This is a genomic window from Spirulina sp. CS-785/01 (assembly GCF_028330525.1).
In the GTDB taxonomy this organism is placed as follows: Bacteria; Cyanobacteriota; Cyanobacteriia; order Cyanobacteriales; family Spirulinaceae; genus JAQMSD01.
Genome location: NZ_JAQMSD010000293.1, coordinates 1 through 54,071, shown reverse-complemented (window position 1 = coordinate 54,071; position 54,071 = coordinate 1). Strand labels below are relative to the sequence as shown.

Annotated in this window: 50 protein-coding genes and 1 pseudogene; 41 read left to right on the top strand and 10 right to left on the bottom strand. The window is 46.2% G+C overall.

Going from position 1 to position 54,071, the window contains the following annotated elements:
• Window positions 1–114: 114 nt before the first annotated feature.
• Window positions 115–399, bottom strand: coding sequence for a hypothetical protein (locus tag PN462_RS19555; protein WP_272130514.1), 285 nt, complete (start codon window positions 397–399; stop codon window positions 115–117).
• Between the two features lie 259 nt (window positions 400–658).
• On the opposite strand from PN462_RS19555, the gene PN462_RS19550 reads away from it, so the two are divergent.
• The 6 genes from PN462_RS19550 (at window position 659) to PN462_RS19525 (ending at window position 6,194) form a co-directional block, all read left to right on the top strand.
• The gene (locus tag PN462_RS19550) at window positions 659–1,126 is read left to right on the top strand and encodes an NUDIX domain-containing protein (RefSeq protein WP_272130513.1); all 468 of its coding nucleotides are present in this window, start codon (window positions 659–661) and stop codon (window positions 1,124–1,126) included.
• Between the two features lie 260 nt (window positions 1,127–1,386).
• Complete coding sequence (gene ubiE / locus PN462_RS19545) at window positions 1,387–2,088, top strand: bifunctional demethylmenaquinone methyltransferase/2-methoxy-6-polyprenyl-1,4-benzoquinol methylase UbiE (protein ID WP_272130512.1); 702 nt, start codon at window positions 1,387–1,389, stop codon at window positions 2,086–2,088.
• Window positions 2,089–2,271: 183 nt separating this feature from the next.
• On the top strand, window positions 2,272–3,504 hold the full coding sequence (locus PN462_RS19540) for a DUF445 domain-containing protein (protein WP_272130511.1): 1,233 nt from the start codon (window positions 2,272–2,274) through the stop codon (window positions 3,502–3,504).
• A gap of 135 nt (window positions 3,505–3,639) precedes the next feature.
• A complete protein-coding gene (locus PN462_RS19535; RefSeq protein WP_272130510.1) occupies window positions 3,640–4,665 on the top strand; it encodes an ABC transporter permease in 1,026 nt (341 codons plus the stop codon).
• A gap of 171 nt (window positions 4,666–4,836) precedes the next feature.
• Complete coding sequence (locus tag PN462_RS19530) at window positions 4,837–5,367, top strand: universal stress protein (protein ID WP_272130509.1); 531 nt, start codon at window positions 4,837–4,839, stop codon at window positions 5,365–5,367.
• A 50-nt stretch (window positions 5,368–5,417) separates the two neighbouring features.
• Entirely contained in the window at window positions 5,418–6,194 is a 777-nt protein-coding gene (locus tag PN462_RS19525; protein ID WP_272130508.1) for an ABC transporter permease, read from the top strand.
• Window positions 6,195–6,255: 61 nt separating this feature from the next.
• On the opposite strand, the gene ruvC is transcribed toward PN462_RS19525, so the two are convergent.
• Window positions 6,256–6,735 carry a crossover junction endodeoxyribonuclease RuvC gene (ruvC, locus tag PN462_RS19520; protein ID WP_272130507.1) on the bottom strand — a complete coding sequence of 160 codons (480 nt, stop codon included), beginning with the start codon at window positions 6,733–6,735 and terminating at the stop codon, window positions 6,256–6,258.
• A gap of 265 nt (window positions 6,736–7,000) precedes the next feature.
• Here ruvC and PN462_RS19515 point away from each other — a divergent pair, with 265 nt between their 5' ends.
• The 4 genes from PN462_RS19515 to PN462_RS19500 all read left to right on the top strand — a co-directional run bounded on the left by PN462_RS19515 (window position 7,001) and on the right by PN462_RS19500 (window position 10,429).
• Window positions 7,001–8,416 (top strand): gluconeogenesis factor YvcK family protein, encoded by a 1,416-nt coding sequence (locus PN462_RS19515; RefSeq protein ID WP_272130506.1) that lies wholly within the window; start codon window positions 7,001–7,003, stop codon window positions 8,414–8,416.
• Window positions 8,417–8,418: 2 nt separating this feature from the next.
• Entirely contained in the window at window positions 8,419–8,856 is a 438-nt protein-coding gene (tsaE, locus tag PN462_RS19510) for a tRNA (adenosine(37)-N6)-threonylcarbamoyltransferase complex ATPase subunit type 1 TsaE (protein ID WP_272130505.1), read from the top strand.
• Window positions 8,857–9,033: 177 nt separating this feature from the next.
• Window positions 9,034–9,963: a sulfotransferase family protein gene (locus PN462_RS19505; protein ID WP_272130504.1), complete on the top strand. Its 930-nt coding sequence runs from the start codon at window positions 9,034–9,036 to the stop codon at window positions 9,961–9,963.
• 202 nt (window positions 9,964–10,165) lie between these two features.
• On the top strand, window positions 10,166–10,429 hold the full coding sequence (locus PN462_RS19500) for a DUF3146 family protein (RefSeq protein ID WP_272130503.1): 264 nt from the start codon (window positions 10,166–10,168) through the stop codon (window positions 10,427–10,429).
• 101 nt (window positions 10,430–10,530) lie between these two features.
• Here the strand turns inward: PN462_RS19500 and PN462_RS19495 are convergent, their stop codons facing one another.
• Window positions 10,531–11,724 (bottom strand): HetZ-related protein, encoded by a 1,194-nt coding sequence (locus PN462_RS19495; RefSeq protein WP_272130502.1) that lies wholly within the window; start codon window positions 11,722–11,724, stop codon window positions 10,531–10,533.
• A 472-nt stretch (window positions 11,725–12,196) separates the two neighbouring features.
• Window positions 12,197–12,850, bottom strand: coding sequence for an L-threonylcarbamoyladenylate synthase (locus tag PN462_RS19490; RefSeq protein WP_272130501.1), 654 nt, complete (start codon window positions 12,848–12,850; stop codon window positions 12,197–12,199).
• Window positions 12,851–12,953: 103 nt separating this feature from the next.
• On the opposite strand from PN462_RS19490, the gene larC reads away from it, so the two are divergent.
• Both larC and PN462_RS19480 read left to right on the top strand, forming a co-directional pair.
• Window positions 12,954–14,135: a nickel pincer cofactor biosynthesis protein LarC gene (larC, locus tag PN462_RS19485; protein WP_272130500.1), complete on the top strand. Its 1,182-nt coding sequence runs from the start codon at window positions 12,954–12,956 to the stop codon at window positions 14,133–14,135.
• A 200-nt stretch (window positions 14,136–14,335) separates the two neighbouring features.
• Window positions 14,336–14,794, top strand: coding sequence for a Spy/CpxP family protein refolding chaperone (locus PN462_RS19480; RefSeq protein WP_272130499.1), 459 nt, complete (start codon window positions 14,336–14,338; stop codon window positions 14,792–14,794).
• Window positions 14,795–14,873: 79 nt separating this feature from the next.
• Here the strand turns inward: PN462_RS19480 and PN462_RS19475 are convergent, their stop codons facing one another.
• A complete protein-coding gene (locus tag PN462_RS19475) occupies window positions 14,874–15,446 on the bottom strand; it encodes a hypothetical protein (protein WP_272130498.1) in 573 nt (190 codons plus the stop codon).
• Between the two features lie 106 nt (window positions 15,447–15,552).
• On the opposite strand from PN462_RS19475, the gene PN462_RS19470 reads away from it, so the two are divergent.
• From PN462_RS19470 to PN462_RS19360, 24 genes and pseudogenes are all read left to right on the top strand, one after another.
• Entirely contained in the window at window positions 15,553–16,548 is a 996-nt protein-coding gene (locus PN462_RS19470) for a baseplate protein J (protein WP_272130497.1), read from the top strand.
• The gene (locus tag PN462_RS19465; protein ID WP_272130496.1) at window positions 16,530–18,413 is read left to right on the top strand and encodes a phage tail protein; all 1,884 of its coding nucleotides are present in this window, start codon (window positions 16,530–16,532) and stop codon (window positions 18,411–18,413) included. The genes PN462_RS19470 and PN462_RS19465 overlap by 19 nt, the downstream gene beginning before the upstream one ends.
• 403 nt (window positions 18,414–18,816) lie before the next feature.
• A complete protein-coding gene (locus PN462_RS19460) occupies window positions 18,817–19,245 on the top strand; it encodes a hypothetical protein (RefSeq protein ID WP_272130495.1) in 429 nt (142 codons plus the stop codon).
• A 194-nt stretch (window positions 19,246–19,439) separates the two neighbouring features.
• Entirely contained in the window at window positions 19,440–23,027 is a 3,588-nt protein-coding gene (locus PN462_RS19455) for an eCIS core domain-containing protein (RefSeq protein ID WP_272130494.1), read from the top strand.
• Between the two features lie 114 nt (window positions 23,028–23,141).
• A complete protein-coding gene (locus PN462_RS19450; RefSeq protein ID WP_272130493.1) occupies window positions 23,142–23,615 on the top strand; it encodes a YbjN domain-containing protein in 474 nt (157 codons plus the stop codon).
• A gap of 23 nt (window positions 23,616–23,638) precedes the next feature.
• Window positions 23,639–25,801: an ATP-binding protein gene (locus tag PN462_RS19445; RefSeq protein WP_272130492.1), complete on the top strand. Its 2,163-nt coding sequence runs from the start codon at window positions 23,639–23,641 to the stop codon at window positions 25,799–25,801.
• A gap of 913 nt (window positions 25,802–26,714) precedes the next feature.
• A complete protein-coding gene (locus tag PN462_RS19440; protein ID WP_272130491.1) occupies window positions 26,715–28,460 on the top strand; it encodes a hypothetical protein in 1,746 nt (581 codons plus the stop codon).
• A gap of 65 nt (window positions 28,461–28,525) precedes the next feature.
• Window positions 28,526–28,783 (top strand): hypothetical protein, encoded by a 258-nt coding sequence (locus PN462_RS19435; protein ID WP_272130490.1) that lies wholly within the window; start codon window positions 28,526–28,528, stop codon window positions 28,781–28,783.
• Between the two features lie 4 nt (window positions 28,784–28,787).
• Window positions 28,788–29,366: a DUF4255 domain-containing protein gene (locus PN462_RS19430; RefSeq protein ID WP_272130489.1), complete on the top strand. Its 579-nt coding sequence runs from the start codon at window positions 28,788–28,790 to the stop codon at window positions 29,364–29,366.
• Between the two features lie 81 nt (window positions 29,367–29,447).
• Window positions 29,448–29,663 carry a hypothetical protein gene (locus PN462_RS19425; RefSeq protein WP_272130488.1) on the top strand — a complete coding sequence of 72 codons (216 nt, stop codon included), beginning with the start codon at window positions 29,448–29,450 and terminating at the stop codon, window positions 29,661–29,663.
• 163 nt (window positions 29,664–29,826) lie between these two features.
• Window positions 29,827–31,101 carry a phage tail sheath family protein gene (locus tag PN462_RS19420; protein WP_272130487.1) on the top strand — a complete coding sequence of 425 codons (1,275 nt, stop codon included), beginning with the start codon at window positions 29,827–29,829 and terminating at the stop codon, window positions 31,099–31,101.
• A gap of 31 nt (window positions 31,102–31,132) precedes the next feature.
• A complete protein-coding gene (locus tag PN462_RS19415; RefSeq protein ID WP_272130486.1) occupies window positions 31,133–32,290 on the top strand; it encodes a phage tail sheath family protein in 1,158 nt (385 codons plus the stop codon).
• Window positions 32,291–32,326: 36 nt separating this feature from the next.
• Window positions 32,327–32,767 (top strand): phage tail protein, encoded by a 441-nt coding sequence (locus tag PN462_RS19410; RefSeq protein ID WP_272130485.1) that lies wholly within the window; start codon window positions 32,327–32,329, stop codon window positions 32,765–32,767.
• A gap of 11 nt (window positions 32,768–32,778) precedes the next feature.
• Window positions 32,779–33,141: a phage tail assembly protein gene (locus PN462_RS19405; protein WP_272130484.1), complete on the top strand. Its 363-nt coding sequence runs from the start codon at window positions 32,779–32,781 to the stop codon at window positions 33,139–33,141.
• A gap of 17 nt (window positions 33,142–33,158) precedes the next feature.
• Window positions 33,159–33,308: pseudogene (locus PN462_RS23300) on the top strand (DUF6760 family protein); the annotation flags it as partial.
• 65 nt (window positions 33,309–33,373) lie between these two features.
• Window positions 33,374–33,853: a phage tail protein gene (locus PN462_RS19400; RefSeq protein ID WP_272130483.1), complete on the top strand. Its 480-nt coding sequence runs from the start codon at window positions 33,374–33,376 to the stop codon at window positions 33,851–33,853.
• On the top strand, window positions 33,850–35,841 hold the full coding sequence (locus PN462_RS19395; protein ID WP_272130482.1) for a hypothetical protein: 1,992 nt from the start codon (window positions 33,850–33,852) through the stop codon (window positions 35,839–35,841). The genes PN462_RS19400 and PN462_RS19395 overlap by 4 nt, the downstream gene beginning before the upstream one ends.
• On the top strand, window positions 35,832–36,482 hold the full coding sequence (locus PN462_RS19390) for a CIS tube protein (protein WP_272130481.1): 651 nt from the start codon (window positions 35,832–35,834) through the stop codon (window positions 36,480–36,482). Before PN462_RS19395 ends, PN462_RS19390 begins: the two co-directional genes overlap by 10 nt.
• Window positions 36,483–36,489: 7 nt before the next feature.
• Window positions 36,490–37,557: a phage late control D family protein gene (locus tag PN462_RS19385; RefSeq protein ID WP_272130480.1), complete on the top strand. Its 1,068-nt coding sequence runs from the start codon at window positions 36,490–36,492 to the stop codon at window positions 37,555–37,557.
• A complete protein-coding gene (locus PN462_RS19380; protein ID WP_272130479.1) occupies window positions 37,554–38,261 on the top strand; it encodes a phage baseplate assembly protein V in 708 nt (235 codons plus the stop codon). The genes PN462_RS19385 and PN462_RS19380 overlap by 4 nt, the downstream gene beginning before the upstream one ends.
• Window positions 38,261–38,647 carry a GPW/gp25 family protein gene (locus PN462_RS19375; protein ID WP_272130478.1) on the top strand — a complete coding sequence of 129 codons (387 nt, stop codon included), beginning with the start codon at window positions 38,261–38,263 and terminating at the stop codon, window positions 38,645–38,647. The genes PN462_RS19380 and PN462_RS19375 overlap by 1 nt, the downstream gene beginning before the upstream one ends.
• A gap of 130 nt (window positions 38,648–38,777) precedes the next feature.
• Window positions 38,778–42,395, top strand: a complete 3,618-nt coding sequence (locus PN462_RS19370) for a baseplate J/gp47 family protein (RefSeq protein ID WP_272130477.1) — start codon at window positions 38,778–38,780, stop codon at window positions 42,393–42,395.
• 303 nt (window positions 42,396–42,698) lie between these two features.
• On the top strand, window positions 42,699–44,471 hold the full coding sequence (locus PN462_RS19365; RefSeq protein WP_272130476.1) for a tetratricopeptide repeat protein: 1,773 nt from the start codon (window positions 42,699–42,701) through the stop codon (window positions 44,469–44,471).
• A gap of 13 nt (window positions 44,472–44,484) precedes the next feature.
• On the top strand, window positions 44,485–44,682 hold the full coding sequence (locus PN462_RS19360) for a hypothetical protein (RefSeq protein WP_272130475.1): 198 nt from the start codon (window positions 44,485–44,487) through the stop codon (window positions 44,680–44,682).
• 133 nt (window positions 44,683–44,815) lie between these two features.
• Here PN462_RS19360 and nuoK read toward each other — a convergent pair whose 3' ends face one another.
• From nuoK to nuoH, 4 genes are all read right to left on the bottom strand, one after another.
• Window positions 44,816–45,127, bottom strand: a complete 312-nt coding sequence (gene nuoK, locus PN462_RS19355; RefSeq protein WP_272130474.1) for an NADH-quinone oxidoreductase subunit NuoK — start codon at window positions 45,125–45,127, stop codon at window positions 44,816–44,818.
• Window positions 45,128–45,146: 19 nt separating this feature from the next.
• Window positions 45,147–45,761 (bottom strand): NADH-quinone oxidoreductase subunit J, encoded by a 615-nt coding sequence (locus PN462_RS19350; RefSeq protein ID WP_272130473.1) that lies wholly within the window; start codon window positions 45,759–45,761, stop codon window positions 45,147–45,149.
• Window positions 45,762–45,845: 84 nt separating this feature from the next.
• A complete protein-coding gene (gene ndhI / locus PN462_RS19345; RefSeq protein ID WP_272130472.1) occupies window positions 45,846–46,475 on the bottom strand; it encodes an NAD(P)H-quinone oxidoreductase subunit I in 630 nt (209 codons plus the stop codon).
• Window positions 46,476–46,520: 45 nt separating this feature from the next.
• A complete protein-coding gene (gene nuoH / locus PN462_RS19340; protein WP_272130471.1) occupies window positions 46,521–47,639 on the bottom strand; it encodes an NADH-quinone oxidoreductase subunit NuoH in 1,119 nt (372 codons plus the stop codon).
• A 357-nt stretch (window positions 47,640–47,996) separates the two neighbouring features.
• Between nuoH and PN462_RS19335 the strand changes: the two genes are divergently transcribed.
• From PN462_RS19335 to PN462_RS19315, 5 genes are all read left to right on the top strand, one after another.
• Window positions 47,997–49,895: an AMP-dependent synthetase/ligase gene (locus tag PN462_RS19335; RefSeq protein ID WP_272130470.1), complete on the top strand. Its 1,899-nt coding sequence runs from the start codon at window positions 47,997–47,999 to the stop codon at window positions 49,893–49,895.
• A gap of 98 nt (window positions 49,896–49,993) precedes the next feature.
• Window positions 49,994–50,446, top strand: coding sequence for a YlqD family protein (locus PN462_RS19330; RefSeq protein ID WP_272130469.1), 453 nt, complete (start codon window positions 49,994–49,996; stop codon window positions 50,444–50,446).
• Window positions 50,447–50,599: 153 nt separating this feature from the next.
• Window positions 50,600–51,868, top strand: coding sequence for an AAA family ATPase (locus PN462_RS19325; protein ID WP_272130468.1), 1,269 nt, complete (start codon window positions 50,600–50,602; stop codon window positions 51,866–51,868).
• Between the two features lie 5 nt (window positions 51,869–51,873).
• Window positions 51,874–52,206, top strand: coding sequence for a hypothetical protein (locus PN462_RS19320; protein ID WP_272130467.1), 333 nt, complete (start codon window positions 51,874–51,876; stop codon window positions 52,204–52,206).
• Window positions 52,207–52,297: 91 nt separating this feature from the next.
• A complete protein-coding gene (locus PN462_RS19315; RefSeq protein WP_272130466.1) occupies window positions 52,298–53,122 on the top strand; it encodes an MBL fold metallo-hydrolase in 825 nt (274 codons plus the stop codon).
• A 25-nt stretch (window positions 53,123–53,147) separates the two neighbouring features.
• On the opposite strand, the gene PN462_RS19310 is transcribed toward PN462_RS19315, so the two are convergent.
• Window positions 53,148–54,071: efflux RND transporter periplasmic adaptor subunit (locus PN462_RS19310; RefSeq protein WP_272130465.1), on the bottom strand; the 924-nt coding region annotated here is incomplete at its 5' end.

The window sequence follows — 54,071 nt, the reverse complement described above, 5'->3', positions numbered from 1 at the left end:
GCGTTTACACTTGGGTGTGATGACCCTCTCAAGGTAGCCTACCTTTTTACAGGATTTATGGCTGAGTCTGCACGCTCGTCCCTTTCTAAGTCAACAAAAATTGAACAATGTCAATCAATGTCTAGCTTTTAACGAGCGGTGATAATCTAAACAGCGAATCGCCTTTTCTGTGTTGGCAATACTAGGATGGAGGGTGCATTTTAAACGGTAATCATTGGTAAAAAACTTACAATGGGTGCAGGGAATTTGGTGCATGGTTCTTCCCCGTTTAACGGCGGAACGAACTCCATTAAACAGTCCCCACCCCAAGGAGAGGATAAACCCCCAAGCAACCACTAAGCAAATGGGGATCAGAAAGGGTTGAATGGTCTCAACAATGGGTTTAAGTACAGGAAACACGGTTAAACAGAATAGAGACACTTGACTCTATTATTTTACCGTATATGGCAGTCTGCAACAGGGCAAGACAATTGTTTCCCTTTCTCCCCAGTTGGGAGAGGGGGTGAGGGTGTACAATGCTATAATCTGGCATTATCTTCTTGTGAGAGAAGACCCTCGCAGGATGTGAGGGAGGATGTCAATAAAAGAGTTGAGGACTAGAGACAAAAGGAGTCTCTGTCTTCCTCTGAAGGACTAGCAACAATGCAGCAACTTTCCCATGATTCAGTATAAATCTATTCTGGACGAAACGTGGTATCAAAGACCCGCAAATACTCCCGAAAGTTATTCCGCAGGAGGGGTAATTTTTAGACCCGAAAATGAGCAAATTTTAGTCGCTTTAGTCCGCAATGATCAAAAACCGGAATATGTCCTCCCCAAAGGACATCTTGAAGGGGAAGAGACTCCAGAAGAAGCAGCGAGACGAGAAATAGAAGAAGAAGCAGGACTCACAGAATTAAATTTATTGGGAAAATTAGGCATTCGAGAACGGTTAAATTATTCTCGAACCTATTGGAAAATTACTCATTATTTTCTCTATTCAACCCAACAAAAATACGGAACTCCGACAGAATCAAAATTCACGTTACATTGGCATTCTGTGGAGGAGTTACCGGAATTTTTTTGGCGAGAACAACGGGAGTTAGTGCAATTCGCGTATTATAACTGGGGTAAGTATTCAGGTTAACTGGATGATCCCCCCTAACCCCTTTTGAAAAGGGGGGAAAAGCGTGAAAGTTCCCCTTATTAAGGGAGATTGAGGGAGATCACTGACTGGGTATAGTCGGGTTGAGTAATAGTCTAAACTAAGTTGTCTGTGAGTAAGTCTTCTTGGAAAACGAAATTGGGTTTCTGTTTGTGAAAATATATTAAGACTGTGTAAAGAAATCTAGGGTCTCACCGTACAATCACCAATTACCTGTTACCCATTACCTAGTACCCGTTAATATGACCACAACCTATTCCCCCGAACAAGTGCAGACCTTGTTTAATCGGATTGCCCCCGTGTATGATGAATTGAACCATCGTCTGAGTTGGGGACTGCATCAGGTTTGGAAACAAATGACCGTTAAATGGGCCTCTCCTCAACCCGGAGAGACTGCGTTGGATGTTTGCTGTGGGAGTGGGGATATTGCTTTATTATTGGCCAAAGCAGTGGGACAACGGGGACGAGTGGTGGGGGTGGACTTTGCGAGGGAACAGCTTGCGATCGCGCAAAAAAGAGCCAGCCAATTCCCCATGATAAACTGTACTTGGGTCGAGGGAAATGCCCTAGAATTACCCTGCGAGGACAATTACTTCAACTGTGCCACAATGGGATATGGCCTCCGCAACGTCACCGACATCCCCCGCAGTCTGCAAGAATTACACCGAGTCCTGAAACCCCACGCAAAAGCAGCTATTCTCGACTTTCACCACCCCACTAACTCCCTCATGCAGCAATTCCAACGGTGGTATCTCGACACCATCGTTGTCCCCACCGCAACGGAATTTAACCTGAAAGCAGACTACGCTTATATTAGTCCCAGTTTAGACCGTTTCCCCACCGGCCAAGAACAGGTTAAACTCGGATATCAGGCCAAGTTTCAACACGCAACCCATTATTCCCTTGCAGGGGGGATGATGGGTGTTTTACTCTTAACTAAGTAGCTATTCGGGTTCACGATTAGTGATTCATGGTTGGTGATTCAGAAGTGATTCAAAACTCACTGATCACCCAGCTATTCTTTATTATTGCATTACGGGGATACGTTAGGACGGGACAATCATCAGCAAACCTCACGACTAAAAGATTACTGTACTGTTTACTGATTACTGTTTACTGCTATACGCATGGATGTATCACAACTTTGGGTATATATTGTCCCCCCCGTTGCAGGGGGGATTATTGGCTATTTCACCAACGACTTAGCCATCAAAATGTTATTTCGGCCTTATAAACCGATTTATATTGGTAAAAAACGACTCCCCTTCACCCCCGGACTCATTCCCCGTAACCAAGAACGGTTAGCCAAACGGGTTTCTGATACCATTATGGGGTCACTCTTAACCCCAGGAGAGTTACAAAATTTAGCCAGACGACTGTTACAACGGGAACGGGTACAAAGTGCCTTATTATGGTTGTTACAACTGGCATTAAAGCAAATTCAGGAAGATCGAGAACAAAAAACTGCGAAAATTTTAGGAGAAATTTTACGAGACTTATTTAGTGGGTCTTTACCTCGTTTACTGAAAGCATTAGCAAGACGGGAAAATTTCCTCGAAGACCAAATTAATCATATTTTTGACCAAGTTATTTTAGAGTTTCGTCTCACGGATGTTCAGGCCAAGAAATTGGCGGATTGGTTATTACAAGTTGTTTTACCTCCTGACTTATTAAGACAAGCTTTAGTTGATTTTCTCACCGATCGAAATATTCAGATTATTGATGAAGGATTTCGGGAGAAAACCAGTGGTACTACTTGGGTGGTGGCTAATTTATTTGGTCTCAAGAATTCCTTGGTTCGCTTGCGGACATTCTGTTTAGACGAAAAAGAAATTGCCAATGCTCGTTTAAAGGAATTAATCTTGTCTCTGGAAGTGCGCGATCGCATCCGTATCTGGTTACAAAGTTTTTCCCTACAAAACCTCCCCCTCTCCACCGTCCGACAACTCCGCAAAACCACCAGAGACACCGTACGTCAGTACGTTCAAGAAAAAGGAGGAAATTTAATTCAAGGATTAGGAACATCAGTAGATTGGGATAAACTCGCCGCTATTCTAATTAAAAATTTACGCAATTCTGAAGTAGTCAACACCTCCTTACAAACCATTAGTTGGGAACTCGCTTTAATTTTAGAACGCTATTTAGAAGAAGACCTAGAACGCTTAGTGAGTCAAATTATCCCCATTTTAGCTATTGATCAAGTCATTGTAGATCGCGTCAATGCCACCGACGCAGAACAACTCGAAAACACCGTCCAAGGAATCGTCAAAAACGAACTCCAGGCCATTGTTAATTTAGGAGGAATTTTAGGCTTTGGGATCGGAGTCTTACAAAGTATATTTTTCCTATTAAGAAGTTAAAATACTCTAATTATCCATTATGGATTCGCTTGGGATTATTTTCCTAGCCAATACAAGCAAACTGAAAGTCAGTAGGATAAAATATAATGATTGCTTATTGATTGTTAACTGTTAATTGTTGAACTCAAAGTGAAAATGTCCCGAAGCAAAGCACTACAATATTACATCCTCACCCGTATCTTACTCGCTCCCCTCATGCTGTGGACCATTGTCACCATCGTCTTTCTCCTGCTGCGAGCAACCCCAGGAGACCCCGCAGACGCGATTTTAGGCAACCGGGCCCCCGAAGCAGCAAAAGAAGCATTACGGGAGCGTCTCGGCCTCTCAGACCCCCTCTGGTTACAATATCTCAACTATCTCGGTCAAATTATACGCTTTGATTTAGGAAGCTCCCTCAGTAGTCAGGGGTTATCCGTCTGGGAAGTAATTGTGCAGCATTTTCCCGCAACAGTGGAATTGACCTTTTATGGGATGGGAGTGGCCGTCTTACTGGGGGTGGGAGTAGGAATGTTTGCGGCCTCCCATCCGGGGACTATTTTTGATGCAGGGGGACGGTTATTTGGCATTATTACCTATTCACTCCCCTTATTTTGGATGGGAATGGTCTTTCAACTGATCTTTTCCGTGCAGTTGGGGTGGTTTCCCTTGGGGACGCGGTTTCCTGTGGGTGCAGAGTCTCCCACAACCCTGACGGGACTTTATACCCTCGATAGTTTGCTAACGGGGAATTTAGGACAGTTTTTGACTGCACTCCATTACCTCGCATTACCTTGTTTATCTTTGGGGTTGTTATTGAGTGGGATTTTTGAACGAATGGTGCGGGTGAATTTAAAACAAACCCTGCGATCGGATTATGTAGAAGCAGCAAGAGCAAGGGGGATTCCCGAAAGACGGATTTTATTTGCTCATGGACTGAAAAATGCCTTAATTCCTGTGATTACAGTGCTAGGATTGACCATTGCTACCTTACTGGGGGGTGCGGTATTAACCGAGGTGACATTCTCTTGGCCGGGGTTAGGAAATCGTCTCTATGAGGCCATTACACTGCGGGATTATCCCACTGTACAGGGGATTATGGTGTTTTTTGGGGTGATTGTGGTATTTGCCAGTATTGTTATTGATTTGATCAATGCCTACATTGATCCTCGTATTCGTTATTAGGGATACGGTCTGTTAATTTTTCTGTCAGATTGTCTCGTTTTTGTGTAATTTATGTCACCCTAAAATTAAATCGTTTTTAACAAAATTCCCGATCTTTTCTAACTCTGAAATTGGTGGGAAACCCCTGCTAATGACCAGAGTTAGCGGAGACGATAGGGGAGGAGATAGATTATGGCAGTCAAAGAAACTTTACAAAGTTCTGTTAATTCGCCTGTAGTCAAGCATTCTTTTAAGAAGGTTTTAGTGGCTTTAGATCGACGAGCGACCAGTGTTGAAGTCATGGAGAAAGCCTTAACCTTAGCGGAAACCTTGGGGAGTCAGTTAATGATTTTCCATTGTTTGAGCGAACCGTTACCGAGTACCTCGAACGTTTTGGCCGCAGGGAGTATCGGGATTTATGGGGGGAGTTATTCCCCAGAAGGGTTTCAACAGTCTCAGAAACTGATACAGGAGGAGCGCGATCGCTTGTTAGCATGGTTAAATAGCCAGCATCAAAAAGCCTTAGAACGGGGGATTATCGCAGAATTTGACTATAAGGAAGGAGAACCTGGGCCCCAAATTTGTAAATTTGCCGAAAATTGGGATGCTGATCTCGTGGTTATTGGCCGTCGAGGCCGCACAGGACTTTCTGAGATCTTAATGGGAAGTATTAGTAATTATGTCTTGCACCATGCCCCTTGTACCGTAATGGTGGTACAGTAAAGGCGAATTTCTCAAGAATTATTCTTGATCCTCAATGAGCAAATACTGGCATGAGCAAATACTGGCGAGAAATGCGAGCCGTCGCGCAACGGATTTTAACAGAATTGTTACACCGTCGCCGGAGTTTGATCTTTTGGCTCGTGTTTCCCGTGTCTGTTTTGTTGTTAAATGGGGTAATTGTCGCCGATCGCGCCATGTTACCCCTAGGGACGGCTTTGGAATTAGCTGCTCCTGCAACTTTAGTCGGTGCTGCTTTTTTCTTTAGTTGTGTTGGGGGGACAGTTGCTATAATCGTCTCAGAACGGGAGCAGCAGACCTTAAAACGGTTGTTTTTGTCCCCTTTGAGTGGGATTGGGTATTTTTTGGGGATTTGTGTTGCTCAAGGTGCGATCGCGCTTTTACAAACCCTCGTCATCTCCCTCTTGGCCATCCTCCTCGGTGCAAAATTCGACGGCTCAATCTTACTCGGTTTTAGCTTAATCCTCCTCAGTATTATCAGTTATGTAGGAGTCGGCTTTATTTTAGGAACCTTATTAGCACAAAGAGCCGAAGATGTCAATAGTTTAGTTGCTGCATTTGGCGTTCCCTTATTAATTTTAGGGGGAGCATTCATTCCCACCATTGTTTTCCCCGAAACTCTCTTAAAAATTGCTCAATTTAACCCTATTTATCACATGAACGAATCCTTCGTAAAAGTGTGGGCTAACGGAGAAACTTTAATCGAAATCCGCCAACATTTCTTCATTTTACTCGGCTTTACCCTAGCCATGATCACCGGAGGCTGGTTCTTTTATCAAAGAATGTTAAAAATTGAAAGACAGTTATAGTTGATGGTTGATAGTTGATAGTTCTCCCCCATCCTCCCCATCTCCCATTACCCATTACCCATCATTGCAAATACCACGCCGTTAAAGCTAACGCCAAAGCATCTGCCGCATCATCGGGTTTTGGGATAGTCTGCAAACTTAACTCCCACGCAATCGCCTCTTGAACCTCCAACTTATCCGCCTTCCCATACCCCGTAATTGCTTGTTTCACCTGCGGGGGGGTAAACTCCACATAGGGTAACTTCACTTGGGCCAACACCAACAAAATGACCCCCCTTGCCTGGGCCACCAAAATAGTATTACTCATCCGGTAAAAAAATAACTTCTCAATCGCAACCCGATCCGGTTTAATCTCGTCAATGAGCGTATGGAGATCATCATACAGGGTACACAAGCGATCGCCAATGGGACATTTCGCCGGAGTCCGAATAACCCCAAACTCCCGAACCGTCAACCTTTGGGACTCCTGAACCGTAATTGCCCCAAAGCCCAGTGTCGCTAAACCCGGATCGATCCCTAAAATACAAGTATCTTGTGGCAACGTTATCCTCTAGTTACAGTGAAACTCGTCATTATAAACGGGTTTTCATAAAAAACTCCCATTTCGGGACAAAGGCAACTAAAATCAAAGTGCCACATCTTGCACACACACCACTCACAGACAAACCATTCATCAAGGGGGTCTAGCCAGTCCTAAACATGGATTTTTATAACATTACTCCAGAATCAAATAGGGTACGCTAGAACACTTGAGATATTCCTCACACTCAGTTAAATGCCCCTAAAGTTTAGAATCGGTCATTATTATGTCCATTGGTTTATTTGAACAAGCGTTACGGACGCTGAAAGTGGAAAAGAGGAGTTGGACGGCAGTTCGTCAATACACCCCCCCTAGAGTTAATCGTTGGTTTAAGTGGTTGGCCCCCGGCCTTCTCATTAAACGGTGGTTACTCATTAGCATGACGGGAATATTATTAACAGTTCTCGGTATTGCCATTTGGGTCGGCTTAACCCCCGTTTACCGGTTAATGGGATTAATTTCTACCATCCTAGAAACCATCGCCGATACCGTCCCAAGTTATATTTCCGGGCCAGCAGCAGTCGCATTCGGAGTTTTTCTGGTGTTGTGGGGACAAACCCGCAGTTTTGGTTCAATTAGCAAAGTTTTAAAACCAGACAATGATGAGGAATTGATTGATGTTTTAATGGCCCATCGTCGTCTCAACCGCGGCCCCAAAATCGTGGCCATTGGGGGAGGAACAGGACTTTCTACCCTCTTACGGGGGTTAAAGACCTACAGTGCCAATATTACCGCCATCGTCACCGTTGCCGATGATGGCGGGTCGTCGGGTCGTCTCCGTCGGGAAATTGGCGTATTACCCCCCGGAGACATCCGCAACTGCGTGTCCGCTTTGGCCGCAGAGGAGAAATTATTAACCGAGTTATTTCAATATCGTTTTAATGCAGGAGATGGCTTATCCGGCCATAGTTTTGGGAACTTGTTTCTCACCGCCATGAGTGAAATTACCGGAGACTTAGAACAAGCCATTGCGGCGAGTTCTAAAGTTTTGGCGGTTCAAGGCCGCGTCTTACCTGCTACCCTCTCGGACGTGAAACTGTGGGCGAGAATGGACGATGGCCGCCGCGTTGAAGGAGAATCGAATATCCCAGAAGCGGGGGGGAAAATTGTTGAAGTAGGTTGTATTCCTGAACATCCTCCCGCCTTACCTGCGGCCCTTCGGGCCATTGAAGAAGCGGATTTTATTGTGATGGGCCCGGGGAGTCTTTATACCAGTGTGATTCCTAATTTACTGGTCCCGGAAATCCGGGCTGCGATCGCGCGAACCAAAGTCCCCCGCATCTACGTCTGTAACATCATGACCCAACCCGGCGAAACCGACGGTTACAGCGTCTCCGACCATATCCGCGCCATCGACAACGCCTGTGGTGAACGGCTTTTTGATGCAGTCATCGTTCATCGTCGGTCTCCCTCAGCCCAAGCCTTAATCCGCTATGCTCAAGAAAACTCCCATCCCGTCTTTTTAGACCGGGAAGACGTAGCCAAATTAGGGCGTAGAGTCGTCTTAGCCAACGTCATGGACGAAGACCGAGACACCGGATATGTCCGCCACAACCATCACCGACTAGCCAAAATTATTCTACGGTGGTACGGCAGAACCCACGGCTTTAAATTCCAAGAAGAATTGGCCCAAACCGCATAGCAATGAACCAAGAAACCCTGATTTTAGCTGATACAGAAGCAACCCTCGCCTTGGGTCGTCAATTGGGTCAAAAACTGCTCCCCAATACGGTTTTATTATTAGACGGGGATTTAGGGGCCGGAAAAACCACCCTGATCAAAGGACTGGGAGAAGGGTTAGGCATTCTTGACCCCATTCTCAGTCCCACCTTTACCCTAATTAACGAGTATTCCCAAGGCCGTTTACCCCTTTATCATTTTGATTTATACCGTCTCAGTCCCGCAGAAGTGGCAGAATTAACCCCCGAACTCTACTGGGAAGGGGTAGAAGTCCCCCCCGGAATTACCGCCATTGAATGGTCAGAACGTCTCCCCTATCATCCCCCCCACTATTGGCAAATTTCCCTCAAGTTAACCCCAGATGAGGGACGAGAAGCGGTTATTGTCTCCCCTTTGTTGTGATGGGGAGTTGATAGTTGATAGTTGATAGTTGACGGTTGAACCACAAAGACACAAAGGGGAGATGGGGGAGATGGGGGAGAACAAACAACCAACAAAATTGTAACGTTTTGCAAAGGTGAGGGGGAATGTTAAGATACACAGGCTAGTGAACGTCCACTCAACCCCCAACTACGCTGCATGACTTTACCAAACTTCTTTATTGTGGGTGCGCCTCGCTGTGGTACAACCGCCTTGAGTTCTTATATTGCTGAACATCCCAATATTTGTTTATCTCGACCCAAAGAACCCCATTATCTCCTACAACCGCCCAAAGATATCTCCTTTGAGGAGTATGTCAGCCAATATATTGAGCAGTTTTTTGGTCACTGTAACCCCCAACGTCATTCGGCCATTGGAGAAGCATCGGTAACGTATTTATATGATGATGAAGTCCTAAAACGGGTGTTACAAGTGAATCCAGAAGGGAAATTGATTGCTATGGTGCGGAATCCCCTCGACCTGCTGCGGTCTTATCACTTCTGGATGTTGTATATTATGGACGAGGACGTTACAGACTTTCAAGAAGCCTGGCAACTGCAAGAACGGCGGTTACAGGGGGACTATTTGCCGGAATTATGCCGCGATCGCCGTTTATTACAATATCGCTATGTTGCCCAATTAGGGACACGGATTCAACGGTTATTTGAACTAGCAGGGCGCGATCGCTGCCTCGTCCTCGTCTTTGACGATTTTATCGCCAATCCCCCAGAAATGTACCAAAAAATTTGCCACTTCCTCGGAGTCTCCGACGACGGACGCACCTACTTTCCCCAACGTCAACACAGTCGCACCTATCGCTCCTCCACCATCCAACGTCTCCTCTTACATCCCCCCGACTCCCTCTTAAAGAAAGTGTCCAAACCCCCCGGTAAAGATAAACTCTCCCAGTGGAAACGACTGGCCATCCTGAAACTACACCGGGCCCTACTCTTTCTCAACCGTCGCACCCAAAGCGCACCTCCCCTCAGCCCAGAAATGAAACTGCTGTTACAAGACACCTACACCGACGACGTAAAACTCCTCTCAGAGTTACTAGGACGCGATTTAACCTACTGGTTGAAAACCTAACTAGATCTCATCGGGACGTTCCATGAAACGTCCCAACAGCCCATTGAGAGCGAACAGAGGAACTGTTTCCTACTTACAAATCCAATAAGATACTTGAGACTCCCCCGCATTTAATTCGGGGGAAAATCCATGCCATATCCTAGCCGAAAAAATCCCGATAAAATAAAGTCTAAATTGCAGTCCACCCCCTCCAGTCTAGACGATGAGTGCAAAACGTTTGCCAGAAACCACCGCCCATGTCCGCATCACCGGACAATCTTGGCAACAGGGAAAAATCGAAGGAGAAGTCAAAGCGGCCTCTTACGAATGGCAATTCCAGTGGCGGTTTCGTCAAGGAAACTTAAAAATTCAACCCTCTTTAGGACGTGCCTTAATTGTAGAACCCCTAAGTCGTTTTCTCGAACGCTCCGATTATCAACTTGAACCAGGGGGAGACTATGAGTTTACGGTGAGAGCAGAATTTTAATTGTTATTTGTTGCTTGTTGTTTATTCTCCCCCATCTCCCCTTTGTGTCCTTTGTGTCTTTGTGGTTGAACCGTCAACTCTCAACTCTCAACTCTCAACTCTCAACTCTCCTCATTGCGGACTTGAGCCGCTAACTCTAGCACCTCCGTCCAGCGTTTTTGTAGCTTTTTCGCCGTTAACCCCACCTCATTCATAATGTCACGATCGCTCAATTTTTCTTGTTTCAGTTCTAGAATTTGCAATTGTTCATCCGTGAGTTGAGCAAGAAACGTCTCCCACTGAATTTCCGTGAGTCCTAAACGTTGCTCTAAACCGGCCTCTAACCACTGGTGGACAATTTCCCAATGGGTCGTGCGGGCAAACTTCTCCACATGGTATTTAAACCGTTGTTGGAGATAGTCCCGTTGACGAGAAGTGAGACCCAAAATTTCGTCAATTTCCGAGGCCGGGAGGTCTTGCAGTTTTAAAGCCAGATAATTGGCACAGTCCTCATGGCCTTGGGCCCGGAGATATTCAAACAGAGAGGCCGTCACGCGATCGCGCTTTGCCGTTTCCCAAGGATCAGGCACATCCGCCACCATTTGGGCCCGGACCTGTTGCACCGCAGGAGAGCGTTTTTGCGCTTCCCCCTCCTCTCCCTTGGGAAATTCGATAGCCTGTTCAATATCCACCGACGTTTCCTTGGGTTGACGACGGGAAAACGTCTGGGCCCGCAAGATAATTAACTGTTGAGAATAGCCATTCGGTAAATTAATGCGACGTTTCGCATATTGTTCCGTAAACGCCATATATTCAGCCAACTCCAGATGAGTACGCGGTTGATAGTCCTCAGAAACCTCCGTTTCCCGTCGAAAGGCTTTCAGAGACTCCACATAGAAATCTTGGAGAAAATCCTCAATCAGATTATAGCGACCCGAAAAACCTAATCTGGCCTTACTCGGTGCAATGTGACGATAGACCATCACACTGAGGTTACTATGTAACTCAACGCGGCCTTGTTGAGACCCCAACTTATGATAAGCCAGACATTTATTGAGACGGTGATGGGCCAGATAGAGTTGGTGGGCCCGAATTTCACCAGAATTTTGAATACGTGCGCTTTTATTACAGACGCGACGGACTTCTGTGGCAATGCGGTTGGCCACTGCATGAGCAGAGCGAGAAATCTTACCTAAGTGCGATTTTAATTCATCCAGTAGTACATCTTCTAACGGAGGATGTTGCTGGGATTGTTCCGGATGCTGGTTATTAGGATCAGTAGATTGATCTACAAATTTACAAGTGTTAACGTTCATTTGGTAAAGCCCCTTTGCAAAAAAAATGACGGTAGAAGTGCGGATTAAGTTGCCCTTAATTCCCTGTCTTCTACTATGACTGTAGGGGGTTTCACTAAGAGATCAGGGGAGGTTTGTGTCACAACTTCAACCTCACGGTATCTGGTCTTTTTTCCTCTCTCGTCAAAAAAAACAACAAAATCCTCCCAAACACCCACAAGAAGCCTGTCTGAGGTGGGTGTCTTGTTCGATTAATACAACTTCGATTCTAGGGAGGGGTGTGGACAGTCCAAAAAAGCGGATTATCCTGTCCGAAATCACCATAAGACATGGTGTGGCAAGGAATTTCAGTCATCAGAGATCCCCCGCACCAACAGAGAAACCGGGTTTCTCGACACCATGAAGGGAGAACAAAGAACAATTGAGATAAGAAACCCGGTTTCTAAACCCCCGAAACCCCCGCACCAACAGAGAAACGACGCTTTTCGACCTCCTATTCCTCCACCACTAACCACTCCTGCAAAGCATCCCAACCCAAACCCCGACGTACCACCGAAGGCTTATTAGTCGTAAAATCAAGGATCGTGGACACCTCCACCCCACATTCCTCACCCCCATCAATAATCACATCCACAAACGAATCCAACGCATCAAACAAGCGAAACCGTTCCATCTCCATCGAAGGAAAATCCCCCAACGTATCCGGTAACATCGCAGACGTTGAAATAATGGGATGATCCACCATCGCCAAAATCGCCTGACAAATGGCATGATCTGGGACTCGTATCCCCGTCGTTTTCCGTTTCGGGTTCATCACCACACGGGGGACTAACTTCGTGGCCGGAAGCAAAAAAGTATAAGGCCCCGGAATCAAGCGTTTCATCGTGCGATAGGCCAGATCAGTCACCATCGCATAATGAGAAATATGAGACAGAGAAGAACATAAAAACGTTAAAGGTTTATCATTAGACATCTGTTTGAGTTGTCGAACTCGTTTCACTGCTGCTTGGGAGTTGAGGTCACACCCGATCGCATATACAGTATCCGTAGGATAGAGCATCACTGCACCATCCCGTAATCTTGTGACTATTTCTTGTATTCGGTCAGCTTGGGGGGTTTCCCAATGAATTTCATAGAGTGTTGCCATAATCAAATTTTCAATGGAGTTCTCACAGAGATGACACAATAATTGTCTATGCTTGATGCTGATTTGCCACAATCTCGATTAGTCGTTCACAGAATAATCCAGCATGACGAAAATAGTTTATCTTGATTGTCCCACAGGGATTGCAGGAGATATGTGTTTGGGAGCATTGGTTGATGTGGGGGTCCCCCTCGACTATCTCCGTCAACACCTTGACCCCTTGGGACTCGCTCACGAATATACCTTAGAGGCCGAACCAGTCAAACGGGGAGGACAGTTAGCCACCAAAGTTCATGTCCACTTAGCAGAAGCGTCCCATACCCATCGTCATCTCCCGGATATTCAAAACATTATCAAAAATGCTCAACTCCCCCCCAGAGTCACCACTTGGAGTTTACAGATTTTTGAAAGGTTAGCCATTGCCGAGAGTGCGGTTCACGGACTGTCTCCGGAAACTGTCCATTTTCATGAAGTGGGGGCGATTGATGCCATTGTGGATATTGTGGGGACTTGTTTGGGACTAGACTGGTTAGAAATAGACGAACTCTATTGTTCGGCATTACCCAAGGGAGGGGGGACTGTAAAATCCGCCCACGGGGTTTTATCTGTGCCTGTTCCCGCCGTGTTAAAGTTATGGGAACAGCGACAAGTGCCTGTCTATAGTAATGGCATTGAGAAAGAACTGGTCACTCCTACTGGGGCCGCCATTACGACGACGCTTGTTAAACAGTTTGGTCCCATGCCCGATTTACAGGTGCAGAAAATTGGGTTAGGGGCAGGGACAAAAGAGTTATCCCTTCCCAATGCGTTACGGTTATGGGTAGGGGAAACGACGGTATCTTCTCGGCAAACGGAGATGATCACTGTCTTGGAAACGCAAATTGATGATATGAGTCCCCAAGGGATCGCTTATACTTGCGAGCAGTTGTTAGAAGCGGGAGCATTGGACGTTTTTACCCAACCTGTGACCATGAAAAAATCCCGCACAGGGTTGTTATTAACGGTTATCTGTTTTCCGGAGTTGGCCTCGACTTGTGAGAGTCTGTTATTTCGAGAAACCACGACTCTCGGTATTCGCTTTCGCACCCAACCCCGTCACTTGTTACACCGAGAACTGCATACGGTGATGACTCCTTACGGACAGGTGCGGGTGAAAATTGCCCGTCAGGGGGATAATATTATGAATGTACATCCTGAATACGAGGATTGCGCTAAATTGGCACAGGAATCCGGTCAACCGTGGCAAATGATTCATCAATTGGCTCTTGAGGCCGCAGGGAGTATTTGAGCGCAAGCAACGTTTGTAGGTGTGTTCAGTATTGTAACAAAATCGTTTCGCGCAGTCCCCATCTAAAATCTTCGATTTAGATGGGGTGAGCGAATGGGACTATAGTCCTAGGTTAAATGGGACTTGCGCCTCACGTCATCTCCTTGAGACTCTGCCTATGATTGAGATAACAAACGAACACAGTTTACGGAGTTCTGACCATGAAACTTAGAGTATTACCTGTTCTCGCTGGTGCTGTTGCGCTTACGCTCACCGCTACGGCCATTTCTGCCAATGCTCAACTCAATAATAATCCCCAATGGGAAAATAAACGACAAGAACTTATTACTGAGTTGGACTTAACGCAGGAGCAACAAGACGAAATGACCGCAATTCGAGAAAGCACCCGATCGCAATTAGAAAGTCTCCTCACTGAAGAACAACAAGACACCCTGCGGACTGCGTTTGAAGAGGGCCCAGGGGGTCGTCAAGCTATGCGATCGCTCGATTTAAGCCCAGATCAACGGGATCAAGTGCGCTCTATTATGCGTGCATCCCGTGATCAGATGCGGGAAGTCCTCACCGAAGAACAACAAGAGCAAATGCGCGAACTGATGCAGTCTCGTCGCGGCCCAGGCCGGGGTCCGGGCCGTGGACAAGGGCCTCGTAATTTTAACTAAATCAAACGCTGGTCTTTCAACACTGCACCCACCAAAAGGGAGTTGTCCTTGACATCCTCCCTTTTTTCTATTCTTTGGCTCACTCGCTTCGGTCCTCTCGCAGACAGTTTCCCTGTTCATATTCTTGAATTACCCCATCAGCCAAAAAGCCACTACGGAACTCTAACAGCGAGCAAGTGGAGTTTTCGGGGATATAGGCCCGAATTAAAACCCCTTGGGTGACAAAGGAATAGTCCTTCCCATTTAACCCGTTGGCGGTGCTGACGGGATGCACTCCTGTGATCCCCACACATCCTTCCTGCTGAGAGAGGGGAACGAGACTCATAAACAGGCGATCGCGCCCTCTCCCAACCTGAAACTCCGATAATGATTCAGACTGGTAATCCCGTCGAAAAATATCCACTCGCTGACAGTCTGTATTAAAAGTTGCGATTGGTGTAATCTCTCCCGATGTGGGGTTAAACTGCGGATTAAACTGGGGTTGGTTTAACGAGGGGGTATCTAAGTTCATTTCCGTATCATCGAGATCAGGAAACAGGAACTCATCAAAACTCTCGACTTCTAAAGCGGGATTATCTTGTGCTTGGACAGCGAGAGGAATTAATACGCTAGTGATGGGGAATAAGAGAGATAGTAAAAGATTGAGCTTCATAACAGTAATCAGTAATCAGTAACTATTACCAGTAATCAGTAATCAGTGTGTTGGTCAACGGTGATTGGTTTATAGTTGATTGTAGATTGTCAATGATTGATTATTGATGCCTATTCCTCTCCCCAACTTAGACGATCGCACTTATGCCGATTTAGTCGAGGATGCGATCGCGCAAATCCCCATTGAAGCCCCAGAATGGACAGACCACAACCCGTCAGATACAGGAATCATCCTCATCGAACTGCTGGCCTGGCTCACAGAAATGGTGCTATATCGCGTCAATCAAATCCCCGAACTCAACCAAGCCCAATTTTTGAGCTTACTCAAAGGTCAACCTTGGGTATGGCCGACCGATATACCAACTGCTGCCCAGGCCGCCCTCGTCCAAAGAGAAATTCAAAAAACCCTAGCGGAATTGCGGCGGCCCTACCGTGCCGTCACTAACCCAGATTTTGCTCAATTGATCCTCACCGATTGGGGGCAAACTCGCTATGCTCAACGGGAATTTGGCGAGGCCGGCGCGATCGCGCGGGTCAACTGTTTACCCAAACGAGACCTAGAAAATGCCGATATTCACCAACCCGTCGAAGCCCATCTTAGCTTAGTCATTCTGCCTCGCTATCCCCAAAGCGATGCCTCAGAGAAACAGCGTTTGCACCACGACCTCAAACGTTTCCTCGACCAACGTCGCTTAATTACCACCCGCCTTCATGTCATCGAACCTGAGTTTGTCGATGTCACCCTCTCGGCGGTACTTTACCTCCAAGACAGTGCCAACCCCCCAGCAGTCCAAGCCCAAGCCGAACGACAAATTACAGCCTTCTTTGCCCCTCTCAATTCCCAAGAATTTTGGCAAGGCCAGGGCTATCCCTTTGGGGCAGATATCTACCTGTCCGAACTGTACCAACTCCTCGACGACCTCCCCGGAGTCGATCACGTCGAAGACCTACAACTCAGTGGCTTTGACCCATCTCGTCAACACTTTAACGCCCAAAATCAACTCATCGGTGTAGCGATTCAAGACCACGAACTCGTCAACATCCAGATTGCTTCCCTATCAACCCTGCAACGCTTCGGAGACCAATGGCAAACCAACCCCTAAGCAGTTATCTCGACTACCTCCCCGCTTACCTCCAAACCGATCCCGTTTTGGGGCAATTTCTCTTAGCCTTTGAACGGGTACTGAGTGGCCTTCCCGACCAAGAACCCCCCTTTCACCCCCAAATTATCAGTAACGAGTCCGGCTCAGAATACGGATTAGAAACGATTATCTCCCAAATTCACACCTACCTCGACCCCCAGCAAACCCCCGCAGAATTTTTGCCTTGGCTGGCGGGTTGGGTGGCCCTCAGCTTGGGAGAAGACTGGGACGAGGCAGTAAAACGGCAGTTTATCAGCCAAATCGTCCCCCTGTACCGCATTCGGGGGACATTGCGGGGCCTGAAAAAAATGCTCTCCATTTATCTAGAGCATTCCGGTTTGAGTTATCCCGATCGCAAAATAGCTATTTTTGAGTTTGATGACCGTCCCCATTATTTTCAGGTGCAGCTTGTCCTGCCCAGTAATCAAGTCTTACAGCCCGATCGCTATTGGCGCGAATGCCGAGCCGCCCAAGGCATTATTAACCAAGAAAAACCTGCCCATACCTTTTATGCCCTGCGGATTTTAAGCCTCACCATGCACCTGACCCAAGGGTGGGGATGTTGTTATCCCTTTACCTTGTTTGACCAACCACCACAACAAGCTGTACAAATCGAAGCCACCGTTACCCTCTCAGAAGACTTTGAACCGCAACAGGCCGAGCAAATTTTAATCCGCATTCAAGGTAAAACCCAACCCCTCGAACCCAACGGCAGCCAGATGGGGCCAGTGGTTCGACAGACGGTGTTTTATGACCAACTGATGGGCAATCCCGACGGGTTTTTTATGGCACTAGCCAATTTGGGCGATCGCACCGTAACGGGTATGCTTACCGTCAAGCTGCACTTTAACCTCAATCAACAACACTTCTCTCACTCCATTGTTGAATCCTCCTTTGATCTAAAACCCAACCTCCGCATTTACAAACCCCTCAATCAACTCGAACAAATGCCTGGTAATACCCGTTTAGGGGCTTCAGTCCAGGACACCCTACGAGTGCAATCTGAGCCACCCCTGACGATTTATAAGGCTCAAATTCAGCCCAGTGACGGCAATACCCGCCTCGGCTCCGAAAAAGGCCAAACCATGCGCCTCGTCCATGATGCCCGTTTGCGCGTCTATCTCCCCCGCTTACTGTGGGAGCAAATGCCTGGTAACACCCGCTTGGGGTCAAGCCTTGACAATACCCTCCGCTTACCCCGCAATTCCCAAGCGCAACCCTTGCAAATTTACACCCCTAAAGTCGAATACAAAATCGGCAACACCTACTTACCTAGGGTCGAGGAGCGGGTCTCCCCTCCGTCTTCCAATTCCCAATGGCTCGAAAGGCTGTATCGCTTCCGGTTGTTTGGCCCTCCCGACCCAAGAACCATGGAAATTGAAGTAAACGTTGAACCCCAAGTCAGCGATCCGGTTGAGCGAGGCCAGATTAATCATTTGTTAGTGGTGCGAATGCAGTCTCAGACCTCATCTTTTCGACCTTTTACCCCAGAATTAGAATTTTTGCCTTGGGGCCTTCGGGCGACTCATTCTTTGGCCTATCAACGCTTTTTAGCCAACCCTCGCGGGTTTTTTGTAGTGTTAAAAAATATTAGCGATCGCGCCGTAATGGGTAAAGTTACCATTAAACTCAACTTTAAGCTCAATCAAAAACCGATTTCTCTCGAAATTTTAGCCGAGGATTTTCACCTAGATGCCCGTAGTCATGCCCTCGAAATTTGCCAAACCCAAGCCAACGGCAACATCACGGGCAATACGGTAATTGGTCGCTTAACCCCGGCCATGTTAGAGGCCATGACCCCCACAGAAGAAGCCTGGATTGATTGACATACTCACCGTCCTAGAAGGACGGTGATTCTTCGGTCTTCACAGATTCCGAAATTACTGGTTCAGCGACACCACTTACTGATTCAAGTTACTGATTCAAGTTTCCCTGAATCAACAGAGGTGGAAGTCTCCCCAGTCGTTTCCCATGCACGAGGCAGTTTCCCAATGCCCTTGGGTACTGTTCAACTCAAACATGGCTCGACTGGCCAACAACTCAAAACACTATAGCATAAATTCTTAGAGCGTGAATTCAATTGGTGAAAGTCGCCCTAGAAGGTGACTGAACTTGTCGAAGTCAGGGCGAGGCTTTAGACCCAAGATTTTTGGTAAGGTTTTTTAGAGCAATACGCGAGAGATTTTCCCTCAAAAAAAGTGAATTTAGGCTGCAAACCGAGGAGATTTTATGGCAGACTTTATCTTAACAACGGGAGATTTAGCGATGTTTAATCCTGCCTTTGGGCTAGCAGTAGTCACGGTGATACCAGGCAATCTAGTTGGGACGGGCAAGGGAATGATTAACAAAAAACTGATTTGTGTAGATGGGGATGAGAAAACGGTCATGGTGCCGGGGTGTCCCTACATGACTCCCGTTTTTAACATTCCTGGGGTCGGTATGCTGAGTATTTCCTCCTTGGGAGCGGATCAAAAGGCAAAACGGACGAAATCGAATAATAAACCAGTTTTACTCAAAGGGAGTACGTTTAATGCCAGGTTTCAGGTTATGGTTCCCGCCCAACAACCCACCCCTGGCGGTCCGGTCCCCGATGCGACTCCCCAATATTCGGGGACAGGAACATTTATGACTACGAATGTCCGAGTCAAGGGGCAGTAATCAGTATCCGAAGGCAGAGGGTAGATGGTAGATGGCAGATGTTGGAATAAGGAGGAAATTAGCCTAAGAAGAAGGTCAAAAACTAATCACAGCAAGGCTTTCAGCCAACTTTCAACGATTTTTAGTTTCTGGAGAGTAATCAGTAAACAGTAATCAGTCGGGAGTTTAACCAATAACCAATAACCAATAAAATCATGGGCGACTTGCGGCAACACCAAAAGCAAAAAACTAAAGCAACCGAGAATCCGTCTTCTACAGTAGCTAGAAAATCGACCACGGCCCCTACGGAATCACCAGAACTCTCGTTAGGGAATAAAGCCTTGGGACACTGGTTGCAAGCTAGACAACAGGAAAGATCAGCCCCGACAGCAGCGAACCGACCTTCCTTTAAGGGCTTATCTCAGGAACTTCAGGTACACCCCAAGCTCAAACTCACTCAACCCGGCGATCGCCAAGAACGAGAAGCCGATCGCACCGCCGCTAGAGTCGTACAGCACCTTAACGCCCCCAATCAGCACAACAGCCAACCCGCCGTCATGCCGAAGTGGGCCGCATCCCCCGCAACCTCAAAAGAGGCGATCGCGCCCCCCCTCGAAGCTGCCATCCAACAAGAGCGAGGTCGTGGAGACCCCATCTCCAAAGAAGTCCGCGAACCCCTCGAACAAGCCTTTGGAACGGACTTTAGTCCTGTCCGCATTCATACCGACGGCAAGGCGGATCAACTCAATCGCTCGATTAACTCGGTTGCTTTTACCACTGGAAAAGATATCTTTTTTAAGCAGGGTGCATATCAACCCCGCAGTCGCAATGGCCAAACCCTCCTAGCCCATGAGTTAACCCATATTTGGCAGCAAAATCCCCTCAAGTCCACAATCCAACGCAAAGATGCGACAGTTCCAAGCCAAACGCCAACTCAGAGTTCCGAAACCACTGCATTAGTCAACGAAGTAGCCCAAGAAATTAAATCTTTCTCCGCCGATTGGCTAGACTCTCCACCGAATCATTTTGAATTGTTCCCAGGGGTAACTGTCACGGTAAAAAGCCTGGGATTAAAGGGTACAAACCACAATATTCTGGAAATTCACGGGGGGTTAGAGTTAAAGCTGGGTTCAGAAATTACGGGAGTTGAACCCAAAGGGAAACTCAAAATTAGCTATGATTGTCAAAGCCAAAACTGGGATTACAACACCCAGAATATTCAACTCAAAGCCACCATTGCCGATATCTTAACGTTGGATGCCAAAGATATTAAGTGCGATCGTCAAAACCTAGCCCTCACCGTAGCCACCACCACCCTAAAAATCCCTGACTTCGGCAAAACCCAAGCCACCGCCAAAAAAGTCAGAATCGACCAAAGCGGAGTGGACTGGGATAGTGCTGCTCTTAACCTCAAAGAAATCGGGGTGGGTGAGGTAATTAATCTGCAAAACTTTAAAGCTAATCTGGGCGGTAAATCCAAAAACTACAAAGCCGAACTCAACGGGAAACTCGGTCTCAATATTGGCGATAAAAATGTTGCTGATGTCCAAGCCGAGGGTCAATTCAAGATTCTCCACAACGGTAATAACCAGTGGGATTACGATACTAAAAATATTAACCTCACGGCTAATATTGCTGAGATTTTCAAGCTGGATGCTAACAACATCGAGTATGACCGTAAGAAGAGCCAATTAAACATTCAAAAGACAACTCTAACCATTCCAGAACTGAAGAATACAAAAGCTACTGTGAACAAGGCTAAAATCGACCCAAATGGAGTGGACTGGGATAGAGTAACTGTCACAGTTGATGATACTTCGATTGGTGATTTTTTCACGGTGCGAAAACCTAAGTTAGTCATTAATGGTCGCCAAAGTGATTATAGTTCTGTGGCGAGTGGTAGTGTTGAACTAAAATTAGGGCAATATTTTAAAGGTACAGGAAAGGGTGCGATCGCACTAAACCCGAAAAACGCCACCAGTGCCAAAAAACTCAAGATTAATAGCTTAGAACTCACCGCAAGCGGTAATGTTCAATTTTCAGGCGATTTAATGGTTTGGCCTCAAGTGAACTTTAGTTATCCCGTTGTACCAGGTGCAGTAGAAACGGGGATATCCCTAAAAGTTGGAGGAAGTATTGGAGCTAGTTTGACGGGAAGTGTGAAGAAGGGAGTTGCCGAAGAAGATTTAACGGTTGCAGTCAATCCTGAAATCAAAGGCTCTCTTTTCTCTACTTTGAAGGGATATGCTGGTTTGGGAAGCAGTTATATTGCTGCCGTTGATGCCTTTTTAAAAGGAAAATGTACCGCGATCGCAACAGGTGGACTTAAAATTAACGGTAAGCTCGGCTACAATAGCGACACCCAAAAGATTGATATTAGCCAATTACTATCTGAATACTACGCCAAAGCTGATTTTAAAGTCGCCATTTCCGCAGGATTGCAAGCAACAGCTTTATACTTTTTTGAGAAAAATCTGTATCGAATTCGCGGAGAATTGAGTCTGGGTGGAGGTTCGATGAAAGGGAAACTTGAATTTGATAATAATGGAAGCTTCCAAATTGGCAAACCTGAATTTGAGGGGATACTCGCAGGTAAATTAGACAAAGAATCAATCAAGCTAGAACGCTCTTATGATGTTGTTGACACCAGTACGGCAGAAAAACTCTTGCAAGATGCAACTAAAAATATTCCTGGGAGTGGGAAAGAAAGAAAGCGAATCATTACTGAGGTCAGAGCAAGTTATATCAGAGTTTTAGAACAAACCAAGAATGTTATTGATCGGGAACAAGATAAGAGTAACCGTTATGCTAAAAAGTTAGAGTTGCTTGATGTCAAATTATCCCGCTATAAAGAACTCGCAAAACTGGCAAGTGAATTAGAGATTAACGATACAAAAATAGCCCAAATAGATGAGAATATTAATAACGAACAGGAAGAAGAGAAACTCCAATTAGAACAACAGCAGCAATCAGAAATTGCTAGTTTAGAACAACAGCAAGCTGAGGAAGAAAAAGACATTGATCGTCAAGAGCAAGCAGAAAAAAAACGCTCTGCTCTCAAAAAAGTCAAAGGCATCGCAAACTCTATTACCAAAAAATACAAAAAACTCAGGGATAAAGTTGCAGAAAAATATTATTTTTTAAAAAGCCATATCCCTGATAAATATCAACAAAAGTATGACGATCTTAAACAAACCTATCAACAAAAGAAAACTAAATTAAGTAATGATCTAAAATCCAAACAAGATGAACTCAAAGATACAATCCATCATAAAAAAGACGAACTCAAGGAGAAATCTTATGATCTGAAGCAAAGGTCAAAACAGAATTTTTCTGGAACTATTGAAACACTTTCAGTCGCAAAACTTGAGGTATCAGGGTTAAAAACAAAAGCATCGAGCTTCAAAAATCAAATCAAGGAATACGTCAAGGACAAAACTCTCACGAAACTGACAGAGATCGGGATTAAGAATGCGGAGAGCTTTGTCCAACGGATGAATGAACTTGCAGAACTACAAGAGAAATATACAAATAAATATCAACTTCATCAAGACTGTCTTGATAGTGCGATCGCGACTAAAAATGATGCTACGAGGGTTATTGAAGATGTAAACTTAGCCATTGAAGATCTTAAACAGCTTGAATTGGGTAGAGGTGTTGAAAAGATTTCGAGAATGAATTACAGTAAAATCTCTCTCAACGCCATTGAAGGTAAGTTTGAACGAGAAACAGTAAAACTAGAGGACAATTTGAATGAGCAAGTCGAAAATATTGAAAAAGAGATATTAGACCAATCCAGCTAATCAATCATAGGAATAGTTGAAAATGATCCCAATCTTTCTAAGTTGTACACTTTCTCTCAAGACTTATCACTGTATGCTTTTTAAATTATTAAGTTAAGAAAAAAAGAATTTGATATGCTTTCACAATCTTTACAATCGATTCTTAATCAACAAGGATTACAGTTTTATGATATTGGCAACAACATTCTCCGCATTCATGTCAATGGACAAGCAGCAACTTGGAGTACCCTAGTGAAATGTATTGATGAGTATCAGCAACTCATGGTCTACTCAATTTGCCCTAATAAAGCACCTGAACCTAAACTGAGTAATCTTCAAGAATTTCTAACTCGCGCCAACTTTGGCTTGAAGTTTGGCAATTTTGAACTAGATTTAGAAGATGGAGAAATTCGCTTTAAAACCAGTGTTCAATTTGCGGGTGAAATCGATCCAGCACCGATGATTGAAGAATGTTTATCTCTTAATGTAGTCAGCTTCGATCGCTATCTACCTGGTATTTTACAAGTTATGTTTACCGACACAACCCCCCAAGACGCGATCGCGCTCATTGAATCACCCCAAAGCGATGCTAAGACTGAATCAGAATAGCTACAATAGACAGGACAAATCCTATGTATGATCATCAACAAGGGGATTGGGAACAGTTAATTAACTTATTGCAATGGCTCGATCAACGTTTAGAAATCGCAACTGAGATAGCAGAATCTATTTTTGAAACTAACTCAGAACAGTCTAATTTTAGTGATCGCGGTATCCAAATTGATCCCCAAGAGGTAACAGGGTTAATGAGCCAAAATTTCGCTCAACCGATGTTTGTTCAGGACAAATCCCAGAACATCCAGTCTCCTCTCCCTTCCTGTCTCAATCATTCATCTTTATCTTGGCTTCAGCAGACTTTTCAACTAGACAACTTTGATTTAGGGATTATTGCGATCGCTCTAGCACCAGAACTCGATCGCCGCTACGAACGGATTTATGCTTATCTACAAGATGATCTTCGAGGGAAACGACCAACTGTCGATTTGAGCCTAAATTTATTATGTGATTCAGCCGTGGAAAAACTAAAGCGACGGGCCTATTTAACCCCCCAAGCATCCCTCATTCAGAACGGCTTATTACATCTTATTCCTGACCCAAATCAAGTAGAACCACCCCTATTAGCTCATATTATTAAACTCGATGCAGCCGTGGTGCGTTTACTGCTCGGAGAATCGGGTTTAGATGAGAGATTAAACTCTTTTTGTCAGCTAAATTTACCTCAGCGCGATCGCTCCATTCTAGATTCTTCATTTTTACTGGAAAACCTCCATTTTATTAAAGAAATTTGGCAAAATAAAGAGCCATTCACTTTATTTTTTCAGGGAGTCGATCGAGGTCGAAAAGAAGAAACCGCTAACGCGATCGCTCAAGCTCTTAATATTCCTTTACTGACAGCCAACCTAGCCCAACTTGAAACTCTAAAACTAACGGAATTCCGAGAAATAATCAAACTGTTGCTGCGAGAAGCTCAGTTCCAAGGATCATTACTGTATATCGATCATCTAGAGATTTTACAAACTCCAGAAACCACAGCTTTATATCCTACTTTATTGAGCGCATTGAAGACTTATTCTTCCCTAATCATCCTAGCTGAAATAGAGCCATATCCAAACACAGATATTCATGGTCATAATCAACTAAACTGGGATTTTCCTATTCCGAGTTTTGAGCAACGTAATTGTTATTGGCAACATCATCTACAAAAAATAAATATTAAAATTAATGATGCCGAGCTAGAAAGTTTGAGCGATCGCTTTCGACTCACCTCAAATCAAATTGCCACCGCAGTCCGCACCGCAGCCACTCAAAAACGATGGCAAAATTCTCAAGATACCACTTTATCTGATACCCAACATTTGCCGACTGAATCTTTATTTCGTGCAGCCCGGAGCGTTTCTAGTCGTGAACTACAAGGTTTATCTCAACACATTCAGCCTCAATACGTCTGGGATGATATTGTTTTACCCCCCTATCAAAAAACACAACTGCGTGAGATGTGCGATCGCGTAAAATATCATCATTTGGTTTGGGAAACTTGGGGATTTAAGGTTAAAAAATCTCTAGGTCGAGGTCTCAATGTGATGTTTTCTGGGCCATCGGGAACTGGGAAAACTATGGCGGCAGAAATTATCGCGCAAGAACTCAAACTCGACCTCTACAAAATTGATTTATCCCAAATGGTCAGTAAGTATATTGGCGAAACTGAAAAAAATCTCAGCCAAATTTTTATAGCCGCTACCAATGCTAACGCTATTTTATTATTTGATGAAGCTGATGCTTTATTTGGTAAACGTAGTAAGGTCAAAGATGCTCGCGATCGCTATGCGAACTTAGAAGTTAGCTACGTTTTACAAAAAATTGAAGAATACGAAGGATTAGCCATCCTGACGACCAACTTACGGGGAAATATGGACGAAGCCTTTATGCGTCGTCTTCAATTCATTATTGAATTTCAATTACCCGATGATAAACAACGTTATCAAATTTGGCAAAAATCATTTCCTGAAAATACTCCTAAACATTCTGATTTAAACTTTCAATTTTTAGCTGATAATTTTGAGCTAACTGGTGCAAACATTCGGAATATTGCTTTGATGTCTGCTTTTTTGGCCGCATCTGAGGGGAGTTTCGTCCAAAGAGTACATATCATGCAAGCAGTACGCCGCGAACAACAAAAAATGGGTAAAATCTCTACCAAACAGGTAGAACATGACTACATAGCACTTGCTGAGTGAGCATTTAGCATAAGCACTCAACGTAAGCATTCAGCTATCAGCCTTGACTCCGTTAGCTTAAAAGTTAGCGTGAACTACCCTAACTAACCGCAAGTGTTATAGTTAGGGCTTCTAATTTCATGGGGAATTGCGTCTGACAAAACCCAAGTTTTACCAGTCCGTATTTGGAGCTTGACAAAATTCCAATTTCCTTAACCTGTCACCAATCCCTTAAAACTAACACTCCGTTGGCGAAGCCTCTCCAAGGGCAGAAAGAAAGTAAAGAAATATTACTAAGTGTTACTAATATTTATGAAAATTAAATAATAATTTATCTCTCTTTGGTGACTTTGGTGAAAGAAAAAATAGAATCCTTATGGGGAAAGGGTTTCAGAGAATGGTGGGATTGTTTGAGTTTTTATCCGGCAAGAGATTATCTAACGGGAGATCTCGTGAACACGCAATAGATAGATTGTTCTGACTGGGTTAGAGGATTGGGCTGCGATTTTACTCTCACCAAAGAGATGATTTTAAAATTTAAATTATTTTTCTGTTGACATACTTAGACGGATTATATAGAATTGGGATCATAAATTTTTACGAGTTACCCGAAGTGCGACTTTTAGTTAAAAAGCTTTTTAATTAAGGCTTTTTAATTAAGGCTTTTTAATTAAGGCGGGTGCTCAAGAAAGCACAAACATTCTAAAAAAAGTAAGCACAAAACTGGGAATCAACCTCATGGGAATCAACCTCATGGGAATCAACCTCATGGGAATCAACCTCATGGGAATCAACCTCATGGGAATCAACCTCAGTGGATTGTGTAGAGGTAGTTTGGCTATGCCTTCAAGAGTCCGATTGTGAACTACTTGAGAATTCCCCGAATTGAATTCAGGGGAGAGTCAAGAAGCTGCCCTGTCGTTTACTAAGTTGCATGATTTCTCAACCGGATTGGGTAAACTTTACCCGACAACGCCCTAATTACTTTCCAGGACAATATTTACTGGATGAAGATTTTGAACTAGCTCATCGGTATCTCAGCGATCGCCAACGTTACGTCAACAGTCGTCTGCATCTATCGGGAATTGTAGAAGGCTTAGAAGTTGAAGCGATCGCAGGTCAACCCGAAGTCATTATTAAATCGGGAACCGCCATTGATGGAGAAGGAAATCTGATCATTCTCGGACAAGCAGTGAGTCGCAAAATCAACGCTTTAGGTTGGTTATGTTTGCGTTATCACCAAGAAGCGAAAATCCTTCAGCAACCCGAAATTCCCGACAGCTTTACCCGCTTTGAAGAAAACCCATTACTAACCCTAGAAGCCATCGAAACCCGCGATGAAAAAACAATCATCCTAGCCAAAGTCACACTTGAAGATGGCCAAGTGCAGATCGACAACAGCGTGCGACAATACTCCGGAGTGCGCTTACCTAGTAGTAACGGAGAGGCGATCGCCCTCAACAGCAACGGCCAATCTCTAACCATTCAGGGCAATTTAACCCTTTTCGGTGTCCTGCAAATCAATGACTCTAGCTTGAATGCCATCTCTCAAGCGATCGACCTCGAAGCAGACCTAACGGATATTGTCCCCTCAGAAAAAGCCGTCAAAGAACATATTGAGCGTCGCATTACCGAAGGATTAAACGCCAACCAATCCGCCTACACCCTTGCCCTCTCCAATCCGATGCGACATCGGATGTACCCCAACGACCCCTTAGTTTACCAAGATATTTTTGAGGCCAAAGAGGCCGGGGTTATCGAAAAATACAATCAAGTTGAAAACTACGACGACACCAGCCACAGTACCAAAAACTCCCTGTGGTGCGGTCGCCGTGCCATTTGTTTTGGGTCGCAAGAAGTCGCCGATAGAGGAGCTGCCGTTACAGTTCCCGAAGGTTACGATACCCTTTGGGTGAGAATTTCCGCCGCCGATAAGTGGTATAGCTTCCGGGCAGAATTCCTCGATGGGGACAAAGAAATTTTAGGCTATTGGACAGGCGGTCGTCGCAATGCCAACTGTTATTGCCCAGATGGTTCTCTGGCCGATAGTTACCACAACCGACATCAATGGATTCCGATTCCAGTAGGTCGTCCAGGTCGAGTCTTACTCGTCGAAGACCTCGGCAGTAGAAGCGATGGCGGGTTGTGGTTTACAGGCTTAGGTTTCAGCAAAAATCCCTGGGCCCATGCTACTCAGTCAGCTTTGGGCTACCACTGGACTGTGAACGGTGGCGATGCCACCAACTGGCAGGGGGGAAACTCCAAGGAAGGGAACTCCGATGACTGGCATGGCGATATTTACACCATCATTCCCAGGGACACAACCCTAAAATTAAAGGTTCCCTACGTTTGGTCGGGGCGAGATAAACTGCTGTACATGGTGGAGCATAACAACGATTGGAACGGGTGTATGCACAACGGCATTACCGTTAACGGCCAGCCCGTTGAACGTTTCTTAGCCAGTTACGATAGCCCCTTTGCCCGTCACTGGAACAGTAAATCCTATAACCGCTATATCGCAGCCCGCATCCCCGCAGAACTCATCCCGCGTCCTCAAGCCGATCAAGTCCCCTTGCTAGAAGTCACCATCGACATGACTAAGCAAAACGGTGATCTGCACTTTCGGGAGATGGGGACACACGACCTCGAAGTTCCTGAACTCGATAAAACTTCTCCCTAACCTCTGAAAGCCAATAGTAATCTTCCGGAGTCACTCCCAACTGACTAAGCGTATTTTTTGCAGCCATGCAACAGCAACTACATCATCGACTTCAAGCCCTAAAACAAGAATATGCGTCCGGGCAGAAGGTTTTGGCGAATCTTGAAGCCCAAACCCTCACGTTACGGGAGACTTTACTGCGGATTGGGGGAGCGATTCAGGTATTAGAAGAAGAATTGGCAATCGCCCAAGAAAGGGACAATTTAGATTCTCCGCCCCCACCCCCGGAACCATTCTCTCTCAATCATTCACCCCCCCCATTCACCTCATCCTTGGAGGAATAAAACCATGTTGGACGATCTCGACAGCAGTCTCAGAGCTTTCTTGCACCACGAACTCCCAGAATTACAAAACTCCGGCGAAACTCAGGTCGCCATTAGCTTTGACCTGCCAGTAGAGGACGCGATCCAACAAACACCTGCGATTAATCTCTTTCTCTATGATGTACGTGAAAACTTAGAACGGCGTAATCGAGAGTGGAGGATGCAACGCCAAGACAACGGCACAGCGATTAAAACCCAACCCCCTGCTCGCGTCGATTGTTCTTATTTAATTACCGCTTGGAGCAGTGGTGATGATCCCCAACAAGAGCATCATATTTTAAGCCGGATTATGCGTTTGTTGCTGCGTCGCCCAGTATTACCGGATGATTTACTCCAAGGCAGTCTCCAAGACCCCATCTGTCCTGTTTTATTAACTTCCTTACAACCCGGCATAAAAAACCCTGGGGAAATCTGGCAAGCACTAGGAGGGCTTCCCAAAGTGTCACTGCACTGTACGGTGACAATCCCTGTTCCTCGAACCGAAGACCCAGAAGAAGTCCCTCTGGTACTCGAACATCGCCCGCAATTGTCTCGATTCTCCTAATCTCGATTCTCCTAATCTCGATTCTCCTAATCTCGATTCTCCTAATCTCGATTCTCCTAATCTCGATCTGATGAGCTGAAAATGAACCGACTCCAACGAACCCAAAGTTGCCTATCCATTGCCTTAGCTAGTTTGACCCAAGATGTTATCAGCAAACAGGGATTATCCCATGTCACCGTGAAAATTGACCAAGCCCCGGATTTATTCATGGAACGACTGATAACCGGCCTACTCGGGTTGCCTTCATCTTGGTGCGGGGCGCGATCGCCCCCACCCCGTCATGAAATGATCGGCTAGTTGCGTTGGCGAAGCCTCTTGAAGAATCGCTCCCTATGGCCTAATAGGAAATCCGGTGAATCATGATCAGAACCGAACTGTAGGGAAAATTCCTGAATTGCCCCTACGCCAAGAATCTTGGTCTGCAATATAACAATTATCCTCAATTAAAGGAACAAGGAGAATGCCTACTTATCTATCCCCCGGCGTTTACGTCGAAGAAGTCCCATCTGGACTAGCACCCATCGCTGGGGTTGGTACTAGCACGGCAGGTTTTATCGGAATTATCTCACTGAACGCAGGTGAAACGACTCCACCCGCCCCAGCAGAGCCCACCGAAGCGACAACCCCCTCCACCCTCGCCCAAAAAGGCAACTTTGAGCCAGGGAATGACCAGTATCGCGTGGTGATGTCGGATCAGAAAAACGCCGAAAACGAAGTGGTTGCCATGACCTCAGCCAAAGCCGGGGAAGTCAAACTCTGCACCAACTTCAGCGAATTTAAAGAAAACTTTGGCGAATTTTCCAACCACCCCGGACAAAACACCCTCGCTCATGCCGTTTATGGGTTTTTCCGTAACGGCGGCACACGCTGTTTTGTCGTCTGGGTGGCGGCGGAACAGGACATTGACCTCGCCCTAGAAGCATTTGAAGCCATCGACGAAATTGCCATTGTCGCCGCCCCTGGTGTCACCACAAAATCCACCCTCGCCCAACTCGACATTCACTGTCGTTCAACCAGCGATCGCTTTGCTATCTTAGACACCGAAGAAAACATTACACTCAGGGAACTCGAACCGGGTAACGAAAAACTCCCCGGTAACTCCGATTATGCCGCCCTTTACTTTCCCTGGGTTCAAGTGTTTGACCCCATTAGTAATGGGTTAAAATTCGTCCCCCCAAGCGGTCATATTGCCGGAATTTATGCCCGGGTCGATAGTCTACGCGGTGTACATAAAGCCCCCGCCAACGAACCGATTTTAGGGGCAATGGGCTTAAAAAAAGCCATTAGTAAAATTAAGCAAGAACCCCTCAACCAAGTGGGAGTGAACTGTATCCGCAACCTGAACGGCAATATTCGGGTTTGGGGCGCACGCACCCTTGGTGCAGGCAAAGACAACCCTGACTTCAAATATATCAATATTCGCCGTCAATTTAACTACCTGCGGGAATCCATTGATGAAGGAACTCAATGGGTTGTCTTTGAACCTAACACCCCCGAACTATGGGCGCGAATTCGCCGGAATATTTCCGCCTTTCTCACCAACGAATGGCGTAAAGGGGCGTTATTTGGCACCACACCCCAAGAAGCCTTCTTCGTGAAATGTGATGCCGAAACCAACCCCATGGCCGTGCGGAAGTTAGGGCAAGTCGTTACCGAAATCGGTGTGGCTGTCATCGAACCCGCAGAATTTGTCATTTTCCGTCTCACTCAAATCGTGACGGAAACTCAGCAGTAAGCCTGTGTCCCTTCTCTCCCCCAACGGATTCGTGCAACCTTTTAACGATTTTTCCTTAACAGCCCCTGGTGTATCCAGAAGCGCAATCGCGTCTCTCCCCCGCGAAGGCTTGACCACAGGGATTCCGGTCTTTTTGGGTCTTGCAGCAGAGGGATCGACCCAAAAAGACCTCATCGGACAACCTCAAGCCCTCACCCTTTGGCCGCAATTTCTGCGGCAGTTTGGGGCTGCGAGTTTGTTTTTAACCCAAGCCGTCCAAGGGTTTTTTGAGAATGGCGGGCAACTTTGTTATATCTTGCTGCTATGGGGAGAGGGAGAACCAACCCCATCCTTGACCGTCGAACGGTTACGCCAAGGCTTACAAACCCTTGAATCCCTTGATAGCATTGACTTGGTTTGCGTCCCCGACATCATGCAGACAGCTTCTCGTCTAGTCATGAGGCAACTGCAAACCCTAGTGTTGGAACATTGCGATCGAATGGGCGATCGCTTTGCCATCCTCGATAGTTACAACACCAGCAACCTTGAGGAACTGAGCCAACAGCGTCAGCAACTCATCGGTGACAACGGCGCGATTTATGCCCCCTGGATTATGGTCGAAAAGGTTTCTCAACCCATTCCTCCCTGCGGTCACATTGCCGGAGTTTACGCCCGCAACGACCGAGAAAAAGGAGTTCACCATGCCCCGGCCAACTACATCCTCAACGGGGTTCTCGACTTGAGCCTTACCCTGCGCGATCGCGACTGGGAAACCCTCAACGTCAAAGCCGGGCCAGGAATCAACTCCATTCGGAGTTTTCGCAGTCGGGGCATTCGAGTCTGGGGAAGCCGCACCGTCAGTTCCATTCCGGGTTGGCAATATGTCAGCGTGCGCCGTCTGATTGCAACCATACTGCGGTGGGCTGAACAAAACCTCGCCGGGGTTGCCTTTGAACCCAACAACTCCGCCCTATGGATTCGCCTCTCCCGCGAGATCGCCGTTTATTGTGAATCTTTGTGGGAACAAGGTGCGCTCCAAGGGGAAGACCCAGAAGCCGCCTTTTACGTTAAATGTGATGCCGAAACCAATCCTCCTGCCGTGCGAGACTTAGGTCAAGTCATCGCTGAAGTCGGCATCGCTCCCACAACCCCGGCAGAATTTATCGTTATTTCCCTCGTTCATGGAAGTAGCGGCGTTACCTTTGCTTAGTGTGTTAATTTACTGCATTATTAGGAGATAATTCTCATGCCAAATATCAAAGACACCCACGATCCTTATAGCGGTTATAATTTTTGGGTTGAATGGGACGGTATTGTTCATGCTGGTTTTCGGGAATGCAGTGGTTTGAGCAGTACACGGGAAGCCGGAACTTATCGAGAAGGCACGGATAAAAACCTCGCCCAACGACAATTACCAGGGTTAAATAGTCACGGGAATATTAGCCTGCAACGGGGCATTACCGACAACAAAGAACTCTGGGAATGGCAATGTAAACTCCTCGATGGCGAAACAGAACGTCGTAATGTTTCCATCATTTTAGCCGACGACAAAGGCGACGAAAAAATGCGCTGGAACTTAGAAAACTGCTGGCCAACGAACTGGAGTGGCCCGGAATTCAACGCCACATCGAGTGAAGTGGCCATTGAATCCCTCGAATTGGTTCATGAGGGTGTAAGTATCGGTTAGTGGAGTTAAAAATGCATCAAACTGAATTTCCTTTTACACTACCCCACGGTTATTTAGATGCCGAAGGTGTACTTCATCGTGAAGGAGTGATGCGGCTTTCTAGAGCCGTCGATGAAATTACCCCTTTGCGCGATCCGAGAGTACAAAGAAATTCAGGCTACCTCGTGATTATTCTCCTAGCGAGAGTCATCACGAGGTTAGGGACTATTAATCAACTCAATACCAAAATTATTGAGGAATTGTTTTCAGGAGACTTAGCCTATCTACAAGACTTTTATCAACGGATTAATCAAAATGGACATACCCGTTTTCGGGTCGCTTGTCCTCACTGTAACGGTGAATTTGAAGTGGAAACGGCTACTATGGGGGAGTAGTCTGCTACCCCCACCAACGTCTGCTTGAGGAGGTAGCTTATCTTTCCTATCATCTCCATTGGTCTTACAACAATGTTATGAACATGGAGCATTGGGAGCGTCAAAAATGGGTAACTCAAGTCGCCCAAATTAATGAAAAAATTAATAAAAATGCAGACAAAAAATAACTCCTGTTCCCCTGTAAGCATTCAGCGTTGTCTCCAGATGTATGAATGGAGGAAATGATCTAACCATGGCACAGTTTCAGCAACAAAGCGGTCAAAATTCCGAAAAAAATCGTGATCCTTATATGCCATTTAACTTTACAGTAGAGATCAATGGTCTGACTGTGGGGGGGTTTTCTGAAGTTATGGGATTGAGTGGCAGATTGGAGCTAGAAGACTATGTTGAAGGGGGGATGAATCACCGCGTCCACCGTTTTCCTAAACACATGGACTATCCCAACTTAGTGCTGATTCGGGGTTTAAGCGACCGAGATGATTTGTGGAAATGGTATCAAGATGTCACTCGTGGTAAGATTCGCCTGCAAAATGCCACCATCATTCTCAAAGACAGCCAGCAATCTGATGTAATGGCGTGGCGGGTTTCTAGAGCCTATCCTGTCGCTTGGGAAGGCCCGCCACTCAATGCCAGTACAGGAACAGAAGTGGCCTTTGAGCGCATGGAATTGGTGCATCGCGGGATTTACGAACAAAAGGTGCAAAAACAATGAAGATTAACTCCCGCTTACTGCAACGAGTCACTCGCCCACTCAACCAACCTGGCATCATGAATCACCGGATGGCAGATCGTTTGATTGAGCGATACGAGCGTTTAGTGAATCGTCTGCCCCTGTTAGACCAACAAATGAGTCGCTGGTCTGCGATCGCAAATCTGGAAACCGAGCAAGTCCCCATTGTTTACGCCCAAACCCCACTCGAAGAGGGCGAAACTCCCACCCCCAAGGGATTCCCCTCTGGGGACGCTGCGCGAACACTGCAACCTCAGACCACTCCAAGGGAATCTGACGCTCTATCTCCGGTAACAATATCTCCTTCTCCCCCTTCTCAACCGGAAACCCCATTCACTAACCCCTCCCCCCAAGGAAATACAGAGAGTCTGATTGAAGCCAAACTTGAGGCAACTCAAGGTGACATTGAGGAGATTGCACAGCCAAAAAAGAATCTCTTTGATGCTCAAGTTCAACCGTTTGAGGATCATTCAGCTACGGCAACTCCAGCTAATCCCGAAATCCCTACGACGGTGGTTTATGGGGAGGATGCACCCCCTCTAGTGCCAACTCCCCAGGAAAAATCGTCTCAACAGACAGTAAATGCTCCCTCAGAAATGCCTTTCGTTGAGACATCTCCCCATCAGTCCTCCTCCCAAGTAGGGGAGAGAGGAGAAAAAACAACCGTTTCAGGCAATGGGGAGGATGCACCCCCTCTAGTGCCAACTCAACCAGAAAGCCAATCTCAGCACCTCCCCTTGCTACAATTGGCAGTCCAACCCACACCTGAAAGCATTATTCAAGCGAAATACGATACTACTGCCTCCCTAACCCCAGTATTTACGCCAGTAAAAGCAGAATCGCCCTGGGTTGCGTCAGAATTTCCCACATCAACACAATCCTCTGATTCTTTTGAGACTCTTGTCTGCGATCTGCCTCTCACATCGCAGACATCAATTCCCACAGCCCACACATCGGTAACATCACCCCAATTATCATCAACCCCCCTCTCGTCGCCGATTCAACGCCCAGCGTTCATTAATCTTAGACAGAATCTAGAAATTATTGGCGATCGCGCAGCCCCCCCAGAAGGGAATCATCCCCTTGTAGAAAACCCCGTAACCTCACCTGAAATAGCACCCTCTTGGCCTGCATCGACTTTAGCTTCAGTAACAGAAAACCAGCCTTTAGACTGGATAACTCCTGATACTCCAATCCTTGCAGAAACACCCAACCCAGCATCCCCAGCAGCCCATTCTAACCGCGAAACCACTGCAACGGTAGCACCATCCACAGGCCCTTCAACGCCTGCTCCTGTAGTGATTCCGAAAAAAGCAGCCAATACCGTCTCAGCCTTCCCTCCCCAAGACCAAAAACAAGCCCTAGCACAACCCCACCTCACCAGCTTACAAACTAGCACCTCAACCCCAGTCGTTTTTGCCCAACGTCCTGAGACTCTAACTGAAAACCCAACTGAAAAAGCCACTAACTCTCAACCCAAACCCCCAACCGTTCCCCTAACCTTCCCGACAACCCAAGAAAGCGCACACCCCGCCAACGATGTTACCACCCCTCTGACTCAGGTCGAACCAGAAATGAACCCCGCCATTTCTGCATTACCGACCATCCAGATTGACTCACAATTAACCCCCCCAACCCTCGAAACCCTAGTGTTATCCCATGCCATGAAACCCCAAGCCGACAGTATAGCCTCAACTCAAAAAATACACTCATCCACCCCCACCACCGCCCATCCCATCCCAAAACAGTCAACAGAAGCAACAGTCCCTCGTTCTCCCCCATCCACACAGCAAAATCCCCCCAACGCCAGCCCTTCCGGGCAACAGGCACAATCTGCCACCAAGCAAACTGTAACCCAAAATGCCCCCCCAGAGATTAATCTCGATGCCTTAGTTGCAAAGGTCGAAAGGAAGGTCTTGCGGCGATTAGTGGTAGAAAGCGAGCGACGAGGTAAGCACAAATGGCGTTAGAAAAATTAAAAATTAAAGCCGAACAAGATCAAGAAGGTGATTTTGCCGAAGAAATCGAAGTTCTCTTCAATCCCAACCAAGTCCAAATTGACAAAACAGGCTGGACTTATGGAGAGAAAGGAGAACCTATTGCTTCTAAGGATTTAGCGACCCTGAAGATCACCTTATTTTTTGATACCACCCTCCAGAGTTCCCCCCCTGATAACGTCCAAGAATACACCCAAAAAGTCTTTACCCTGACTCAACCTCGCATTGGCACACCAGTCAAGCGTCCCCCGCGGTGTCAACTGGTATGGGGCAAAATTGGGGGCAGTAACAATATTTTATTGCCAGACGGCTTTTTAGAAAGTGTCAGCAAAACGTTAACCCATTTTCTCGAAGATGGTACACCTGTCCGCGCTACCCTCGATTGTACCTTTCGAGAATGGGCCACAGGAGAAGACCGTAAGAAGGCCGAAAATCTAATTGATGACCCGATACGGATTGTAAGACGGGGCGAAACCCTTAGCAGCATTGCTTATGAAGAATACGGCGACCCCGCCCTCTGGCGCACTATTGCCGAAGAAAATCGCCTTTATAATCCTCGGCACATCCCCCCAGGGTTAGTGCTAACCATTCCCCCTTTACCCATTTTGAATTGAGGAGATTATGTCAGACTATTCCAGGGTACAAACCCTCATCCCAAACATCAAAATACTGATTCAAGGTCAGAAGTTACCTAGCAAAGCGGATAGCGATTTAGTTGCAGTTCAGGTCTTTGAAGATATCGAAGTGCCGAGTATGTTTACTTTAGACTTTATCACTTGGGATTTATCTCAAGGGAAGTTTACCTGGGTGGATGACGACCATTTTGAAGTGGGGAATGAAGTGGAAATTAAAATGGGGTATGGGAATCACTTAAAAACCGTAATATTTGGGGAAATTACTGGTTTAGAACCGGAATTTTATCAAGGAGAAACCCCTCGTTTAATTGTTCGCGGTCACGATTTGCGCCATCGTTTAATGCGGGGTTCTAATACGAAATCATTTACTAAAATGAAAGACAGCGATATTTTTAGTCAAATTGTCCGAGCGAAAAGTTTAACGCCTAAAGTCAAAGATAGTAAAGTCAAACATGATTATCTTTTGCAACACAATCAAACTGATTGGGACTTTCTCACCAGTCGTGCTGAACGCATTGGTTATGAAATTGTCATCGATCAAAAAACCATTTATTTTCAGCCTCATCAAAATGAGGATCAAAAAGTATTAACGCTTACATTTAATGAAAATTTACGAGAATTTATGCCGCGACTGAGTAGTATGAATCAAGTTCAAAAAGTTGAAGTTCGCGGCTGGTTGCCTGACAAGAAAAAAGAAATTTTAGGCAAAGCAGCCGCCGGAAAAGAAGGAAGTAAAATGGGAGGAAAAACGACGGGTCCGAAAGCGGTCAAAACCTTTGGTGATTCAACAAAAACTGTTGTTTCCCAACCTGTTGCAACCAAAGCTGAAGCGGATGAGATTGCTTTAGGGCAGTTTAAAGATATGGCTCTTGCTTATATTGCCGCCGAAGGAACTTGTCCTGGGATTCCCACTTTACGAGTTGCGAAAGTTGTTGAAATTGAAGCGGTGGGTAAGCGATTTGGTGGGTCTTATTATATCACTGCAACTGAACATCACTATTCTAAAAAGTTTGGTTATAATACTTTATTTACTGCAAGGAGAACTGCTTTATGATGGGATTTGATTTGTTAATGTCCGACGACCAACAGACCCGTTTTTATGGGGTGACAACTGCTATTGTGACTAATATTAAAGATGAAGATGGTTTAGGGCGAATTAAAGTTAAATTCCCCTGGCTCACTGACGATGATGAGAGTCATTGGGCGCGGGTAATGACTCCAATGGCGGGGAGCGATCGCGGTTTTTATTTCTTGCCAGAGGTGGATGATGAAGTATTAGTCGCTTTTGAACATGGTGATATCGCTTATCCTTATATTTTGGGAGGATTGTGGAATAAAAAAGATCAACCCCCAGAAAAAAATGATGATGGAGAAAATAACAAGCGTTTGATTAAATCTCGAAGCGGTCATCAGATTATTCTGGATGATACGGAAGATCAAGAAAAAATTATCATTCAAGATAAAAGCGAAAAAAATAAAATCACAATTGACTGTGAAAAAGATGCCATGACTATTCAAGTCGAAAAAGATTTGACTATCGAAGCTAAAGGCAAAGTCAACATTCAAAGTAAAGACGATGATATGTGCATCGAATGTAACAACTTGGAAATTAAGACTCAACAAGACTGCAAAATTAATGCCGGAGCAAACTGTAATATTCAAGCGAAAACTAAGGGAGAATTGAGTGCCAAGTCGGGGATAGACCTCAATTGTACGGCGGGAGTCAAAGTGAATAATGGTGCATTAGAGGTAATGTAATGGATATTGATTTTTTAGGTGTAGGTTGGACGCTTCCAGTGCAACTAGACTCTGAACAAAAAATTGCCACTGCTAAATACGAGCAAGCAGTCCGTCAGTCTATTTGGGCTATTTTAAGTACAGCGCGAGGAGAACGATTGATGCGTCCGGATTTTGGTTGTCGCATTCACGATCGCGTTTTTGATCCCAACACAGCAGGAACAGTTGGTCAAATTGTTAGCGATGTCGGGGGAGCATTATTCACTTGGGAACCTCGTATTGATGTATTAAATATCGAAGTTCTCGAAGCACCAGGACAACCCAATTTACTGCATATTTCTATTAACTACCGTGTCCGCACAACTAATAATGCGTTTAACTTGGTTTATCCTTTTTATTTACAGTAGAAAAGAGATTTGATAGTTGATAGTTAACTCATAAATATTAACCCGTTAAAACGGTTTTTCGCTATCAGCTTTGGGGTTTAAACCAAGGTTCAACTCAAAAAAATAACCAACAACAAATAATCAACAATAAATGACCAACAACCAACAACCAAAAAACTTAAAAAATGAAAATTCCGAGCCACCTCAACTAGATCGGCGTAGCTATGCTGAGATTGTGCAGCAAACCCAAGCCTTAGCTGAGTCCTACACCTCTTGGATAGTCCCCAATCAAACTGATGTGGGACTAGCGGCGATTCGGATTTTTGGGCGTATGGCTCACTTGGTAAAAGAACGCCTCAACCAAGTACCAGAGCGCAATCGCCTCGCGTTTATGAACTTGGTCGGCACATCTTTGACCCCCCCCAAACCCGCACGAGTCCCCATAACCTTTCAGCGCACCGCAGGCAGTCCTGTAGATGTCCTCGTCCCCACTCATACCCAAATTGCTGCTCCACCGCCAGAAGGAGAAGAGACGGAGGTGATCTTTGAAACAGAAGGGGAATTGTTAGTTACAGCAACCCAGGTCCAGGCCATGTTTGTGCTAGAGGATCGGGATTATTATAGCGATCGCAGCAGTAATATTCCCCCCGATACCACCGAACCACCCTTTAGCATTTTGCAAGCTGTACGGCCCATAGAACATTACCTCTATCTGCACGAGGCCCAAATCTTTGATTTACCGAACCTCACCACCGCCACCTTCACCATTACCACGGATTCGACCGCAAGTGCCTCTCAATTAAGCGATCGCTGTTTGGCTTGGGAAACTTGGGACGGCAAGCAGTGGCAACGTCTCACTCACGTCACCCTCACTACAGAAGGGGAGCAGATTCTTGTCACCCTGAGCCAATTACCGAAACTCAAGGCCGTAGAAGTCAATAGTCAAAAAGCCAAATGGCTGCGGGTGACGCTTTCTCCTCATCATCGCCTGAACCTCCCCGAAGTTACAGACATTCAAGGGAGTGCCAGCGTTGACCAACCGCAAACGCCCCAGACTTGCTTCTTTAACAATATTGCCCTAGATTTAAGCAAAGATTTCTCTCCTTTTGGCACAGAACCGCAATATAACGACACTTTTCAAATTGCCCTAGATGCACCCTTGATTCAACCAGGAGTAGCCATCGAAATCAATGTCCATCTCAGCCACGCGCCTCAAGCTACCCCAGATTTAGAATTGCAATGGGAGGTGGGCCATGGTACAGATTGGACTGAAATTACAACCACCGACAACCCAGAACAGTTTCACTGGCTGCGAGACAATACCGCCCCGAAATTCATCTCTGGCAGTACCCAAGGGACATTTCGTTTCCCCGCCACCTTACCCCCACCCAACCCAGAAACGGGCGAACCTGCCTACTGGCTGAGGGCGCGCATTGTGCAAGGGCGGTATGGCCGTCAGGGACGGATGCGCCATTATGTCACCTATAACGATTTAACCGTAGTTGCGACCAGCATCGCTGCCGCCCAAACCGAAATTAGCGTCGATAGTGTTGAGGAGTTATCGGTTGGGGATACCCTGCGGCTACAACAAGGATTTGACCCCAACCAATTAGAAGATGTGCAGATTGCAGCCATTGACCCCAGTACCAATCGCGTCACCCTCAACCGTCCCACCCGCAACACCTACAGCCAAGGCAGTCGGGTTTTGGGTAAGTTAGCGATCGCCAACCCCACCCCAGATATCATCGATCCGCCCCTCCTCCAAGGGATCACTCTCACCTACAAATTTTTCCTCGAACAACCGGCTCATGCCCTTGCTTACAACGACTTTGCCTTCGTGGAAAACCAGCCTTGGGAAGCCCTGTTGAACCGCCCTGCCAGTGCGGGCGAGCGAGTGGTACAGTTGAGGAGTATCGAGGGTCTAGTTATGGGGGAACTCATCCGGTTTACCACTGCAACCCCCTTACTTTACCAAATCGAAGTCATCGACCCCGAACGGCAGCAAATCGTTCTCACCGAACCCTTAACCGTCGATTGTCCTTTGGGGACAAAAGCCCTTCGCGCCTTTCACCCCTTGACTCCCCAACTGTATCGGGATTCAGCGTTTTACCTGGGGTTTAACCAACGATTTCCCAATCGTCCCAACAGCCTGTATTGGCAAGTTCATCCTCCCGAACCCGAAGAAGTCGCGCCAGGCAGCGATTCCCGTTCTAGGGATAGGGATCGTTTGGTTTGGGAATATCTCAGTCCCCAAGGGTGGCGATCGCTCTCCCTCCGCGACGAAACTGCCGCCCTGACTGAGAAAGGACTAATCCAGTTTCTTGGCCCCACCGATTGGATCGCTTCGCCTCACTGCGGCATCAGCAGTTATTGGCTGCGAGTACGACAACAACCCCACGCTTGGGAGCATATCCCCCTTGTTTTGTTTTATTTGTTCCAATGGGCCCTTGATAACCAACAATTTCGGTTTCATGGACTGATTCGCTATTTTTTCGCCGGAATTCGTTCGCGGGCTTGCCGGAGCGTTACTCCTCGGTTAGGGAATGTCCGCACCAATACCACTTGGGCCCGGCAGTCTGTCACCCTCACTCACGAGAATTTGGGATCGAGTACGATGCAGCCCGGACAGGTGTTTAAGATCAGTCAAATGCCTATTTTAGCCGGACAACAACTGGAGGTTGAAGAAGGACGGCTACCCTCTGAATCGGAACAGCAGTACCTCCGGCAGCATTTAGGGGCCGATGCGATTGCCCCCGTTGAAGACGAAACCGGAGAGTTGGAAGCGGTCTGGGTGCGCTGGCAAGAAGTCCCTGATTTTTATAGTTCGGCAGGGGGCGATCGCCACTATATCCTCGATCGCCAACAAGGCCGCATTCAATTTGGAGATGGTCAAGCCGGGATGATTCCCCCGCGAGGCCGCAATAATATTCGCCTGAGTTATCGTACCGGAGGCGGCCAGCAAGGCAACCAAAACGCTCAAACCATTGTCGAACTAAAAACCACAATTCCTTATCTCGATAGTGCCATTAACTGGGAAGCCGCTACAGGAGGGAATGACCAAGAATCTTTAGAACGCTTAAAAGTGCGATCGCCTAAACGTCTGCGTCACCGCGATCGCGCCGTCACTATCCAAGACTTTGCCGATCTTGCTCAGGTGGCTGCGGTAGAAGTAGCCCGCGTCCAAGCCCTCTCGCCGGACATGATGTTCCCTCGCTTTAACCCCTTGTTGCAAGAACTCTGGGTAGAACCAGAACAGGGCCGCAGTATTCTTGATTCCCAAGTCCCCGGCAATGAAATTGATGTCTTCGACCAAGACATCCGCGCCGGATGGGTGCAACTGATCATCGTTCCCCAGAGCCAAGACCCCCGGCCTGTCCCCACTTTAGCGTTACTCAATCGCGTCGAACAGTTTATCCAAGCGCGATGCGTGGCCACCCTAGATTTGCGGGTATCCGGGCCTAAATGGCAGCCTATTGGCATCAGTGCCGAAATTGTCCCCCTAGAAATTACCCAAGCGGGAACGATTAAAAACCGCGTCGAACAAGCCTTAGATGCGTTTTTACATCCTCTGACGGGTGGACGACAAAAGACGGGTTGGGCGTTTGGGCGATCGCCTCAACGTTCTGACGTATATGCTGCCTTGGAATCCGTACCAGGGGTGAGTTATGTTCGTGCCTTAACGATTCATCCGGTGGCCATTGCGATTGACCGACAAACCTTAATTTATTCTGGCGAACATCGCATTACCCTCAAACTTCCTGATAGCTAATTGTTGGTCATTGGTTAGATGTATAAGATTCTTCGTATCATCATCTAAACCCAAACATCAAGAATTCCAGAAATCCTGTAGTGCGACCATCTTGGTCGCTACGGTATCCCAATTTAAATGCGTAACAGCTTAACCAGTAACCAGTAACCAGTAACCAGTAAACAGTAAACAGTAATCAGTAACCAGTAAACCGCTATCCTAGAGAAAGTTTACCCCTCTCTAGCAATGTTCCCTTTTTTCTTCTCATTGGCAACCCTAGGAGAGACACTACCACCCCCTAGTCCTCTCGTACAACGAACCGAATTGTCGAAAATACAACAAGAACAGTTAAGCCAAATTGTTGGTTTCTGGGCAACATTAGGCGAAATTGAGCAAGCGCGACAGATTGCGGCCACCATTCCCAGTCAACAATATCGAGATTTAGCATTATCGAAAATTGCCACTCATCTGGCAACCCAAGGGGAGTTTGAGGCCGCGTTAGCGTTGGCAGACTCCCTAGAATATGTGGGGATGCAGGGTTGGCCAGTGCGGGATCAGACTTTGCTGAAAATAATCGGAGTTGTAGTAGCGTTGGATGCTCCTGAAGTGGCTGTGACTATTGTTCAGCAATATCTTGAGCCTTACTGGTATCCCTATGTGCTACCTGTGTTGATAGAGAGTCAAGACTATAAGTTTGTCCAAAATACACTGTTAAAGTTACCCCAAGAGATTTGGGAAAGTCCCAGTGCGCCTCCTGTAATATCCCCGCTATTTGAGGCGATGATTCAACAGGGGGAAATGTCGCAAATTTGGGCGTTTATTGACCTGATTCCCAGTCAGAATGGGCAAATTTGGGCGTTCATTGCGTTGGCAGATGAATTGTTAGAAGCAGGGGATCAAGAAGTTGCTGAGGAAGCGATACAACGGGCGGAGGGGCGACTTTCTGGGGTATCCGATCGAGAGCAAGAAACGGCTCAGGTAAGAATAGCCGGGGTGCAAGCCAAATTGGGCAACCCTGATGAGGCTATGGGCTTGTTAACGGGGACTGAGGATGATTTGGAGAGTATTGAGGTTTATCGGGAAATTGTCGCTCAGTGGCTCTTACAGGGGCGAGAGGAGGCGGTTTTGGCGTTGGCTACGGACTACCCAGAACAAGCTGTGATTAGTTGGGAGAAGTTGGCCGAATATTATGCTAAAACGGAACAGTGGGGGAAATTAGAGGGCGCGATCGCAACCCTACAACAACTCGATGCGTCCAATTTTCCCTTTGCCCTTGATAACATTGCCTTAATTCTTGCACAAACAGGACAAGAGGACAGAGCTTGGCAACTCATCCAAACCCACATCCCAGAAGTTGAGAATACTCAACGAGTCGAGTATCTTGGCCTCAGTCAAACCGTTGAATATTTAGCCGTTGCTAGGGCAAAACAAGGAAACTTAACAGGAGTCATCGAACTCCTCCCCCGTCTTAGCCAAATGAACCAGCAAGGAGTCTTAAATCAAGCGATCGGTGCATTTTTGAGCCGTCAGGAGTACCAAAAAGCTCTTACCTTTGCCCAACATCCCAATACCCCCATTCGACTCCTTATTCCCGTTGCTGAAGCGTTGACAAAAAACGGAGACATAGAAACCGCCTTACAACTGGTCGAACAAATCCAACAAGATGCCCCATCTTATTCCCTTGCCATGATACAGTCTGTCAGTCGGCCACTGTTGGAACAAGGGGAGGAAGAAACCGCGCTTGCATTAATCGAAACCTTAGACGACTTCCCAAAAACCAATCTATTAATTAATTTAATTCGTTTTAGCGAGATTCCACCAGACCGTTTAGAACGTCTCATCGAGCAACTTTACACCCCAATCGAACAAGCAAGACTGTTTGCTGAAATGGCCATTGCTGTCGAGCAGCACACTTCAGACAATGCCCATGCTTATCTCAAGCGTAGTGTACAACTCATTGAAAATCATCCCCCAGCAGAGACCGAAGCCCATAGTAAATTCTTACTGGAACTCACCCGAACTGCCATGGAATTAGGAGACACCACCACTGCAAAACAACTATTAGATCAAGCCTTTTCAGTAATCAGTAATCAGTAATCAGTAATCAGTTATGGAATTTTTTGATCAACCTGTTTTAGTGGCAATTTTCGCTACTTTACATTGTATGATTGGCGCATTTGCAGCCTTCATTGCCCAACGCAAAGGCTACAACTTCCCCCGATGGCTAATCTTCGGCCTCGTCGGTGGAACAGGAGTGCTATTACTCGCCCTCTGGATACAAAAAAATCCCCACCAAAGGGGACTTTAACAAATTTCCCCCCTTTTCAAGTCCTGATCAGTAACCCTGAAATCCTTGATTGATGGGGGAGATAGAGAAGATAGGGGAGAACAAAGAACAAACATTAATTATCCACTATCCATTATCCACTATCCATTCATAACTACCACTTCAACAAATTAAACTGTTCCATATCAATGGTGTCGCGGTTACGGTAAATAGCCAAAATAATCGCCAAACCCACCGCCGCTTCCGCCGCAGCCACCGTGATCACAAAAATAGTAAACACTTGGCCTTTAATTTCTTGGGGGTCTAAAAAATTAGAAAACCCCATCAAATTCAAATTAACCGCATTTAACAATAACTCCACCGACATCAAAACGCGAACCGCATTTCGACTGGTGACAAGCCCATAAATGCCAATGCAAAATAATGCCGCAGCAAGTAACAAAAAGAATTCCAGTTGTAATTCCATAGGTTGTGACTCTCAATCCTTAACTATTTTCCGATGTATTGCCACCCAAAGCAGCAGCTTCCCGTTGTCGTTCCGGTAACGTTAAAGCAGGTGTTGCATCTTGTTCCCCTTCCGTCACATCGGGAACAAAATCACGACGGGCTAAAATAATTGCCCCTACCATAGCCATCAATAACAACACAGAAGCTAACTCAAAGGCCAATAAATAATCACTAAAAAAGTGTTTCCCAATCTGAACCACGCTATATTCATCAGTTACAGTCGTGTCAAGTTCCCAAGGGGTAGCCAGAACCATGGTACTGAGGAGGGCAAATAACCCCACAGAAACCGCCGCCGCAATGCCTCGACGTAACCAGAGGTTGCGGACGGGTTTGAAAACTTCCTGCTTATTCACCAGCATAATGGCGAACAAGATCAACACATTCACCGCCCCGACATAGATCAACACTTGGGCTGCGGCCACAAAGTCCGCATTCAACAGTAAATAGAGTCCCGAAATACTAATAAAGACTCCACCCAATAAAAAAGCAGAATAGACAATCTCCTTGAGAAGGACAACGCCTAATGCTGCCCCTAACATCATCACCGCAAGGATGATAAACGAGACGTATTGAACCCCTTCAGCTAAATTCACGCGCTTTTATTCTCCTTCAAACGTATTCTCCCAAAACTACAGACTACAAAAGTTAGTGCCACTTTTGTAGTCCTTGACCCAAAATTAACTTTGAGTTGTAGCTTCTTCTTCTTGCTTGGCCTGTTCGGCCTCTTTTTTCATCTGGTCCACTAAATCTTCGGGACGAGACCCCGCCCGTTGTGACCCTTTGGGGAGGTCGTGGGAGTCGGTCACGCCTTTGGGGAGATAAGCGAATTCCCGTTGGGGTGTCACCATCGGGTCTTGGGTGACTTTATACGGGAGGCGACCCAGTGCCACGTTATCATAGTTGAGTTCGTGGCGGTCATAGGCGGCCAACTCGTATTCTTCGGTCATAGACAGACAGTTGGTGGGGCAATATTCTACGCAGTTGCCGCAGAAAATACACACCCCAAAGTCGATGCTGTAATGGTGGAGTTTTTTCTTTTTGCTGGCCTTGTCGAATTCCCAATCTACTACAGGCAGTTGAATGGGACACACGCGGACGCAGACTTCGCAAGAGATACATTTATCAAACTCAAAGTGAATTCTCCCCCGATAACGTTCCGAGGGGATGAGCTTTTCGTAAGGGTATTGAACCGTAACAGGGCGACGCTGCATATGGTCGAAGGTGACAGAAAGCCCTTGACCGATATATTTGGCAGCGTTGGCCGCCCCTTTGGCGTAGTCGCCGACTTGTTGGAGAAATTTAAACATGGCTAGGTTGGTTTGGTGTTCGTCAAAAACAGAACGGTGGGTGCTTTACCCCCCAAAAGCAAAGGGAAACGCCAGTTTTAAGGCGGCGGTGAGGAGGAGGTTCACTAAGGCAACAGGGAGTAAAAATTTCCAGCCTAAGTTCAAGAGTTGGTCAATGCGGACACGGGGAACGGTCCACCGTAAGAGAACCGCAATGAAGACCAGAAAATAGGCTTTGAGAATAGTCATGATGATGCCTAATGAGGCGGTGAGAACCTGTAACCAAGAGGTATCTTGACTCACGCCTAACCAGTCGGAAAACTGACTGAGGGGAATGGGAAACTCCCAACCGCCTAGGTACAGAACGGCAAAAATGAGTGAGGAGAGAACAAGGTTAATGTAAGACCCTAGATAAAAGAGGGCGAAGCGCATTCCGGCGTATTCGGTTTGATATCCGGCGACTAATTCTTCTTCCGCTTCCGGTAGGTCAAAGGGGAGACGTTCACATTCCGCTAGGGCAGCTATCCAGAAGATGAGGAAGCCGACAGGTTGCCGCCAAACGTTCCAGCCGAGAATGCCGTATCCGGCTTGTTGTTCTACGATGTCAATGGTGCTGAGGCTGTTGGACATCATGGCAATGGCCAAGACGGCAAAGGCCAGAGGAATTTCGTAACTGATGGATTGGGCGGCGGCTCTGAGTCCCCCTAAGAGGGAGTATTTGTTATTTGAGGCATAACCCGCCATTAGTAGCCCAATGGGGGCAATACTGGCTAAGGATATCCAAATAAAAATTCCCACATTGAGGTCGGTGACGACCATGTTTTGTCCAAAGGGAATAATGAGAAAGGACAAAATGACGGGGACAACTACTAAGATGGGGCCGAGGGTAAAGAGCCAAAGATCGGCTTTGGCCGGGACCATATCTTCTTTAAAGACTAATTTCACCCCGTCGGCTACGGGTTGCAGGACTCCCAAGGGGCCGGCGTACTCAGGGCCGATCCGTTGTTGGGCGGCTGCCGAGACTTTACGCTCTAGCCACACGGTAACGAGGACTCCCACCACTGCACCAATGACCATTAAGGTCATGGGTAGGGGAATCCAAAGGGCTTTGGCCGCGCCTTGGGGCAGTCCCATGTCGGTAAGTGTTTTTATAAAACTTACTTGTAAATCTATTCCTGAAGTCATTGATTTTGCTTACACGCGAGGAATGTTTCCTTACCCAAGATACCTTGAGTTCTGTGACGTTTCTTTACTTAATCCTCTAATCAGTATATCGTTCGTTGCCATTTAATCTAGACGGGGGGGGCGGGAATTTCTGCCTAGAGGGGGAGATAGTTGAGAGTTGAGAGTTGTTTGTTTTTGGTTCTCCCCCATCTCCTCCATCTCTCTTGAGCAATGTCCAGTTCTCAAATCGACCTATGTCTATTGGGGGTAGCTCAAGTTGTGGTTATCTTATGGGTAAATCCTACGTATTTTTTCGGTAATATGACTACAACATCTTCTGCTGCTACGCACTCAACGTCTCAACCTCATTCATCTACTATGCACAAAATCCCTGATTATTCTCTGGTGGAAGCCCTTCCGGATATCTGGGAACGGATGGCTGAACAGTTCGGTGATATTATCGCGCTTTGTGACTCCCATAGCGAACCGGAGACGCGGTTCACCTATGGGGAACTCTATCAACAGATACAACGTTTTGCGGCGGGTCTGCAAGGGTTGGGGATGAAACCGGAAGCGAAGGTGGCTTTGTTTGCTGATAATAGTCCTCGGTGGTTCATTGCGGACCAGGGGAGTATGATGGCGGGGGCGACGAATGTGGTGCGGTCTGGTCAAGCGGATCGCCATGAACTGCTTTATATTTATGAAAATAGCGATAGTACCAGTTTAATTGTTCAGGATTTGAAAACGCTTGATCAGTTGCGTCCGGAGTTGGATGATCTGGCGGTGTCTTTTGTGGTGCTGCTTTCGGATGAAACGGTTAAGAGTGATGAACCGCTACGCATTCTCAGTTTTCAGCAGTTAATGGCCTTGGGGGAAAGTGGTTCTTTGTCTCCGGTGTCTCAAAACCGGGAGACGTTGGCGACGTTGCTTTATACGTCGGGGACGACGGGGAAACCCAAGGGGGTGATGTTGACTCATGGGAATTTGCTCCATCAGGTGATGGCAGTTCGGTCGGTGATTGCTCCAGAGCCGGGCGATCGCGTTTTAAGTATTCTCCCCAGTTGGCACGCTTATGAACGGAGTGTGGAGTATTTCTTACTGGCCCACGGGGCATCCCAGTATTATACGAATCTGCGCTCTTTTAAAAACGATCTCAAGACGATTAAGCCCCATTTTATGGTCGGTGTTCCCCGTCTCTGGGAGTCTATTTACGATGGAGTGCAAAAACAATTTCGGGAACAACCCCCCAGTAAACAACGGTTAATTAATTTCTTTTTTAATATTTCCAACCAATATATTATCGCTCGTCGTATTGCTCGCAATCTCAGCTTGGATCATCCTAATCCCTCCGGGAGTCAACGTTTTGGGGCAAAGTTGAAAGCGACTCTCTTGTTTCCTCTCCATCAACTGGGCAATAAAATTGTTTATCAAAAGGTGCGAGATGCGGTGGGGGGCCATGTGAAATATTTTGTGAGTGGGGGCGGTTCTTTAGCCCGTCACATTGACACCTTTTACGAAATTACTCGCATTCCCCTCATTGTGGGATATGGCCTCACCGAAACTGCCCCCATTGCCACTGTCCGTAACCGAGAACGCAATCTGCGGGGGGCTTCTGGGCAACCTCTCCCCCACACGGAAATCCGCATTGTGGACCCCAATACTTGGCAAACCCTTCCCAATGGGGAACAGGGGTTAGTGTTAATTCGCGGGCCCCAAGTGATGCAGGGATATTACAAAAACCCGGAAGCGACGGAAAAAGTGATTGATGAGGAAGGATGGTTTAATAGTGGGGATTTGGGGATGTTAACCCACGGCAATAATTTAGTGTTGACGGGACGGGCGAAAGATACCATTGTCCTGAGTAATGGGGAAAATATCGAACCGCAACCCATTGAGGATGTTTGTATTCAGAGTCCCTATGTTAACCAGATGATGTTAGTGGGGCAAGATAAACGAGTGTTAGGGGCGTTGATTGTTCCTGAGCTGGATGCCTTAAAGCAGTGGGTGAAGTCGGAGAATCTTGACTTACAGCTTCCGGAGGAGGGAGATACAGATCGTAAAGATATTGACGACCCCAAAATTATGCAGTTATTCCGGTCGGAACTACAAGAGCGAGTGAAAAACCGTCCGGGATATTGTCGCAGTAATCAGATTGGGGTGTTTCGGCTAATTTTAGAGCCTTTTTCCATGGATAATGGATTGTTAACCCAAACCCTCAAAATGCGCCGTCCTGTGATTACAGAACGCTATCAGGAGGTGATTGAGGGGATGTTTTAGGGAGTGTCAATGCCAGAACCAAGGACAAATCCCCAAGAAACCTGTACGCTTAAAAACGAATTCCATGCCAATTTTCAGTTAGGGAGGGAAAATCATTGATGTCTGATGCCGATAAACAGCAACTTATGTTAAAGCGTCCCGTGACGATGAAGGTTGTGGTGACTCCTCGGTGGAAAGAGGAAGTCCAGCAACAATTGCAGACCCAAACGGGACAAATTGATAAGCAGTTGCAGGAGTTGGATATGCAAAGCCAACGCGCGATCGCGGAAATCCAAAAACAACAAGGGGCAATGACTAACCCCCAAGCCTTGCAACAGGTGGAAAGTGTGCAAAATCAGGTCAATCAGAAAAAAGGCGAACTGCAACAGCGCAAAAACCAAGCCCTGAAACAGTTAGACCAGATTGGTACGCTAGAAATGGAACAAGAGGTTTATCAAGGACAAATTGATGGCTTTTTTAATGTGCAAGTGGGAGATAATTTAGTCCGCAAATTACAAGTGGAAATTTTAGTCCGGGATGGTGTAGTGGAGGAGATACGAGGCGATCTTTAAGTCTCCTAGATGCTTCTCCCAGATTCTAGGTGTCACAGTGATGCCGTAGTTAGTTTGATCTCAAGCGGGTTGGTAAAAAAGGTACGTTTGAACGTTGTCCTCATATTAAGCCAACCCGTTTTTTAAAATGTTAGCATCATTGAAAATGAAAATATGGCAATCATAACATCTATTGGAACAAAAAACTATAAAAATTTAACAGACCACATTAAATTTAAAAATCTCAATATTTTTATTGGTTCTAATGGTTCAGGAAAAAGCAACTTAATCAATTGCTTGAAATTTTTAAAGAATGCTTGTACAACACTTACAGACCCAGTAAGAGAAGTGAGTGGTTTACAAGATGCTATTTCTCAATTAGGGGGGAGTAAAATATTAGATAATACTGTAGTTAGTCCAGCCCATATTTCTTTCGAGTATGAATTTTTACAGTTAACTCAATTACCAGACAATCAACCTGTTAAATTATTTTTAAAAATTCTGATAGATAAATTATCAATTACTTCTACCCTCACAGAAGAACATTTATCCTGTGACAAAGGACAAGAAAGACCTTTCTTTTATTATAAATTCCATGAGAATGAAGTAGGAAAAGGGCTAATTAGTATTTATGATGAAATTCAACAGAAAACGCACTTTGAAAAACTAGACAATATCCCTAACAATATTTTAGGGATTAACAGCATTCCAGACCTTTTAGAAGATACTTATTTTACCCCGAAAAATACCACAGTTTATGAAGTCAGACGAGAGATATTAGATGTTATAGGAAATTGGCAATTTTATAACGCCAATAATATGGATTTAAATCAAATTAGAAACGCAGAACCTAAAATGGGTCGTTCGGATATTTATTTATCTTCATCGGGGGAAAATTTATCCTTAGTCTTAGATAACTTAATTCAGCAAAGTATTGATTTTGAAGAAAGTATCAATGAAGCTATAAAAGCCATTCTTCCTAATACTCGTAAAATTAGAACCAATCGCATAGGTCAATATAGTTTAACCATTGAATGGTACTTTGAAGGAATTAATGAACCCTTTTATTTACGGGAAATGTCTGATGGTACAGTCAGAATGTTGTGTTGGGCAGTGGTTCTACATTCTCCCAAATTACCGTCCCTAATTGTCATTGATGAACCCGAATTAGGTTTGCACGTTGCTTGGATGCGAGTTTTAGCAACTTGGATTAAAAAAGCCTCATTAAAAACTCAAGTTTTCGTTACAACCCATAGTCCAGATTTGTTGGATCATTTGACAGATTGTTTAGACAATGTAATTTGCTTTTCTTCTCAAGATAAAATCCATTTTTCAACGCACCAGTTGTCCCCGGAACTCCTCCAAGATAAACTAGAGGAAGGATGGGAATTAGGAGATTTGTATCGTGTTGGTGATCCGGATATTGGAGGTTGGCCTTGGTAGTTTGGGTGTTTGCGGGAGGAGGTGAAGCGGAAGTTGCAGGTTTAATTCAATTTTTAGAACGGTGTTTTCCTCAATTTACTTTTGAGTCTTTTCGTGATCCTGAATCATTCAGTACCTATGATCCAGAACGAGATTGTTGTCAAGAAAAGTTATCAGATTTGTTAATTGAATCAACTAAACGAGTCGATGAGAGTGGTAGTAATATCGATCAATCCCCTTTTTCTAAAAGATACCATACTCCTGAGTTGCTAAAGATGATTGATCCAGAGCAAGTGCAACAAAGATGTCCTCTTTTTAAACAATTTTATCTTAATTTACAACAATATCCCTTGGATTGAAACCCAAGGCTAATAGCTGAATGCTTACAGATTTGGCTTTTTTCCTCAAGACTTTGGTAAAATTAACTTAACCCCCTATTCCCTAATTCTTATGCGTACCTGTACAATTACCGTCTTGGTAGAAAATACTGCCGGAGGCCGCGGACTACTAGGAGAACACGGAATCTCTTTTTTGATTGAAACGGACTCACACCGGGTTTTATTTGATACGGGACAAGGGTTTGTGTTGCAACATAATGCAAAGCAGTTGGGGATTTCTCTGGATCATTTGGATGCTGTCGCGCTTAGTCATGGCCATTATGATCATACTGGGGGACTTCCCGATCTTTTAAGCCATATTTCCTGTCCTGCTCTCTTTGTCCATCCTGGGGCCTTATCTCCTAAATATAGCCCTAGAGGGGAAATTGGTTCACCGTTACAGGAGGAGCATTTAAAACAACAGGTGGGCCGCATGGTGTGGACGGAAAAGCCTACGGAAGTTGTGCCTGGGGTGTATTTAACGGGGACCATTCCCCGCAACCATCCTTTGGAGGATACGGGGGGGAAGTTTTGGCTCGATCGCAACCACGATACCATTGATCCGATTCTCGATGACCAAGCCCTGTATGTTGAGACTCCTGTGGGGTTGGTGGTGGTGCTAGGATGCGCTCATGCAGGGGTGATTAATACCTTAGACCATATTGCTCAAATTACCGGGAGACAGAGGTTTTATGCGGTGATAGGGGGGATGCACTTATTACGAGCGAATGTAAAGCGTCTGCGGGCCACTGCGGATACTTTGGAGCATTACAAGGTAGAGCAAATTGGGGCGAATCATTGTACAGGGGTGCAAGCGATCGCATTTTTCTGGCAAGAATTTAGCGATCGCTGTTTAGACTGTCGGGTGGGGACTCGTTTAAAATTTGGTGATGGGTAATGGGGGATTAAAACAGATTGTTGCACTAGGGAGTAGTGAAACTGTCTTGTTGTTGGGCATTGTGTTGGGTTTCTTGGGGTTGAATGGGGACCCCATCCCGTAATTTGAGGATATTGGTGGTAATAACACGATCGCCTTCCTCAATTCCCTCCAACACTTGATAACTATTCTCCTGCATATCCCCCAATTTCACAGGGGTTTGGCGGGCCACCGCTTGGGGTTGCTCCCCGGAGGTATCCTCTTGGGCCACAAACACAAACTCCTGGCCGGCCACGCGAGAAATCGCCACCGCAGGGACCAGAATGCCGCGATCGCGGTCCCAAATCACCCTCGCTCGCACAAACTGGCCATCCCGCACCCGGCCATTATTCCGAAAGGTGGCCTTGACTAAAACTGACTGAGCATTGGCCTGCACATTGGGGGAAATAAAACTAATTCTCCCCCGCGCTACAGCACCATTGTCTTCGCCAATAATCTCCACCGGAAGCCCCATCCGCAACTGCTCCGAGCGTTCCACAGGAATTTCTAAGCGCAACTCTAATGCGTCATTTTGAATAATCGTCGTGAGAGCTTCTCCACTATTCACATAATCCCCCACATTGGCCGTCATATCCCCAATTACCCCAGTAATGGGAGACACCACACGAGTAAAGCGTAAATCTTCGCTCACCTCCTGTACATTGGCCTCCGCTTCCTGAATACTGGCTTGTTCTCGCTCCAAATTCGCCTCTGCGGCCTGGACTCGCTCTCGGGCCTCGGCAATATTGGCCTCTGCCGCATTTAACGCTTCTTGGGCCGACTTCTGGGCCGCTAAGGCCGCATCTCGGTTGCGGGTTTGTAAGTCTAACTGCTGTTGGGGTTGGGCCCCTTGCTCCACTAAAAATGCGGTGCGTTTATACTCCTCCTGTTGTAATTCTACGTCCGCTTGTTGTTGTTCTAAATCCGCGAT

Excerpts from the sequence above, each read along its gene's own strand:
- PN462_RS19460 (WP_272130495.1), top strand. The coding sequence starts at position 18,817 with ATGGCAGACTTTATCTTAACAACGGGAGATTTAGCGATGTTTAATCCT.
- PN462_RS19470 (WP_272130497.1), top strand. The coding sequence starts at position 15,553 with ATGCCTATTCCTCTCCCCAACTTAGACGATCGCACTTATGCCGATTTA.
- PN462_RS19550 (WP_272130513.1), top strand. The coding sequence starts at position 659 with ATGATTCAGTATAAATCTATTCTGGACGAAACGTGGTATCAAAGACCC.
- PN462_RS19440 (WP_272130491.1), top strand. The coding sequence starts at position 26,715 with ATGATTTCTCAACCGGATTGGGTAAACTTTACCCGACAACGCCCTAAT.
- PN462_RS19425 (WP_272130488.1), top strand. The coding sequence starts at position 29,448 with ATGAACCGACTCCAACGAACCCAAAGTTGCCTATCCATTGCCTTAGCT.
- PN462_RS19515 (WP_272130506.1), top strand. The coding sequence starts at position 7,001 with ATGTCCATTGGTTTATTTGAACAAGCGTTACGGACGCTGAAAGTGGAA.
- PN462_RS19530 (WP_272130509.1), top strand. The coding sequence starts at position 4,837 with ATGGCAGTCAAAGAAACTTTACAAAGTTCTGTTAATTCGCCTGTAGTC.
- PN462_RS19525 (WP_272130508.1), top strand. The coding sequence starts at position 5,418 with ATGAGCAAATACTGGCGAGAAATGCGAGCCGTCGCGCAACGGATTTTA.
- PN462_RS19360 (WP_272130475.1), top strand. The coding sequence starts at position 44,485 with ATGGAATTTTTTGATCAACCTGTTTTAGTGGCAATTTTCGCTACTTTA.
- PN462_RS19330 (WP_272130469.1), top strand. The coding sequence starts at position 49,994 with ATGTCTGATGCCGATAAACAGCAACTTATGTTAAAGCGTCCCGTGACG.
- PN462_RS19455 (WP_272130494.1), top strand. The coding sequence starts at position 19,440 with ATGGGCGACTTGCGGCAACACCAAAAGCAAAAAACTAAAGCAACCGAG.
- PN462_RS19475 (WP_272130498.1), bottom strand. The coding sequence starts at position 15,446 with ATGAAGCTCAATCTTTTACTATCTCTCTTATTCCCCATCACTAGCGTA.
- PN462_RS19395 (WP_272130482.1), top strand. The coding sequence starts at position 33,850 with ATGAAGATTAACTCCCGCTTACTGCAACGAGTCACTCGCCCACTCAAC.
- PN462_RS19325 (WP_272130468.1), top strand. The coding sequence starts at position 50,600 with ATGGCAATCATAACATCTATTGGAACAAAAAACTATAAAAATTTAACA.
- tsaE (WP_272130505.1), top strand. The coding sequence starts at position 8,419 with ATGAACCAAGAAACCCTGATTTTAGCTGATACAGAAGCAACCCTCGCC.
- PN462_RS19405 (WP_272130484.1), top strand. The coding sequence starts at position 32,779 with ATGCATCAAACTGAATTTCCTTTTACACTACCCCACGGTTATTTAGAT.
- PN462_RS19480 (WP_272130499.1), top strand. The coding sequence starts at position 14,336 with ATGAAACTTAGAGTATTACCTGTTCTCGCTGGTGCTGTTGCGCTTACG.
- ndhI (WP_272130472.1), bottom strand. The coding sequence starts at position 46,475 with ATGTTTAAATTTCTCCAACAAGTCGGCGACTACGCCAAAGGGGCGGCC.
- PN462_RS19435 (WP_272130490.1), top strand. The coding sequence starts at position 28,526 with ATGCAACAGCAACTACATCATCGACTTCAAGCCCTAAAACAAGAATAT.
- PN462_RS19375 (WP_272130478.1), top strand. The coding sequence starts at position 38,261 with ATGGATATTGATTTTTTAGGTGTAGGTTGGACGCTTCCAGTGCAACTA.
- nuoH (WP_272130471.1), bottom strand. The coding sequence starts at position 47,639 with ATGACTTCAGGAATAGATTTACAAGTAAGTTTTATAAAAACACTTACC.
- PN462_RS19450 (WP_272130493.1), top strand. The coding sequence starts at position 23,142 with ATGCTTTCACAATCTTTACAATCGATTCTTAATCAACAAGGATTACAG.
- PN462_RS19540 (WP_272130511.1), top strand. The coding sequence starts at position 2,272 with ATGGATGTATCACAACTTTGGGTATATATTGTCCCCCCCGTTGCAGGG.
- PN462_RS19385 (WP_272130480.1), top strand. The coding sequence starts at position 36,490 with ATGTCAGACTATTCCAGGGTACAAACCCTCATCCCAAACATCAAAATA.
- PN462_RS19390 (WP_272130481.1), top strand. The coding sequence starts at position 35,832 with ATGGCGTTAGAAAAATTAAAAATTAAAGCCGAACAAGATCAAGAAGGT.
- PN462_RS19465 (WP_272130496.1), top strand. The coding sequence starts at position 16,530 with ATGGCAAACCAACCCCTAAGCAGTTATCTCGACTACCTCCCCGCTTAC.
- PN462_RS19430 (WP_272130489.1), top strand. The coding sequence starts at position 28,788 with ATGTTGGACGATCTCGACAGCAGTCTCAGAGCTTTCTTGCACCACGAA.
- PN462_RS19335 (WP_272130470.1), top strand. The coding sequence starts at position 47,997 with ATGCACAAAATCCCTGATTATTCTCTGGTGGAAGCCCTTCCGGATATC.
- nuoK (WP_272130474.1), bottom strand. The coding sequence starts at position 45,127 with ATGGAATTACAACTGGAATTCTTTTTGTTACTTGCTGCGGCATTATTT.
- PN462_RS19500 (WP_272130503.1), top strand. The coding sequence starts at position 10,166 with ATGAGTGCAAAACGTTTGCCAGAAACCACCGCCCATGTCCGCATCACC.
- PN462_RS19495 (WP_272130502.1), bottom strand. The coding sequence starts at position 11,724 with ATGAACGTTAACACTTGTAAATTTGTAGATCAATCTACTGATCCTAAT.
- PN462_RS19505 (WP_272130504.1), top strand. The coding sequence starts at position 9,034 with ATGACTTTACCAAACTTCTTTATTGTGGGTGCGCCTCGCTGTGGTACA.
- PN462_RS19535 (WP_272130510.1), top strand. The coding sequence starts at position 3,640 with ATGTCCCGAAGCAAAGCACTACAATATTACATCCTCACCCGTATCTTA.
- PN462_RS19420 (WP_272130487.1), top strand. The coding sequence starts at position 29,827 with ATGCCTACTTATCTATCCCCCGGCGTTTACGTCGAAGAAGTCCCATCT.
- ubiE (WP_272130512.1), top strand. The coding sequence starts at position 1,387 with ATGACCACAACCTATTCCCCCGAACAAGTGCAGACCTTGTTTAATCGG.
- PN462_RS19410 (WP_272130485.1), top strand. The coding sequence starts at position 32,327 with ATGCCAAATATCAAAGACACCCACGATCCTTATAGCGGTTATAATTTT.
- PN462_RS19315 (WP_272130466.1), top strand. The coding sequence starts at position 52,298 with ATGCGTACCTGTACAATTACCGTCTTGGTAGAAAATACTGCCGGAGGC.
- PN462_RS19370 (WP_272130477.1), top strand. The coding sequence starts at position 38,778 with ATGACCAACAACCAACAACCAAAAAACTTAAAAAATGAAAATTCCGAG.
- PN462_RS19380 (WP_272130479.1), top strand. The coding sequence starts at position 37,554 with ATGATGGGATTTGATTTGTTAATGTCCGACGACCAACAGACCCGTTTT.
- PN462_RS19445 (WP_272130492.1), top strand. The coding sequence starts at position 23,639 with ATGTATGATCATCAACAAGGGGATTGGGAACAGTTAATTAACTTATTG.
- PN462_RS19490 (WP_272130501.1), bottom strand. The coding sequence starts at position 12,850 with ATGGCAACACTCTATGAAATTCATTGGGAAACCCCCCAAGCTGACCGA.
- larC (WP_272130500.1), top strand. The coding sequence starts at position 12,954 with ATGACGAAAATAGTTTATCTTGATTGTCCCACAGGGATTGCAGGAGAT.
- PN462_RS19400 (WP_272130483.1), top strand. The coding sequence starts at position 33,374 with ATGGCACAGTTTCAGCAACAAAGCGGTCAAAATTCCGAAAAAAATCGT.